The organism is Phytohabitans sp. LZ39, assembly GCF_059359075.1.
Window position 1 is genome coordinate 113,802 of record NZ_JCADBM010000022.1, and the last position, 57,671, is coordinate 171,472.

49 protein-coding genes (2 of these 49 cut by a window edge) are annotated in these 57,671 nt (G+C 71.2%); 21 read left to right on the forward strand and 28 right to left on the reverse strand.

Going from position 1 to position 57,671, the window contains the following annotated elements; all coding sequences use genetic code 11:
• The 6 genes from ngcE to AC5L36_RS34215 form a co-directional block, all read left to right on the forward strand.
• Window positions 1-361, forward strand: the end of a protein-coding gene (gene ngcE, locus AC5L36_RS34190; RefSeq protein WP_441222745.1) for an N-acetylglucosamine/diacetylchitobiose ABC transporter substrate-binding protein. 1,073 nt of this gene lie to the left of the window's left edge; only the last 361 of its 1,434 coding nucleotides appear in the window; the start codon falls outside the window, past its left edge; it ends in the stop codon at window positions 359-361.
• A 5-nt stretch (window positions 362-366) separates the two neighbouring features.
• On the forward strand, window positions 367-1,278 hold the full coding sequence (locus tag AC5L36_RS34195) for a carbohydrate ABC transporter permease (RefSeq protein WP_441222746.1): 912 nt from the start codon (window positions 367-369) through the stop codon (window positions 1,276-1,278).
• A gap of 12 nt (window positions 1,279-1,290) precedes the next feature.
• On the forward strand, window positions 1,291-2,214 hold the full coding sequence (locus AC5L36_RS34200) for a carbohydrate ABC transporter permease (RefSeq protein ID WP_441222748.1): 924 nt from the start codon (window positions 1,291-1,293) through the stop codon (window positions 2,212-2,214).
• A gap of 601 nt (window positions 2,215-2,815) precedes the next feature.
• Window positions 2,816-4,447, forward strand: coding sequence for a bifunctional 3'-5' exonuclease/DNA polymerase (locus AC5L36_RS34205; protein WP_441222824.1), 1,632 nt, complete (start codon window positions 2,816-2,818; stop codon window positions 4,445-4,447).
• Between the two features lie 86 nt (window positions 4,448-4,533).
• The gene (locus AC5L36_RS34210; RefSeq protein WP_441222825.1) at window positions 4,534-5,127 is read left to right on the forward strand and encodes a nucleotidyltransferase family protein; all 594 of its coding nucleotides are present in this window, start codon (window positions 4,534-4,536) and stop codon (window positions 5,125-5,127) included.
• Between the two features lie 44 nt (window positions 5,128-5,171).
• Window positions 5,172-5,510, forward strand: coding sequence for a YciI family protein (locus tag AC5L36_RS34215; protein ID WP_441222749.1), 339 nt, complete (start codon window positions 5,172-5,174; stop codon window positions 5,508-5,510).
• Between the two features lie 433 nt (window positions 5,511-5,943).
• Here the strand turns inward: AC5L36_RS34215 and AC5L36_RS34220 are convergent, their stop codons facing one another.
• From AC5L36_RS34220 to AC5L36_RS34240, 5 genes are all read right to left on the reverse strand, one after another.
• Complete coding sequence (locus AC5L36_RS34220; RefSeq protein WP_441222751.1) at window positions 5,944-6,633, reverse strand: DUF4352 domain-containing protein; 690 nt, start codon at window positions 6,631-6,633, stop codon at window positions 5,944-5,946.
• A 242-nt stretch (window positions 6,634-6,875) separates the two neighbouring features.
• A complete protein-coding gene (locus AC5L36_RS34225) occupies window positions 6,876-7,457 on the reverse strand; it encodes a hypothetical protein (protein WP_441222752.1) in 582 nt (193 codons plus the stop codon).
• 50 nt (window positions 7,458-7,507) lie between these two features.
• On the reverse strand, window positions 7,508-8,398 hold the full coding sequence (locus tag AC5L36_RS34230; RefSeq protein WP_441222753.1) for an amidohydrolase family protein: 891 nt from the start codon (window positions 8,396-8,398) through the stop codon (window positions 7,508-7,510).
• Entirely contained in the window at window positions 8,395-9,204 is an 810-nt protein-coding gene (locus AC5L36_RS34235; RefSeq protein WP_441222754.1) for a metal-dependent hydrolase, read from the reverse strand. Before AC5L36_RS34235 ends, AC5L36_RS34230 begins: the two co-directional genes overlap by 4 nt.
• An 82-nt stretch (window positions 9,205-9,286) precedes the next feature.
• The gene (locus AC5L36_RS34240) at window positions 9,287-9,736 is read right to left on the reverse strand and encodes a DUF1707 domain-containing protein (protein ID WP_441222755.1); all 450 of its coding nucleotides are present in this window, start codon (window positions 9,734-9,736) and stop codon (window positions 9,287-9,289) included.
• 269 nt (window positions 9,737-10,005) lie between these two features.
• Here AC5L36_RS34240 and AC5L36_RS34245 point away from each other — a divergent pair, with 269 nt between their 5' ends.
• Both AC5L36_RS34245 and AC5L36_RS34250 read left to right on the forward strand, forming a co-directional pair.
• Window positions 10,006-11,253 (forward strand): sensor histidine kinase, encoded by a 1,248-nt coding sequence (locus AC5L36_RS34245; RefSeq protein WP_441222756.1) that lies wholly within the window; start codon window positions 10,006-10,008, stop codon window positions 11,251-11,253.
• Window positions 11,250-11,924 (forward strand): response regulator, encoded by a 675-nt coding sequence (locus AC5L36_RS34250; protein ID WP_441222758.1) that lies wholly within the window; start codon window positions 11,250-11,252, stop codon window positions 11,922-11,924. Before AC5L36_RS34245 ends, AC5L36_RS34250 begins: the two co-directional genes overlap by 4 nt.
• A gap of 151 nt (window positions 11,925-12,075) precedes the next feature.
• Here AC5L36_RS34250 and AC5L36_RS34255 read toward each other — a convergent pair whose 3' ends face one another.
• A complete protein-coding gene (locus tag AC5L36_RS34255; RefSeq protein WP_441222760.1) occupies window positions 12,076-13,677 on the reverse strand; it encodes a serine/threonine-protein kinase in 1,602 nt (533 codons plus the stop codon).
• A gap of 524 nt (window positions 13,678-14,201) precedes the next feature.
• Here AC5L36_RS34255 and AC5L36_RS34260 point away from each other — a divergent pair.
• Genes AC5L36_RS34260 through AC5L36_RS34270 form a run of 3 tightly spaced genes read left to right on the forward strand, consistent with a single transcriptional unit; the run spans window position 14,202 to window position 25,219 of the window.
• Window positions 14,202-23,849, forward strand: a complete 9,648-nt coding sequence (locus AC5L36_RS34260; RefSeq protein WP_441222761.1) for an RHS repeat-associated core domain-containing protein — start codon at window positions 14,202-14,204, stop codon at window positions 23,847-23,849.
• 3 nt (window positions 23,850-23,852) lie between these two features.
• Window positions 23,853-24,104, forward strand: a complete 252-nt coding sequence (locus AC5L36_RS34265; RefSeq protein WP_441222763.1) for a hypothetical protein — start codon at window positions 23,853-23,855, stop codon at window positions 24,102-24,104.
• A complete protein-coding gene (locus tag AC5L36_RS34270; protein ID WP_441222765.1) occupies window positions 24,101-25,219 on the forward strand; it encodes a Dyp-type peroxidase in 1,119 nt (372 codons plus the stop codon). Before AC5L36_RS34265 ends, AC5L36_RS34270 begins: the two co-directional genes overlap by 4 nt.
• On the opposite strand, the gene glgB is transcribed toward AC5L36_RS34270, so the two are convergent.
• From glgB to AC5L36_RS34285, 3 genes are all read right to left on the reverse strand, one after another.
• The gene (glgB, locus tag AC5L36_RS34275) at window positions 25,208-27,091 is read right to left on the reverse strand and encodes a 1,4-alpha-glucan branching protein GlgB (protein WP_441222767.1); all 1,884 of its coding nucleotides are present in this window, start codon (window positions 27,089-27,091) and stop codon (window positions 25,208-25,210) included. The two genes, AC5L36_RS34270 and glgB, sit on opposite strands and share 12 nt — an antisense overlap.
• Entirely contained in the window at window positions 27,088-28,422 is a 1,335-nt protein-coding gene (locus AC5L36_RS34280; RefSeq protein WP_441222768.1) for a glycosyltransferase family 4 protein, read from the reverse strand. Before AC5L36_RS34280 ends, glgB begins: the two co-directional genes overlap by 4 nt.
• A gap of 155 nt (window positions 28,423-28,577) precedes the next feature.
• Entirely contained in the window at window positions 28,578-30,485 is a 1,908-nt protein-coding gene (locus AC5L36_RS34285) for an amylo-alpha-1,6-glucosidase (RefSeq protein ID WP_441222770.1), read from the reverse strand.
• Window positions 30,486-30,578: 93 nt separating this feature from the next.
• Between AC5L36_RS34285 and AC5L36_RS34290 the strand changes: the two genes are divergently transcribed.
• Complete coding sequence (locus tag AC5L36_RS34290) at window positions 30,579-33,230, forward strand: MGH1-like glycoside hydrolase domain-containing protein (RefSeq protein WP_441222772.1); 2,652 nt, start codon at window positions 30,579-30,581, stop codon at window positions 33,228-33,230.
• A 188-nt stretch (window positions 33,231-33,418) separates the two neighbouring features.
• Here AC5L36_RS34290 and AC5L36_RS34295 read toward each other — a convergent pair whose 3' ends face one another.
• The 3 genes from AC5L36_RS34295 to AC5L36_RS34305 are packed head-to-tail and all read right to left on the reverse strand — an operon-like array spanning window position 33,419 to window position 35,246.
• Window positions 33,419-34,108 carry a DUF4097 family beta strand repeat-containing protein gene (locus tag AC5L36_RS34295; RefSeq protein ID WP_441222774.1) on the reverse strand — a complete coding sequence of 230 codons (690 nt, stop codon included), beginning with the start codon at window positions 34,106-34,108 and terminating at the stop codon, window positions 33,419-33,421.
• On the reverse strand, window positions 34,102-34,701 hold the full coding sequence (locus AC5L36_RS34300) for a GNAT family N-acetyltransferase (protein WP_441222776.1): 600 nt from the start codon (window positions 34,699-34,701) through the stop codon (window positions 34,102-34,104). Before AC5L36_RS34300 ends, AC5L36_RS34295 begins: the two co-directional genes overlap by 7 nt.
• Entirely contained in the window at window positions 34,698-35,246 is a 549-nt protein-coding gene (locus tag AC5L36_RS34305; protein ID WP_441222778.1) for a mycothiol transferase, read from the reverse strand. The genes AC5L36_RS34300 and AC5L36_RS34305 overlap by 4 nt, the downstream gene beginning before the upstream one ends.
• Before the next feature lie 57 nt (window positions 35,247-35,303).
• On the opposite strand from AC5L36_RS34305, the gene AC5L36_RS34310 reads away from it, so the two are divergent.
• Window positions 35,304-36,257, forward strand: a complete 954-nt coding sequence (locus tag AC5L36_RS34310; RefSeq protein ID WP_441222779.1) for a helix-turn-helix transcriptional regulator — start codon at window positions 35,304-35,306, stop codon at window positions 36,255-36,257.
• On the opposite strand, the gene AC5L36_RS34315 is transcribed toward AC5L36_RS34310, so the two are convergent.
• Window positions 36,250-36,486: a hypothetical protein gene (locus tag AC5L36_RS34315; protein WP_441222780.1), complete on the reverse strand. Its 237-nt coding sequence runs from the start codon at window positions 36,484-36,486 to the stop codon at window positions 36,250-36,252. The two genes, AC5L36_RS34310 and AC5L36_RS34315, sit on opposite strands and share 8 nt — an antisense overlap.
• 48 nt (window positions 36,487-36,534) lie before the next feature.
• Between AC5L36_RS34315 and AC5L36_RS34320 the strand changes: the two genes are divergently transcribed.
• Both AC5L36_RS34320 and AC5L36_RS34325 read left to right on the forward strand, forming a co-directional pair.
• Entirely contained in the window at window positions 36,535-37,071 is a 537-nt protein-coding gene (locus AC5L36_RS34320; RefSeq protein ID WP_441222781.1) for a hypothetical protein, read from the forward strand.
• A complete protein-coding gene (locus AC5L36_RS34325; RefSeq protein ID WP_441222782.1) occupies window positions 37,068-37,202 on the forward strand; it encodes a hypothetical protein in 135 nt (44 codons plus the stop codon). The genes AC5L36_RS34320 and AC5L36_RS34325 overlap by 4 nt, the downstream gene beginning before the upstream one ends.
• Window positions 37,203-37,620: 418 nt before the next feature.
• Here the strand turns inward: AC5L36_RS34325 and argS are convergent, their stop codons facing one another.
• From argS to AC5L36_RS34350, 5 genes are all read right to left on the reverse strand, one after another.
• A complete protein-coding gene (argS, locus tag AC5L36_RS34330; RefSeq protein ID WP_441222783.1) occupies window positions 37,621-39,309 on the reverse strand; it encodes an arginine--tRNA ligase in 1,689 nt (562 codons plus the stop codon).
• Between the two features lie 154 nt (window positions 39,310-39,463).
• On the reverse strand, window positions 39,464-39,847 hold the full coding sequence (locus AC5L36_RS34335; protein ID WP_441222784.1) for a hypothetical protein: 384 nt from the start codon (window positions 39,845-39,847) through the stop codon (window positions 39,464-39,466).
• Window positions 39,848-40,028: 181 nt separating this feature from the next.
• Entirely contained in the window at window positions 40,029-40,733 is a 705-nt protein-coding gene (locus tag AC5L36_RS34340; RefSeq protein ID WP_441222785.1) for a hypothetical protein, read from the reverse strand.
• 86 nt (window positions 40,734-40,819) lie between these two features.
• A complete protein-coding gene (locus AC5L36_RS34345) occupies window positions 40,820-41,530 on the reverse strand; it encodes a hypothetical protein (protein WP_441222786.1) in 711 nt (236 codons plus the stop codon).
• Between the two features lie 152 nt (window positions 41,531-41,682).
• Entirely contained in the window at window positions 41,683-42,483 is an 801-nt protein-coding gene (locus AC5L36_RS34350) for a class I SAM-dependent methyltransferase (RefSeq protein WP_441222787.1), read from the reverse strand.
• Window positions 42,484-42,668: 185 nt separating this feature from the next.
• Here AC5L36_RS34350 and AC5L36_RS34355 point away from each other — a divergent pair, with 185 nt between their 5' ends.
• From AC5L36_RS34355 to AC5L36_RS34365, 3 genes are read left to right on the forward strand one after another with little or no spacing between them, the layout of a single operon-like run.
• A complete protein-coding gene (locus AC5L36_RS34355) occupies window positions 42,669-42,911 on the forward strand; it encodes a winged helix-turn-helix domain-containing protein (RefSeq protein WP_441222788.1) in 243 nt (80 codons plus the stop codon).
• A gap of 56 nt (window positions 42,912-42,967) precedes the next feature.
• A complete protein-coding gene (locus AC5L36_RS34360) occupies window positions 42,968-43,942 on the forward strand; it encodes an FAD-dependent oxidoreductase (RefSeq protein ID WP_441222789.1) in 975 nt (324 codons plus the stop codon).
• The gene (locus AC5L36_RS34365) at window positions 43,887-44,459 is read left to right on the forward strand and encodes a TetR/AcrR family transcriptional regulator (RefSeq protein ID WP_441222790.1); all 573 of its coding nucleotides are present in this window, start codon (window positions 43,887-43,889) and stop codon (window positions 44,457-44,459) included. Before AC5L36_RS34360 ends, AC5L36_RS34365 begins: the two co-directional genes overlap by 56 nt.
• Window positions 44,460-44,829: 370 nt before the next feature.
• Here the strand turns inward: AC5L36_RS34365 and AC5L36_RS34370 are convergent, their stop codons facing one another.
• Genes AC5L36_RS34370 through AC5L36_RS34380 form a run of 3 tightly spaced genes read right to left on the reverse strand, consistent with a single transcriptional unit; the run spans window position 44,830 to window position 47,609 of the window.
• Window positions 44,830-46,155: a BTAD domain-containing putative transcriptional regulator gene (locus tag AC5L36_RS34370; RefSeq protein WP_441222791.1), complete on the reverse strand. Its 1,326-nt coding sequence runs from the start codon at window positions 46,153-46,155 to the stop codon at window positions 44,830-44,832.
• An 18-nt stretch (window positions 46,156-46,173) separates the two neighbouring features.
• Window positions 46,174-46,653 carry a hypothetical protein gene (locus AC5L36_RS34375; protein WP_441222792.1) on the reverse strand — a complete coding sequence of 160 codons (480 nt, stop codon included), beginning with the start codon at window positions 46,651-46,653 and terminating at the stop codon, window positions 46,174-46,176.
• A 35-nt stretch (window positions 46,654-46,688) separates the two neighbouring features.
• On the reverse strand, window positions 46,689-47,609 hold the full coding sequence (locus AC5L36_RS34380; protein ID WP_441222793.1) for a phosphotransferase: 921 nt from the start codon (window positions 47,607-47,609) through the stop codon (window positions 46,689-46,691).
• Window positions 47,610-47,667: 58 nt separating this feature from the next.
• Here AC5L36_RS34380 and AC5L36_RS34385 point away from each other — a divergent pair, with 58 nt between their 5' ends.
• Window positions 47,668-48,054 carry a hypothetical protein gene (locus AC5L36_RS34385; protein WP_441222794.1) on the forward strand — a complete coding sequence of 129 codons (387 nt, stop codon included), beginning with the start codon at window positions 47,668-47,670 and terminating at the stop codon, window positions 48,052-48,054.
• On the opposite strand, the gene AC5L36_RS34390 is transcribed toward AC5L36_RS34385, so the two are convergent.
• Window positions 48,055-48,720: a winged helix-turn-helix transcriptional regulator gene (locus AC5L36_RS34390; protein WP_441222795.1), complete on the reverse strand. Its 666-nt coding sequence runs from the start codon at window positions 48,718-48,720 to the stop codon at window positions 48,055-48,057. It lies immediately after the preceding gene.
• 110 nt (window positions 48,721-48,830) lie between these two features.
• Between AC5L36_RS34390 and AC5L36_RS34395 the strand changes: the two genes are divergently transcribed.
• Entirely contained in the window at window positions 48,831-49,238 is a 408-nt protein-coding gene (locus AC5L36_RS34395; RefSeq protein ID WP_441222796.1) for a hypothetical protein, read from the forward strand.
• A gap of 47 nt (window positions 49,239-49,285) precedes the next feature.
• Here the strand turns inward: AC5L36_RS34395 and AC5L36_RS34400 are convergent, their stop codons facing one another.
• The 4 genes from AC5L36_RS34400 to AC5L36_RS34415 are packed head-to-tail and all read right to left on the reverse strand — an operon-like array spanning window position 49,286 to window position 53,483.
• A complete protein-coding gene (locus tag AC5L36_RS34400) occupies window positions 49,286-50,488 on the reverse strand; it encodes an ABC transporter ATP-binding protein (RefSeq protein ID WP_441222797.1) in 1,203 nt (400 codons plus the stop codon).
• 3 nt (window positions 50,489-50,491) lie between these two features.
• Entirely contained in the window at window positions 50,492-51,319 is an 828-nt protein-coding gene (locus AC5L36_RS34405; protein ID WP_441222798.1) for a carbohydrate ABC transporter permease, read from the reverse strand.
• Entirely contained in the window at window positions 51,319-52,272 is a 954-nt protein-coding gene (locus tag AC5L36_RS34410) for a carbohydrate ABC transporter permease (RefSeq protein WP_441222799.1), read from the reverse strand. The genes AC5L36_RS34405 and AC5L36_RS34410 overlap by 1 nt, the downstream gene beginning before the upstream one ends.
• Window positions 52,269-53,483: an ABC transporter substrate-binding protein gene (locus AC5L36_RS34415; RefSeq protein WP_441222826.1), complete on the reverse strand. Its 1,215-nt coding sequence runs from the start codon at window positions 53,481-53,483 to the stop codon at window positions 52,269-52,271. Before AC5L36_RS34415 ends, AC5L36_RS34410 begins: the two co-directional genes overlap by 4 nt.
• A gap of 444 nt (window positions 53,484-53,927) precedes the next feature.
• On the opposite strand from AC5L36_RS34415, the gene AC5L36_RS34420 reads away from it, so the two are divergent.
• Window positions 53,928-54,344 (forward strand): RusA family crossover junction endodeoxyribonuclease, encoded by a 417-nt coding sequence (locus tag AC5L36_RS34420; RefSeq protein WP_441222800.1) that lies wholly within the window; start codon window positions 53,928-53,930, stop codon window positions 54,342-54,344.
• A 7-nt stretch (window positions 54,345-54,351) separates the two neighbouring features.
• On the opposite strand, the gene AC5L36_RS34425 is transcribed toward AC5L36_RS34420, so the two are convergent.
• Window positions 54,352-54,951, reverse strand: coding sequence for a hypothetical protein (locus AC5L36_RS34425; RefSeq protein WP_441222801.1), 600 nt, complete (start codon window positions 54,949-54,951; stop codon window positions 54,352-54,354).
• A protein-coding gene (locus AC5L36_RS34430; RefSeq protein ID WP_441222802.1) for a hypothetical protein crosses the window boundary here: on the reverse strand, window positions 54,944-57,671 show its 3' portion. The gene runs 938 nt beyond the window's last position; the window shows 2,728 of its 3,666 coding nt (coding positions 939-3,666); its start codon lies beyond the right edge, outside the window; the stop codon is at window positions 54,944-54,946. Before AC5L36_RS34430 ends, AC5L36_RS34425 begins: the two co-directional genes overlap by 8 nt.

The following is a 57,671-nucleotide window of genomic DNA, read 5'->3' on the forward strand; positions in this document are numbered from 1 at the left end:
CGTCGCGTCCAAGGGCAAGAACCCGCGCGGCGGCATGGAGTACCTGCGCCACATGCTCTCCAAGGAGGGCGCGAAGGGCTTCACGCAGCTGACCAAGGTGCTGACGGTCGTGCAGGGCGCCACCGAGGGCCTCACCATCTCGCCCGGCCTCACCAGCAGCGAGGCGATGCTCAAGGCGGCGGGCAGCGACTACTTCGCCTACCGCTGGGACACCTGGTACAAGAAGATGGACGACGAGTGCCGGGCGGCCACCAACGAGCTGATGTTCAACGGCGGTGACGCCAACAAGTTCGTGACCCGCATGCAGAAGGTCGCGGACGCGGTGAAGAAGGACCCCTCCATCGAGAAGTTCACGCGGTAGTCGTCATGCGGCATGGCAGGTACCCGTTCATCGTCGGCTTTCTGATCGCGCCGGTCACGATCTACGTGACCTTCGTGATCGCGCCGTATCTCCAGGCCTTCTACCTGGCGATGACCAACTGGCGCGGTGTCTCGGCTAACCCGAAGTTCATCGGGCTGGACAACTTCAGGCGGCTGCTCGAAGACGACACCTTCTGGAAGGCCGTACGGCATCACGGCGTGTTGCTGCTTGTCCTGCCGCTGGCGTCCATCGCGATCGCCCTCGTCTTCGCGTTCCTGCTGAACGTGGGTGGAGGGTCGAAGGCTGGCGTGATGACGGGGGTCTGGGGGTCGAAGTTCTACCGGATCGTGTTCTTCTTCCCCCAGGTCCTCGCCGTCGTCATCGTCGCCGTGATCTTCCAGCGGGTGTACGCCCCGGACGAGAGCGGCCTGCTCAACGGCTTCCTCGGGCTCGTCGGGGTAGACCCGGTGCCGTTCATGGCGGACAAGAACATCGCGCTCTTCGCGATCATCGCGGTGCTCGTGTGGCAGGCGGTCGGCTTCTACGTGGTCCTCTTCTCCGCCGGCATGGCGTCGGTGCCGAAGGACATCTACGAGGCGGCGGTGCTCGACGGCGCCGGGCGGGGCAGCATGTTCTTCAAGGTCACGCTGCCCCTGCTGTGGGACACACTCCAGGTCGCCTGGGTGTACCTGGGCATCGCGGCGTTCGACGCGTTCGCGATCGTGCAGGTGCTCTCGATCGACCGGGGCGGTCCGGATGGCGCCACGACAGTGCTCGGCATGGAGATCTACCGCAACGCCTTCGACTACTCGCAGTTCGGCTACGCCTCGGCGATGGGCGTGGCGCTGTTCTTCCTGACCATCACGTTCGCCGCGTTGACCCTGCGGGTCAGCCGGCGCGAGACGATCGAGCTCTAGGGGGTATCGACAGTGGCACGCATCGACACCCCGGCGCCCGCGCGGCGGGACCCCGCCCCGCCGCGGCGGCACGCCAGCCCGGCGGGGGAGCGCCGCCGCGAGGTCGGCCTGCTCAACAGCCTCGCGCACGTCGGGCTCGCGGTCTGGGCGATCATCATCCTCGCCCCGCTGCTCTGGATGTTCCTCGCCTCGTTCAAGACCAACACCGAGATGTACCTGGGCAACCCGTTCAGCCTGCCGAAGGAGATCGACTTCGACAGCTACGTGCGGGCGTGGAACAAGGCGCACGTCGGCCGCTACTTCCTCAACAGCGTCTTCGTGGTCACGCTGAGCACGGCGGGCACGATGCTCTTCGGCTCGATGGCGGCGTACGTGCTGGCCCGGTACAAGTTCATCGGCAACCGGGTCATCTACTACCTGTTCGTCTCCGGCCTGGCTTTCCCGGTGTTCCTCGCGCTGGTCCCGCTCTTCCTCATCGTCAACAACATGGGCCTGCGCAACACGTTCACCGGCCTGATCCTGGTCTACATCGCGTACTCGCTGCCGTTCACCGTGTTCTTCCTGGCCGCGTTCTTCAAGACGCTGCCCAACTCGGTGGCCGAGGCGGCGGTGATGGACGGCGCGTCGCACACGCGCCTGTTCTTCCAGGTGATGATGCCGATGGCGCGGCCGGCGCTGGTGAGCATCACGATCTTCAACATCATCGGCCAGTGGAACCAGTACCTGCTGCCGGTGGCGCTCATGCAGGGCGAGGGCGCGCAACAGAAGTGGGTGCTCACCCAGGGCATCGCGAACATCTCGGTGCAGGCCGGCTACGAGGCCGACTGGGCGGCCCTTTTCGCGGCCGTCACCCTCTCCATCCTCCCCATGATCGTCATGTACTCCATCTTCCAGCGCCAGATCCAGTCCGGCCTCACCGCCGGCGCGGTCAAGTAGCGGCAACGGCTGTCGCGGGCGTCTCCGGACGCCCGCGGCCGCCGCACCGGCGCGAGACCCGGTGGTGCGATGCGCAGCTCGACAGCTCTCCCGACCGACCGGAGCGGTGCCCGCGGAGCATACGGTCTACAACTGACACGAACGCGGGAAAAGGTCTCTAGAGACCTCTCGGAGTCGGAGTGGCTTCGACCCCTTATTTAGACAGAGATTTGAGCTACCGCGATGTGCGTCGTGGTCCAGGCCGCTGCTCCCGCGGCCTCACCCGTCCGCCGCTGGTCGCGCCGGTGGTCGACGTTTGTCCACAATGTCTGTTCCCGGATCGGCGATCCGGGAAAGTAGCGGGGTTTCGTCGCCGCGGGTAACCGCTGCGGTGGTGTGAGCGGCGCGAGATTCGAGATCTAGGAGAGTTAGGGCGCTATTTCAACCCTCAGTCTCCTAGATCTCGAAGTCTCGCCCCTTTGGCTGGTGACGGTGCGTCAGGATGGCGGAGGTAGGTCCGTGAAGGCCGCCTTTGGGGCTTGTCTCGCGGACCTGGCAGTGGACGGCCGGGGATCTCGGCGAGCGCTGCGAGCCGCCGGCCGGGAGCGGTCCCCGCGGGAGCATACGGTCCGCAGCTGACGCGGACGTGGGCAAAATATGTCTTCAACCCAGGACAGGCACCCTGACTCCGGATGTCTCTAGTACATCTGTCGGACCGGTCGTGCAGAATGCGCAGGTGGAGGTTGACGGGCGGCGGGTGTGGGGGTCGACGGCGGCCGCCTATCCGCCGCTGCTGCGTGCCGGGGTGCGGGTCGAGCGCTGCCACGACGTCGAGCTGACCGAGGCGCTGCTGCTCGGCTACGACGGGCGGTGGGGTGAGCCGCGTTCGCTCGCGGCGGCCGATGCCCGGCTCACCGGCGCGCCGGTGCCGCCCGATCCGCCGCCGCGCGCGGCCGCGCCGCCCGGCGATGCCCAGGCCTCGCTCTTCGACGACGCGCCGCCGCCCGCGGACGATCCGGCCGTCCTCGCCCGGGTCTACGCCGACCAGGCGGCCCGGGTCGCCCGCACCGAGCATCCCGGCCGCTTTCGACTGCTGGTGGCGGCCGAGTCGGCCGGGGCGCTGATCGCCGCCGAGATGGGGGCCGCCGGGTTGCCGTGGCGGGCCGACATCCACGACCAGCTGCTGCTGGAGCTGCTGGGTGAGCCGTCGCCGGTGGGCGGCCCGCCCCGCCGCCTGGCCGAGCTCTCCGCGAAGATCGCGGCCGCCTTCGGCGTGCGGCAGCTGCATCCCGAGTCGCCGCAGGAGCTGCTGCGCGCGTTCGCGCGGGCCGGCGTCCAGCTGCCCAATACGCGCGCCTGGTCGCTGCGCGGCGTCGATCATCCGGCGGTGCCGCTGGTGCTGGAGCACAAGGAGCTCTACCGCATCTGGACCGCGCACGGCTGGGCCTGGCGCGACGCGTGGGTCCACGATGGACGGTTCCGCGCGGAGTATGTGCCGGCCGGCGTGGTCTCCGGCCGCTGGGCCACGCGGGGTGGGGGAGCGCTACAGATTCCCAAGGTCGTCCGCCGGGCGGTCGTCGCCGACCCCGGGTGGAAGCTCGTGGTGGCCGACGCCGGCCAGCTCGAGCCCCGCGTGCTCGCCGCGGTCTCCGGCGACGACCGGCTGGCCGCCGCGGCCGCCTCGGGCGACCTCTACGCCGCGCTGGCCGCCGACGCCTTCGGCGGCGACCGGGCTCGCGCGAAGGTGGCCCTGCTCGGCGCGATGTACGGCCAGACCGGCGGCGCCGCCGTCCCCGCCCTGGCCACGCTCAAGCGCAACTACCCGACCGCGTTCGAGTACGTGGAGGCGGCCGCCCGCACCGGCGAGGGCGGCGGGCTGGTCCGCTCGTGGCTGGGGCGCACCTGCCCGCCCCGTTCGGTGCCGGTCGGCGGGGAGGAGTATGGGCCCGTCGACGGGTCCCGCGCGCGTGCCCGCGGTCGCTTCACCCGCAACTTCGTCATCCAGGCCACGGCCGCCGAGTGGGCGCTCACGCTGCTCGCCACGCTCCGCGGCGACCTCGCCGGCACCGGCGCCGACCTCGTCTTCTTCCAGCACGACGAAGTGCTCGTGCACGCGCCACAGGAGCGGGCCGCCGAGGTCAGCGAGGCCGTGCGCGCCGCCGCCACCCGCGCGGGCCAGCTGCTTTTCGGAGGCACGGCGGTCCGCTTCCCCCTCGACGTGTCCGTCGTTGATTGTTACGCCGACGCCAAATGAGCCGCTCGGGTCTTTCCCACAGGAGGTTGAGCGCTCACACTTGACGCGGCACACCTGGGGGGGTGTTCGCGATGACGACCGCGGGGATGGTCATCGCCGCCGGCGGGGGGCGCCGGATCGGCGGGCCAGAGGCACTACTGCAACACGACGGCACACCGCTCGTCGACCGGGCGATCGAGACAGTGCGCGACGCCGGCTGCGAGCCGGTCGTCGTCATCCTCGGCGCGGCCGCCGACGAGGTACAGGCCGCGGCCGAGCTCAAGGGCGCGAGCGTGGTGATCGACAAGACGTGGGGCCGCGGCATCGGCAGCTCACTGCGCGCCGGGCTCAAGGCCCTGACCGACACCGAGGCCGACGCGGTCGTGGTGGTCCCGGTCGACATGCCGGGCGTGACAGCACACGCGGTGCGCCGCGTGGCCGCACTCCCGTACTCCGACGTGCTGGTCTGCGCCACCTACGAGGGCCGCCGCAGCTTCCCGATGCTCTTCGGCCGCAAGCACTGGCCCGGCATCTCGACGGTCGCGCACGCCGACGCCGGTGCCCGGCCCTACCTGCTGGCCCACAAGCACGAGGTGCTCGACGTGGCCTGCGACCGCATCGCCGACGGCGCGCGGCTGGAAAGCCCGGAGGCGGTGGCCGCTTTCAAGCTGACGATCCCCGCGCAGCGAGTGCGCACCTGAGCATAGGCTGTCGATCATCCGGGTCCGCTGATCGTCATGGGGTCATGAAGTTCATCCTGCTGCTCTGGGAGCCCGACACCGACTGGCAGTCGGTGTCCAAGGAGCGCCTGGACGCCGCCCTGGCCGCACACGGCGCGTTCATCCGCTACCTGGACGGGCGCGGCATCCCGTGGACCGGCGGCGCGCTGGCCGCCCAGGACACGGCGACGACCCTGCGCCCGGGCGACGACGGGCCGGTGCTGACGGATGGGCCGTTCATCGAGCTCAAGGAGGGCATCGGCGGCTACTACGTCATCGACGTTGCCGACCACGCGGAGGCGGTCGAGGTCGCGAAGCACTGCCCGATCGGCTCGGCCACCGAGATCCGCCCGATCTGGGGCTGACCGCCCGCCGAGCGGCCCTGGAGAGGTCCCCGGGCCGCTCTAGAGACTTTTCGGAGTCGTTGTGGCTTTCGGCGCCCCCTATTTAGACAGATTTGAGCTACCGCGATGTCCGTCGTGGTCCGGACCGCTGCTCCCGCGGCCTCACCCGTCCGCCGTTGGTCGCGCCGGTGGTCGACGTTTGTCCACAATGTCTGTTCCCGGATCGGCGATCCGGGAGAGTAGCGGGGGTTTCGTCGCCGCGGGTAACCGCTGCGGTGGTGTGAGCGGCGCGAGATTCGAGATCTAGGAGAGTTAGGGCGCTATTTCAACCCTAAGTCTCCTAGATCTCGAAGTCTCGCCCCTTTGGCTGGTTACGCTGCGTCAGGATGGCGGGCCTCGAAGCATCACGACGGGCGGCGACCCCGACCCCGAAAGGTCTCTAGGCGGTCGGCTGTCAGAGGGTCACGGCCGCGTCCTCGGCGAGGGTGAACAGTCCGGCGTCGAAGGTGACCGTGGCCAGCTTGGTGCCCTTGGGCACGTCGAAGTAGACGAATGCGCGTACCTTGTTGCCCGGGTTGATCTCGTCCAGGAACCCGGCGCCGTCCTTGTTTCCGTAGATGTTGGCCTCGCCGTCGGCCGAGAACTCGCGACCGGTCGTGTCCTTCGCCGTGACGGTGCCGTCGGCGTGGAAGTAGTGCGCCTTCTTGGTCACGTTCTTGGCGCTGACGTCGACACGGCAGAAGGTCCCCTGGGCCTTCTTGTTGAGGAACTCGCTGCCGACCTGGGCGATTCCGCACTTCGCGCTGTGCACGACGAACTCGAAGTCGCCGCCGCGGACGGTCTGACCGACCCGGTACGTCTTCGGCTTTTCCTCGGCGGTCTCCGCTTTCTCCTCGGCCTGCGCGGCGGGCGCGTCTTTCGGCTCCTCGGCCTGCTGCCCGCTGGTGCTCGTGGTGGTCGTGCTGGGGTCGCCGGCGACCGCGGCGGCGACGGCGCCGCCGATGCAAAGGACGGCGAAGACGGCCACGACGATGCCGATGGTGAGGCCGACGTTGGACTTCTTCTTCGGCGGTGGCATGACCGGGCCGGCGTGGTACGGCGGCTGCGGCTGACCCGGGCTGACCGGCGGGCTGGGGTATGTCACGGTGCTCTCCAATGCGGGGTCCGCGGGAGAAGACGGCGGCCGGCTGGACCCTGCTGAGCGTGCCGACCGCCGCGTTTTGAAGGGGGATCGGCCGGTCACGGTAGTGATCCCGTCGCAGGGTGTGCTGTCAGATCAAGGTCATGGTTCGCCGAACGGGTCCGCGTAGTCGGCGGTTTCGATCTCCGCGGCGAGGCGGGCTGTCCGTTCGGACATTTCGGCAGTGCACCGCGCGCCGGCGGTCGTCAGGGGCGGTGGGTGAGGTAGGCGGCGCCGCGTGGGGAGATGCGGTAGCCGACCTCCAGGCTCTCCGTCAGGCCGAGTGCCTTCAGCTTGCGCACGTCCGCCTTGAACGACGGCACGTCTCGGCCCAGCGCGGCCGCGAGGTCGGCCGCGCGTACCCCGGGATGGTCCGCGATCGCCCGCAGTGCGGCGGCGGTCCACGGGCCGCGGGTGCTGGCGTGGTCGAGGCGGGCGAGTCGCAGGTCGATGGCGGCCACGCCGGCGTCGTCCAGGCGGTCGTCGGCGGCCAGTGCGGCGCGCGGGTCGGGGCCGGCCACCCGGCGGAAGCGGAGCAGGTAGAGATGGCCGTCGGCGGGGCCGTGGAGATGGGCGAGCAGCGCGGCCACGCTGTCGAAGCCGGCGGCGTGTGCGTCGGCGGGGGTGAGGTCCTCCGGGCGTACCGGGTCGGCGGCGGTCACCTCCACCAGGCCGGCGCCGGTCCGATATGTCCGGCCGGCCACGACCTGGGGACGCCGCCAGCGGCGCAGCGCCGCGGTGATGGTGCCCTCCGCGATGCCGTCGCGCAGCCGCCGCTCAAACAGCATGGCCGCACCTCCGGGCGAGGTGGTCCCGGCCGACCGCGCGCAACCGCCGCTCAAACAGCATGGCCGAACCGCCTGGCGAAGTTGCCCCAGCAGACCGCGCGCAGCCAGTCGTCGCCGAGGTCGAGGCGGATCAGGCCGGTGAGCTGGTCGGCGTACTCGTAGGGGATGTTGGGGAAGTCGCTGCCGAGCAGCACCTTGCCGCCCAGCCCCAGCTCGCGCAGGCGCGGGCGCAGCGAAGGGGGAAACGGCACGAACTGGTCGAAGAACGGCGTGAACGCCATCGTGGTGTCGAGCGCCACCCGCTCGTACGACTCGGCCAGCGCCAGAAACTCCTCGTAGTCCGGCGCGCCCATGTGCGCCACGATCGCGGGGAGGCGCGGGTGGCGGGCGAGCAGGGCGGCGAAGGGCGATGGGCCGGTGTACTCGGCGGCCATCGGCGCGTGCCCGGCGTGCACGACGACCGGCACCCCCGCCTCGGCGAGCAGGCCCCACACCGGCGTCAGCGCGTCGTCGAGCGGGTCGAAGCCACCCACCTGGAGGTGCACCTTGAAGACGCGCGCGCCCGCGTCGAGCGCGGCGGTCACGTACTCCGTCACGCCATCCTCGGGATAGAACGTCGCCGACGGGAGGCAGCCGGGCGTGGCGCGGGCGAACGCCAGCGTCCAGTCGTTGAGGTCGGCGGCCATGCCGGGGCGGTGCGCGTAGGCCAGCGCGGTGAACGCCCGTACGCCGAGCTTCTCCAGGTGGGCGACCCGCTCCGCGTCGGACCACCGGTAGCGGATCGGCCACTCCACGCCCACCAGCGGGCCGGCCTCGTCGAAGTGCGCCCACACACGGCGGAGCATGCGCGGCGGCAGGAAGTGCACGTGCACGTCGGCCAGGCCGGGCAGGCCGAGACCACCCCAGAACCCCGGGACCGCGTTGTCACCCGAGACTGTCACACCTCGATATTGAACCGGCGGAGCACCGAAGGCGCCAGCAGCCCCCACGCGGACAGCAGCGAGACCACCATGAACGCGCCGCGGAACAGATAGACCTCCACCGCTCCGCCCGCGCGTACCGCGAGGCCGCCGGGCAGGCCGAACATCCGCCACATGCGCCGCCCGGTGGGGATGGGCCACAGGATGGGTACGCCGGCGCGGGTGATCAGGTCACCCAACAGGTGGACGAGGCAGCCCACGCCGACCGCGAGGCCCAGCATCGGGTATCCCCGGTCGCCGGGCAGGCGCAGCGCGGTGCCCCACGCGGCCGCGGCGGAGATGAGCGTGATGAGCAGCCAGCCGGCGCGCTTGGCCCACTCGTCGAAGAGGCCGCGGAGGGCGAGGCCGATCATGAGGAAGAGGATGGCGACGACCGCCCACTTGCCGTACGCGGTGCACAGCGCCGTCGTGCCCCAGCCCACCACCACCGTGAACGGAAGCGTGTGGGTGAGCGTGCGGTGGCCGTTTTCCCGCTCGGGGTCGTCGCTCAGCTTGGTGACGTGGTAGACGGCGAGCGACAGCTTTTCGATCACCTCGGCCAGGAAGAGCGACGCCACGCCGAACGTGCGCGCGACCGTCGCACCGCCCTTGTTGCGGGTGACTTTGCCGGAGAGGTCGAGGTCGGGAAAGAGCGCGCCGCCGGCACAGACCGCGGTGCCGACGGCGATGGCGAGGGGCGACTGCTCGTATCCGGCGAAGCGGTCAAGCGCCCACGAACCACCCAGCCACACAGCCGCGCCGGACAACGCGTGAGACGGCCCCATCATGCGCGGGACTGTCGCAGAGCGACAGTCCACATTCAACGACCGCCACGGTGGTACTCGCCACCGTGGCGGTCGGGTGGTGCGGTCACCACTCGTCGCGGTAGCCCCGGCCACACGGGCCGCGCCCGCGGTACTCCGCCTCGACGCGCCAGTCGCGGCCGCGCGGGCCGCGCCACTCGCCGGGGTGGCGGTAGCCGCCGTGGCGGTGCCAGGCCGCGTGCCGGGCCAGCCCGAAGAAGATGAACACCATGGGGATGATCGGCCAGAAGAACGCCACCCCGGAGAGCACCCACAAACCCACCAGGATCGCGCTGAACACCATCGCCCCGCCGACGTGCCGCCGCAGCATGCCGCGCGCGAACGCCCTCGCCTCCGGTGTGTCGGCCAGCGCCCGCCGGCCGCCGTCGGGCAGGTCGGTGGTGAGCCCGCGCAGCTCGTCCCGGTACGTCGCCGCGTACGCCCTGGCCAGCCGCTCCTCGCCTTCGGACAGGTCCAGCCGCCCCTCGGTCATCGCGGCCCGGAGAATCGTCGCCATCTGTTCCCGTTCGGCGTCCGAGGCTCGCACACGCCCGGCGCCGGTATCCGCTGCTGTCATGTCATCGAGGGTCGCCGAACGGCGAGCCGGGCGCGTCGGGCCGGCGGAGGCATCGTCCGGCCGCCGGTGGGAGCAGGGGTGGCGGGCGGGTACCACCGGGGGAGTAGTGGAGGGGGAGGTGTGCCGGGCCCGGGTACTCCCGGCGGGGTAGGCGCGATAGCCGCCGCGGGGCGATGCCGAGGCCGGGCCGCGTGCCCTACGGTCAGACCGTGAGCAGAGACCACCGCCGCCGTCCGCCGTGGGAGCGGCGTGACGCGCGGTGGGAGGCCCGCCGCGCGCGGTGGGAGGCCCGCCAGTGGGATCCCAGCCGCAAGCGCCACGGCGGCGGCATGGTGATCGTCACCGGCGTGGCCCAGGTGCTCGCGGCCCGCACCGCGCGCACCGACCCCGACGCGATCGGATACGCGATCCTGCTCGCCGGCCCGATCGCGCTCGGCCTGCGATACAAGTTTCCGGTGCCGGTGCTGGCCGTCACGATCGCGAGCGCCGTGGGCTTCGCGGCCTGGGCGGAGGAGCCGCGCGGGCCGTTCTACCTGGCGGCGATCTTCGCCCTCTTCGCGGCGATCGACGCGGGCAAGCGCATGGTCTCGTGGGCCATCGTCGCCACCGGCTACGCCGCCTATGCGGTCGTCGCCCGTCCGGATTGGGGTCGGGCGGTGGCCATCGCGGGCGCTGTCGCCGTCTCGCTGCTGCTGGCCGAGGCCAATCGGGTGCGCCGGCAGCAGTTCGCCGAGGTCGCCAAATACCGCGCCGAGCAGGCCCGGGCCCGCGTCGAGCAGGAAAAGCGGCAGGCCAGCGAGGAGCGGCTGCGGATCGCCCGCGAGCTGCACGACGTGCTGGGCCATCACCTGTCCTTGATCAACGTACAGGCCGGGGTGGGGCTGCACCTGATGGACACGCGCCCCGAGCAGGCCCGCGAGGCGCTCACCGCGATCAAGTCCGCGAGTGCCGAGGCGCTGCGCGAGGTGCGCTCGGTGCTCGGTGTGCTGCGCCCGGAGGAGGAGGCCGCCCCCCGCGCGCCGGCGCCCAGCCTGGCCCGGCTCGACGACCTCACCGCCGACGCCGGGCTGCCGGTGCGCACGGTGGTCGAGGGAGAGCCGCGCCCGCTGCCGGCCGAGGTCGACCGCGCGGCCTACCGGATCGTGCAGGAGGCGCTCACCAACGTGCGCCGCCACGCCGGCTCGGCGGCCGCCGCCATGGTGACCATCGGCTACGGCGACGGCGAGGTGACCGTGCGGGTGGCCGACGACGGCGTGGGCGGCCCGGTGGCTCCCGAGGCGGGCAATGGCATCGCCGGCATGCGGGCCCGGGCCGCGGCGCTGGGCGGCACGCTGGTGGCCGGCCCGGCCGACGGCGGCGGCTTCGCGGTCGCGGCCGCCCTCCCGCTGGCCACGCCCGCCCCGGCCCGCGACAACGGATCACGCGCCGAGCGGCGCGCGGACGAGGGGGACGCATGATCAGGGTGCTGCTGGCCGACGACCAGGGGCTGGTGCGGGCCGGGTTCCGGGCGCTGCTCGACGCCGAGCCCGACATCGAGGTGGTCGCCGAGGCCGCCGATGGCGTCGAGGCGGTGCGCCTCACCGGGCAGACCCGGCCCGACGTCGTGCTGATGGACATCCGGATGCCCGGCGTCGACGGCCTGGAGGCCACCCGCCGGATCGCCGCCGACCCGGCGCTGGCGGCGACCCGGATCGTCATCCTGACCACGTTCGAGCTGGATGAGTACCTCTTCGAGGCGCTGCGCGTCGGCGCCTCCGGTTTCCTGGTCAAGGACACCGAGCCCGTCGAGCTGTTGCGTGGCGTGCGCGCGGTCGCGGCCGGCGACGCGCTGCTCTCGCCGGGTGTGACGCGGCGGCTGATCGCCGAGTTCGCGGGCCGTGGCGGCGGCGCCCAGCCGGCCGCGCCCGAGCCGTCGCTGGAGCAGCTGACCGACCGGGAGCGCGAGGTGATGGCGCTGGTCGGCGCCGGACTGTCCAATGAGGAGATCGCCGCCCGCCTCGTGGTCAGCCCGGCCACCGCCAAGACCCACGTGAGCCGCGCGATGGTCAAGCTCGGCGCCCGCGACCGCGCCCAGCTCGTCGTGTACGCGTACGAGGCCGGCCTGGTCCGCCCCGGCTGGCTGAGCTGATCTGGAGGCCTTGCGGCGTCAGGGCTTTCAAACCGGGTTCCCGGGTCCGCGTCAGCTGCGGACCGCCGCTCCCGCCGGAGACCGCTGCGGTCGGCGGCTCGCGGGGCGAGCCGAGATCCCCGACCTCCGCTGCCAGGTCCGCGAAGGCCGTCTAGCCTTTGGCGGGGGCGAAGCTTGCGTTGATCATGTTGAGGTAGGCGAGGTTGCCGGCCCAGTCGAGGGCGCGGGTGATCCACAGGATCGTGTAGGCCCGCTTGGCCGACGTGCGGAAAAGCTCCTGCCGGGCGTGCAGCCGCTCGCCCTTGGCGCTCAGCCAGGTGCAGTCCCAGTCGGCGCCGCCCTTGAAGTAGCGGTTGGGCAGGATCGCGACCTTGCGGTAGTCGTTGAGCGCGCCGCCGGCCACGACCTTGCGCTCCTCCGACTCCCAGTGCTTGACCGGGTCGCCTTTGAGGCCGGGCGCGGTGTCGACGGCGAGCAGGCGGGGGCTGCCCGGCTCGCGGAAGCAGACCACGTCGCCGTCGCGGTAGTAGGTCCACGACGAGGGCACCGCTACCCGGAAGCCGCTCGGGTCGGCGTGCCACGCGAAGCCGTCCGCGAGCGCGAACCGCGGTGTGGCGGGCGGCTCAGGGCGTTTCAGGCCGGCGTCGGTGGGCGGCGAGCCGCACGGCATGCCCGTGCCCGCACCGGCCCCGCTCGCCGGCGCCGACGGGCTGGACGAAGGCACCGAGGCGCCGACGAGCTGGCCCGTCCTCCGGTCGTCGCGGCTGAGCGCGACCACGGCGGTGGCGGCGCTGATCGCGGCGACGAGGGCGGCGGTGGCCGCGATCGCGAGCCGGCGGCGCCGGCGGCCGGAACCCTCGGCGGGAAACTCGGGCCGCGGGTCGTCCGGCGACCGCCGTGGCCGTGGCAGCAGCCGGGTACGCGGCGGCACGGCGGGCGGTGGCAGCGCGGCCCGGCGCAGCAGCCGCTCGGCCTCGGCGCCGTTGAGCCGGTGCTTGGGGTCCTTGCGGAGCAGCCCGCCCAGCACCGGGCGGAGCGCGCCGGCGTGGGTGGCCGGGTCGGGCGGTGCGGTGGCGAGGGCGGTGAGCGTGGCCATGGTGGTCGACCGGGCGTACGGCGAGCGCCCCTCCACGGCCGCGAATAGCGTGGCGCCCAGCGACCACAGGTCGGTCTCGACGGTGGAGATGCCGTCTTTGGCCCGCTCCGGCGCCACGTACTGCGGGGAGCCCATGATGAGCCCGGCCCGGGTCAGCGCGCCGTCGCCGCCGTCGAACGTGGCCAGCCCGAAGTCGGTCAGCACGACCCGACCGTCTTCGGCGATCAGCACGTTGTGCGGCTTGACGTCGCGGTGCAGGACGCCGGCGACGTGGGCGGCGCGCAGCGCGTACAGCACGGCGAGGCCGATCTGCGCGACCCGCTCCGGCGGCAGCGGTCCGTCTTGCTGGACGACCTCCTGGAGCGAGCGGGACGGCACGTACTCCATCACGATCCACGGGCGGCCCTCGGTGTAGACCACGTCGTAGATCTGCACGGCGTTGGGGTGGTTGAGCTGGGCGGCGGCGCGCGCCTCGCGGATGGTGGTCTCGCGGAGCATCTCGCGCTCCTCGGCCGTCATCCAGTCGGGTGGCACGACCTCTTTGATCGCCACCTCACGCCGCAGCATCTCGTCGCGGGCCAGCCAGACCCTGCCCATGCCACCGCTGCCGACCGGCTTGACAAGGCTGTACCGCTCGGCGATGAGTACTCGCCACACGGACGACAAGGCTCCCCCATCCCGGTCCCCTGAGCCACCACGATAAACAGACGCGGCGAGGGCCGCATTACGAGCAGATAACAAACCGGGGTTGCCCGGAAAACCTGGACCAATGATCCAGAACGGTCGGGACCAATGGTGGCCTACGGCCCGCCAAACGAGGGACCTTTCAAGGGATACACCGCCCCGTCCGTCCACATGGGACATCACTCTGGGTACTCGGGGAATTGGCACTCGAATGGGTGAATCCGTGCCGGCGCGCGCCTATTGAATTCGTACATAAACGCCAGTCGGCCCGTGGCGGGCATCAATCGTCCCGGTTAAATGGAGGCATAGGGCGGAAGGGTCCACATCGGACATCACGCTGCGTGCCCAACCGTTGTGATCCATGTCACTATTTCAATGCTCGCGCCACCCCTGGTGTCGGCTTGCCGACTACCGCTCGTGATTCGTGGTTGTGCACACGGTGATCGGTCCGCTTAGATCCGCTCGCTCGATCTGGCGCTCGTACGGGGGAGGCCACTATGCGGCGTTCGCGGATGTCTGGTTGGCGGGCTCGATGGGGCCGCCACGGCGCGATCGGGGTGCGGGTCGCCGTCGCCTTCGTGCTGCTGGCCACGATCGTCGGCGACGTGCCCGCGGTCCGCGGTCGCGGCGAGCCGGCGGTGGCCTGCGTCGGGGCGCGACCCGACCAGGAGGCCGCCGCCACCGTCGCCCGGGCCTGCGGCCACGAGGTCGAGGTCCTCGACCAGCGCTCCGAGACCGCCCGGGTCTTCGCCGCGCCGGACGGGACGGCGCGGGCGGAGATCCACGCCGCGCCGGTCCGCTTCGCGCGCGACGGCCGCTGGCAGCCGATCGACCTCACCCTCCGCGAGAGCGGCGACGCCGTAGCGCCCGCCGGGCACCCCAACGACCTGCGGCTGTCCGGCGCGCGCCCCAAGGGCACCCACGAGCTTGCCGCCGTCGGCCTCGGCGCCGCCCGCGTCGCCATGAGCTGGACCGGCGCGCTGCCCCGGCCGGTGCTGAACGGCACCCGCGCGACGTACGTGGACGCCCTGCCCGGCGTGGACCTCGTCGTGGAGGCGACCCGCACCGGCTTCGCGCAGTCCCTCGTCGTGAAGGAGCGGGCCGCCGCCGGCCGCGTGGCGGCGGTGCCGCTGCTGCTGTCCGGACCCGGAGCGGCGAAACACCGGCGGGACAAGGCCGGCGACATCACGCTGCTCGACGCCGCGGGCCGGACGACGGCGACCGTACCGGCGCCGGCGATGTGGGACGCGAAGACCCTGCCCGACGGCTCCCCGGCGCGCACCCAGCCGATCAGCACCTCCACCAGCGACGCGAAGCGCGGCGGGGTGCGGCTGACGCTGCGACCGGACCAGAAGTGGCTCCGGGCGCCGGGCACCCGCTACCCGGTCACCCTCGACCCGACCGTCAACCCGCTCTCGACCACCTTCGACACGTACGTGCGCGAAGGGCTGACCACCAACCAGAGCGGCGCCGTCGACCTCCAGATCGGGCTCCTCGCGACCGCCCCACCGACGATCAACCGATCCTTCCTGACCTGGAACACCGCGGTGCTCGCCGGCAAGCACATCCAGGCCGCGACCGTGAACTTCTGGAACTTCTGGTCGCATACGTGCACCGCGCAGAGCTGGGAGATCTGGACCACCGGCGCGGCCAGCACGAGCACCCGCTTCACCAACCAGCCGGCCTGGCTCAACCGGGAGGCGACCTCCACCGCCACGCACGGCTCCACCGACTGCGCCGACGCGTGGGCGCCGGTCAACGGGGTCAACTTCTTCCAGCGCGCGGCCAGCGCCAACGCCACGACGGCGCACATGGGCCTGCGGGCCACCGACGAGACGGCCGTGACCACGTTCAAGCAGTTTCGCTCGCGGGAAGCGACCGACACCAGCCAGGTGCCCTACGCGAGCGTGACCTACCAGTCGTACCCGGTCCTCGGCACCCGGGCGACGGTGCCGGCCACGGCATGCGTTGCCAGCGCCGACCGGCCGTTCATCGGCAGCCTGACCCCGCAGCTTCAGGCGGTCGTCTCCGACCCGGACGGGGGCTCGCCCAGCGCCGAGTTCGAGTGGTGGCACAGCGGCGGCGTTCGCATCAACGGTGCGACCGTCTCGGTCGCATCCGGCGCGAACGCGACCACGACCGTACCGGCCGGCCAGTTCGTGGAGGGCGGCACCTACTCCTGGCGGGTGCGGGCGCGCGACGCGGCGGGAGGCGTCACGGCGTGGTCGGCGTGGTGCGAGTTCACAGTGGACACCGGTCCACCCACCGCACCCGTGGTGTCCTCCGTGGACTATCCGGCCGACGGTCAGGAACACGGCGCGGCCGGCCAGCCGGGCTATTTCCTGGCGCGCCCGGCCGGCTGGCCCGCCGGGCAGGCGGCCCAGTGGTCGCTCACGGACGGCGCGAACTTCGACCGCACCGGTAACGGGCACGACCTCTCCGCCCGCGGGGGTCTCAGCTTCAGCGCCGACGCCAGCCCCGCTGTGCGGTTCGACGGGGTCGACGACTCCGCGGTCACCGAGGGGCCTGTGCTCAACACCTCCGGCAGCTTCACGGTGTCGGCGTGGGTGCGCCTGGAGCAGACCGATCGGTCGGTCACGGCGCTGAGCCAGGACGGCACCCGGGTGAGTGGCTTCACGCTCGGCTACTCGGGCGACTCTCGCAAGTGGACGTTCGCCCGACCGAACTCGGACACCGACAGTCCCACGCTCACCTACGTCGCGTCGCGGGCGGCCGCGGACTTCGGCGGCGACGGCACAGCCCGCCCGCTGACCCACCTCACGGGGGTCTACGACGCGCCCGCCCAGACCCTCACCCTGTACGTGAACGGCCGGTCACAGGGCAGCGTGGCGTACACCGGAACGGCGAACGCCGCGGGGCGGACGGCGGTGGGCCGGGCCCAGTGGAACGGGAGCGACGCCGCCTTCTATCCGGGGCGGATCGGCACGGTGCAGGTGTGGAACCGTGCGCTCACCGCGGCGGAGGCGCTCGCGATCGGCGACATCACGACCGTCAGGTACCGGTGGGACACCGACCAGTCGACGTCGAGTGGTGGCCTCACCGCGATGGACCTGAGGTCCGTGTTCGCGGCGCCACCGATCGACGGTCAGCGCACGCTCACGTTCTGGAACGAGGACCGGGCCGGTCGCCAGTCGGCGACGGCGGCCTACACCTTCCGGGTCGCCCCGGCCGGACCACACCACCTGTACTACGACGCGGCCGGCCAGCTCGTGGCCATGCGCCAGGAGAGCAACGGCGGCACGGCCATCTACGACTACGACGCCAACGGCAACCTGCGCGGGGTCGAGCGCCGCGACTACGGCTTCAGCGTCCTGAGCGTGGTGCCGGCGCGGGCCGCGGTCGGGTCCCGGGTCGAGATCGGTGTCTCCCACCTGACGATCACCGACCCGACCGTCACCTTCACCGGCACCTCGACTCCGGCGGAGATCGTCTCGTCCGCGAACGGGCGCCTCGTCGTCCTCGTGCCGCCGGGTGCCACGACCGGGCCGATCAAGGTGACCCTCAACGGCGGACAGGGCCCCGAGGGGGCAAGCCCATCTCCGTTCACCGTGATACCGGGCAGTCCGGCGCCTGACATCACCGGCATCTCCACCACCGGAGCCGACCCGGGCAGCACGGTCACCATCAACGGCTCCGGGTTCGACCCGAACCGGGCGCGGGACACCGTGGTCTTCGGGCGCACCACGGCCCGGGTGACCGCGGCCACCACCACGCAGCTCACCGTCGTCGTGCCCGACGCGGCGACCAGCGGCCGGGTCCAGGTGCGCACGCCGGGCGGGGTGGCCACATCGGACACCGACTTCGTGGTGCCCCCGCGGCCGTACACGACGGCGAACGTGGTGGACGGCGGCCGGCTGGCCGTCGACGGTCCACAGACGACGGTGACCGTGCCGGCGGGCAAGACCGGACTGTTCCGCTTCGAGGGCAACCCCGGTGACAAGCTGAGCCTCGGCCTCACCGGCGCCGCCGTCACCGGCACGTCGAAGGTCCGGCTGTACACGCCGTACGGCGGCTCGTTCGCCCGCGACCAGTTCGACACGGCCCGCGAGGTCCCCGGCATCACCGGCGGGATCGGCCTGCCCGCCCTGACCACCGCCGGCGTGTACCAGATCGCCATCGAGCCGCCCGCCGGCGCGGGCGCGCTGACGCTGACGCTGTCCCGGCAGGCACAGGGCACTTTGGACGCGGCCGGGCAGGGTTCGACGTTCACGGTCGACCGGGCCGGGCGATACACCGAGTTCACCTTCACCGGCGGCGAGAACGCCGCCATGAACCTCGGCTTCGGCGACTGGTCGCTGCCCTCCAACGCCCAGCTCGACATCGCGGTGTACGCGCCGCCCGGCGACACCGTCGGCCTGTGGCGGGACGAGTTCGCGGCCGTCCGGGACTCGTCGCTGGGCTTCAAGACCCAGATGCCCGGCACGTACCGGGTGGTGGTCGGGGTCCGCAACGCCGGCCTCGGCTCGGCCCGGATGTGGCTGTCGCCGGAGATCAACGGCGGCACGCTCGCGGTGGGTGGCGCCGGCAACCCGATCACGTTCAGCCGGCCGGGGCAGTGGGCGCGGCTCGCGTTCGACGGCACGGCCGGGCAGCGGCTCGGCCTCGGCTTCTCCGACCTGACGCTGAGCGCCGGCGGGGTCAGCTACCGCCCCGCCGTGGCGCTCGTCAACCCGGACGGCACCCGGCGCAACCTGAGCGGCGGCGAGGAGTTCGACATCCAGCTCACCGCCGCCGGCCGGCACGAGCTGATCGTGGTGGCCGGCCCGGCGACCGGCGGGGCGCGGGCCTGGCTCTCCGGTGAGGCCGACGGCGGCACGATCACCGCCGGCACCGACAAGACCGTCACCGTCGCCCGCTCCGGGCAGAACCAGCGGCTGCGCTTCACCGGTACCGCCGGCCAGCGGCTCAGCCTCGGCGTGGTCTCCTCCGCGCTGCCGGACGACGTCTGGTTCCAGGTGTACGGACCGGGTGGCAACCAGATCGTCACCTGGGCGGGTGACGTGGACCTGCCGCAGCTGTCCGTCACCGGCACGTACGAGATCCTCCTCGACCCGGACTCGGGTGGCACCGGCGCCATCACGCTCGCGCTCTCGCCGGAGCTGGACGGCGGCACCGTTGCCGTCGACGGCGCCGGCACGCCAGTCTCGATCGGCAAGGCCGGCCAGAACGCGCGGATCCGCTTCACCGGTGCCGCCGGGCAGCGGCTCAACCTCGGCTTCAGCGCGGCGAGCGTCCAGTTCGTCAACCTGACCGCGTACCGGCCGGACGGTTCGCAGTTGGTGACCCGGTTCACGCCGACGTCCGAGGGCCTGGACCTGCCCGCACTCCCGGTCGCCGGCACGTACGAGGTGGTCATCGACCCGGACGGCGGCGCCACCGCCAACCTGACCGTCATCGCCTCCACCGAGGCCGACGGCGGCGTCGCGACCGTCAACGGGCCGGGGCTGCCGGTGACCGTGACCCGGCCGGGCCAGACCGCGCGGATCGCGTTCGACGGCACGGCCGGTGACGCGCGCCGGGTGACGATGGCCGGCGCCTCGTTCAGCAAGACCTTCTACGACCTGCGCGTGCTGGCTCCGAACGGCGCCGTCGTCGTCGACGAGTCGCTGCTCTCCATCCAGTCCACCGTGGACATTCCGGCGCTGCCCGCGACCGGCCGGTACCTGGTGGTCGTCAAGCCGGCCCTGGGCGGCACCGGCTCGATCACGTTGGGTGTGGCCACCCGGACGGCGGCATTCGCGGCGGCGTCCGCGGCGAAGCCCGCCGAGCCGGTCGAGCGGTGCCCCGCCATGGCGGAGAGCCGGCCGGCGGCGGCGACCGGCTTCGCGGTCACGGCGCCGCCCCGCCCGGCGAAGCGGACTACGGCCGGCGAGCCGGACGCGGGCGCGCCGACCGCCGGCTGGCGGGCGTGTGGCTTCCCGAAGGCGGCACAGCCGGCGCCCAAGGCCGAGCGGGCCTGGAAGCCGGACGCGAAGAACCTCGCCGGCCGCGACTGGATCACCCGCTTCGGCGCCCCGCCCGCGCCGGCCGGCCTGGGCTCCGCGCCGAAGGACACGACCGCGGTCGCCGGCCAGGTGCGCACGGTCGCCGGCACCCCGCTGCGCGACGTGACCCTCACCGCCGGCCAGGTGCGGGTGAAGACCGACGCCGAGGGACGCTTCCTGCTCTCCGGTGTGGAGTCCGGGCGCCGGGTGTTGCGCGTCGACGCCCGCGGCGTGGGCGGCACGTCGTACGGGGTCTTCGACATCGGCGTCGACCTCCAGGCGGGCATCACCACCCACCTGCCGTACACGATCTTCCTGCCCGAGATCGACAAGGCCGCGACCGTCAAGGTCGACAGTCCCACCCGGGCGCCGGTGGTCCTGCGCACCCCGGCCATCCCCGGCCTGGAGGTCCGCGTCCCGGCCGGCACGGTCGTGCGCGACGGCGACGGCAAGGTGGCCAAGGAACTCTCCATCACCGCGATCCCGATCGACCGGCCGCCCTTCCCGCTGCCGCCGACCCGGGTGCCCATCTACTTCACGGTCCAGCCCGGCGGGGGCTACCTCTTCCCGGCCGGCGCCCAGGTCGTCTACCCGAACTACACCGGCGAGTCGCCCGGCACCCGGATGGACTTCTGGAGCTACGACCCGGAGGGCCAGGGCTGGCACATCTACGGGCGCGGCACGGTCAGCCCCGACGGCAAGCGGGTGGTGCCCGACCGCGACGTGAAGATCTACCGGTTCACCGGGGCGATGACCGCGGTGCCCGGCCACGAGCCGCCGCCGGTCGCGCCGAAGTCGCCGGCCCGGGTCGCCGACCCGGTCGACCCCTCCACCGGCCTGCTCGTCGACCAGGTCACCGACCTGGCGATCGACGACGTGATGCCGATCGCGCTGCGCCGCACGTACCAGCAGGGCGACCCGTACCTGCGTGCGTTCGGCGTCGGCACGAGCTTCGACTACGGCGCGTTCCCCTGGTCGACCGGCAACATCGGCAACTTCACCTACCTGGAAGCCGACCTGGTACTCGGCGACGGCAGCCGGATCCACTTCAGACGGATCGTGCCCGGCGAGAAGACGTTCCTGGACGCGGTCTTCGCGGCCGACCCGTCGCCGCGTGCCGAGTTCCGCGGCGCGCTGATGTACTGGAACGGCAACGGGTGGGACATCAAGCTGCGCGACGGCACCACGCTGGTGCTCGGCGACGAGGCTCCGCTGCAAGCGATCCGCGACCGCTACGGCAACACCACCACCATCACCCGGGCGCCGGCGCCGGCCGACCCCGACGGCAACGTGCGCGCCCGCGGGCCGGTCACCCAGATCACCTCGCCCAGCGGCAAGTGGATCAAGCTGACCTACAACACCGCCAACCCGCCCCAGGTGACCCGGGCGGAGGACAGCCTCGGCCGCTCCGTCTCGTACACGTACGTCAACGGCTACCTGGACACCGTCACCGACGCGAACAACGGCGTCACGAAGTACACGTGGGAGAACGGCCGGCTCAAGACGATCCGGGACGCGCGCAACCTCGTCTACCTGACCAACGAGTACGACGCCGAGGGGCGCGTGCTCAAGCAGACCGCGCCGGACGGCGGCTTCTGGTCCTTCGCGTACACAAAGGACAGTGCGGGCCGGATCACCGAGACCCGGGTCACCGATCCGCGGAACACCGTGCGGCGGTTCACCTTCAACGCCCAGGGCCAGGTACTCACCGACACGCGTGGGCTCGGCACGGCGGCCGAGCAGGTGACCACCATCCAGCGGGACGCCGCCGGCATGCTGCCCACGGCGACCGTCGACGCGCTCAACCGGCGCACCGAGTTCGAGTACAACGCCGCCGGTGACGTCATCCGGATCACCAGGCTCGCCGGTACGCCCGAGGCGCACACCGAGCGCTTCACCCGGGACGGCCCGTTCGGCGAGGTCAGCAAGTACACCGGCGCGTACGGCGCGGAGACGCTGCTCACGTACGAGCCCAACGGCGCCCTCCAGACGGTGACCGACCCGGTCGGGCACACGACGACCTACGCCACCGACGGCGCCGGACGGGTCACGTCGGTCACCGACAACGACGCCAAGACCACCACCATCGGGTACGCGCTCGGCGACCCGGTGTCGTTCACCGACCCGCTGGGCCGGACCACGCGGCTCACCTACGACTCCGCCGGGCGGGTCGTGGCGTCCACCGATCCCACCGGCAGCACCACGGAGACCACCTACGACGGGATGGACCAGGTCCGGGCCGTCATGGACCCGCTGGGCCGGACGACCGCGTTCGAGTACGACGCCAACGGCAACCTGACGAAGGTCACCGACCCGCGCCTGGCGACCACGGTCCTGGCGTACAACAACATGGACCTGCTCGAGTCGGTCACCGATCCGCTGACCCGGGTCGAGTCCTATGTGTACGACAAGAACGGCAACCTGACCCGGCACACGAGCCGGCGTGGCAAGGTGACCGAGTTCGTGCCCGACGTGCTCGACCGGGTGCAGACGGCCAGGTACGGCGTGACCTCCGCGACCGCGCAGGAGAGCACGGTCACGTACACGTTGGACAAGGGCGACCGGGTCACCCGGATCGTCGACAGCGCCGGCGGCACGGCCAACTACAAGTACGACGGTCTGGACCGGGTCACCGAGGACGCCGGCCCGCAGGGCACCGTCACGTACCTGCGCGCGCCGCCGTCCCAGGCCGACGAACCCGGCGTCGTGGTGGCCGTGGGTGGCCAGACGCTCTACAGCGACACCTACGTCGAGGCCACCGGCCAGCGCACCGTGCGGGATCCCGCCGGCAACGGCGTGCGGCAGAACCAGGACGGGGTCGGGCGCCTGCTGTCGACCTACGCCTACAACCCCGCCGACCCCTTGGGGCAGGGCTACTCGTACGACGCCGCGGGCCAGCTGAAGGAAATCGACTACGTCCGCGCGGCGAGCGGCACCGGCGAGGTCGTTGGCAAGATCACCTACGAGTACGACGCGGCCGGCCGTCCCACCCGCATCGGCGGTGACTTCGCCCGAGCGAGCGTCCCGGCCGCGTTCGGTCCGGCCACCTACAACGCCGCGAACCAGCTCACCAACCTGGCCGGCACCGCGGTCACGTACGACCTCGACGGCAACCTGACCTCCGACGGGCGCGCCACGTACACCTGGAACGCCCGCGGGCAGCTCACCGCGACCACGGCCGGCGGCCCGACCACCAGCTACACCTACGACCCGCTCGGCCGCCGGGCCAGCCAGATCGAAGCCACCGGCTCCACCACGTCGTACGTGTACGACGGCCTGAACCCGGTGCAGGAGAAGGTCGGCGCGACGGTCACCGCGCAGACCATCTCCGGTCGCGTCGACGAGGTCTTCTACCGCACCAGCGGCGGCACGATCCGCCGGTTGCTCACGGACGGCCTCGGCAACACGGTCGCGGTCGCCAACGGCACGGGCGACATCCAGGCCCGGTACGCCTACGACCCGTTCGGCCGCACGACGGTGGCCGGGAACGACGGCGGCAACCCGTACCGCTACACCGGTCGCGAGCAGGACGGGCCCGACAGCCTCTACCACTACCGGGCCCGGTACTACAGCCCGACGCTCCAGCGCTTCATCAGCGAGGACCCGGTCGGCTTCGCCGGCGGCGACGCCAACCTCCACCGGTACGTCGGCAACGCCCCCACGTACCTCACCGACCCGCTGGGGTTGAAGCCGGCCGTCCGGGGCTGTACGTCTATCAGTTTCGGCTGCGGAAAGGCGACGACGGCCGCCAACTGGGTGGACGAAGGAGGCTTCCAGAATTCGACGCCGCCTGCGCCGAGCACGCAAGGTGCTTGGTTCAGGTACCAAAGCGGCGCTGTCGGAACGCGATCGAATCTGGCGACGGGAAGATCTCAGGTTCCCCAATACACCGCGCCCGACGGGAATGGTGGTGTCGTTACCGCGAAATTCGATTCGGCGTTCGGTGACGAGGCGATCGACCGTAAGCTCGGATTGACCCGCTTCGGCAGAGACGAAGCGGAGCGGCAAGCCGCTGTCGCCCGCCACCACGGGTTCCAGGCGGTGTATGAGCTACCCTCTCAGACGAAGGTCGACCAGGCCAACGCGCTCCTCGCTGAATGGGGCGTAACGGGAATTCGGACCAGAGTGGGGAGTTGGTGACCCGTGGCGGCGGACTATCTCTTGAAGGCACTTCTCTCGGTCGTGGCAATGCTCGAAGACGCGGCCAAGTTCGGGATGGATTCACATTCAGCGGTCAATGCGTTGGAGAGTGCGGCCTTCGAGCTCGATCAAATGGACGCACCCGCGCGGCGGGAATTCGCTGAGATTCTCGACCGTATCGCGGCCTCGGCCGATCCGGCTCGGCAGGAGTGGATTCGCAACCTCCCACAAAACCTGGGGATCGATCTCACGTGAGACCTGTGCCGCGGCGGACGGTGCTCGGCGTGGCGGTGACCGGGTCCGCCGTGCTGGCGGCGTGCGAGCCCGGTGCGGACGCGGCGCCCGCGCCGGCGCCGCCGCGACCTGAGGTGCCGCACCAGGACGGGATCCTCACGCCGCCGCCGGACGCGGCCGTGTTCGCCGCGTACGACGTGACCGCCAAGGACCGGGACGGACTGCGCACCCTCCTGAGTGGACTGGGCGAGCGGATGGCGCGCGTCCGGGGCGGCACGGTGACCGTCGCGGTCGGTGCCTCGCTCTTCGACGGCCGCTACGGGCTGGAGCGCCACCGCCCGGCGCGGCTGACCGAGATGCCGGCGTTTCGCAACGACGTGCTCGACCCGGCGTGGTGTCACGGCGACCTGCTCCTCCAGGTGTGCGCCGGCACCCCCAAGCTGGCCGCCACGATCCTGGCCGACGTGACCGGCGGCGGCGCGGCGGTCAAGCGGCGGTGGCGGATCGACGGGCACCGGCCCGAGAATCGCACCGACGGGCCCGCCGGGCGGCCCTCCACCCGAAACCTCTTCGGCTTCCGCGAGGGCGCCGGAAACCCGGACGCCGGCGACGCCGCGCTGATGGACCGTCTGGTGTGGACCCAGCCGGGCGGTGGCGAGCCGGCGTGGACGGCCGGCGGCACGTACCAGGTGGTGCGGCTGATCCGGATGTCGCTGCCGCTCTGGGACGCCGACCCGGTGCCCCGCCAGGAGGCGGCCTTCGGCCGGCACCGGGCGGACGGCGCGGTGCTGGGCCGCGGTCGGGAGGACGAAGAGCCCGACTACGCCGCCGACGCCGACGGGCGCACGGTGCCGCTGGACGCGCACATCCGCCGGGCCAACCCGCGCACCCCCGAGACCGACGGCCAGCGGATCCTGCGGCGCGGCTATTCGTACCGCCGGGGCACCGACGCCAGCGGCCACCCGGACGTGGGCCTGGTCTTCGTGAGCTTCCAGCAGGACGTCGAGCGCGGCTTCGCCACCGTGCAGCGACGCCTGGCCGGTGAGGCTCTGGAGAAGTACGTGCTGCCCTTCGGGGGCGGCTACTTCTTCGCCCTACCTGGCGGCGCCCCGCTCGGCGCGAGCCTACTGTCCTAGGGCCAACCAGACCGTCGCGTACGCGCCGACGTGCACCTCGGCCGAGTGCGGGTGGCCGTGCGACGGCTCGTCGACGGCGACGACGGCGCCGAAGTTGCCGACGCCGGCGCCGCCGTAGCAGGGGGCGTCGGTGTTGAGGACCTCCGTCCAGCGGCCGCCGGCCGGCAGCCCGATGCGGTAGTCGCAGCGGGGGACACCGGAGAAGTTGGCCACGCAGGCCACCATCGAGCCGTCGTCCCCGATCCGCACGAACGACAGCACGCTCTGCCGCCAGTCGTCCCAGGCGATCCACCGGAAGCCGTCGGACGAGGTGTCGCGCGACCACAGGGCGGGGGAGTCGCGGTAAAGGCGGTTGAGGTCGCGGAGCAGGTCGGGGGTGCCTTCGCCGGTGAGCGACCAGTCGAGGCCGGCTTGCTCGCTCCACTCCCGCTCGTCGGCGAGCTCGCAGCCCATGAAGAGCAGCTGCTTGCCGGGGAACGCCCACATGTACGCCAGGAAGCCGCGCAGGCCGGCCAGCTTTTGCCACCGGTCGCCGGGCATCTTGGCGACCAGCGAGCCCTTGCCGTGCACGACCTCGTCGTGGCTGATCGGGAGCAGGAACTGCTCGTCGAACGCGTACACGGTGGGCCAGGTCAGCTGGTCGTGGTGGTAGGACCGGTAGAGCGGGTCCTTGCAGACGTACTCCAGCGTGTCGTGCATCCAGCCCATGTTCCACTTCAGACCGAAGCCCAGGCCGCCCCAGTCGACCGGCCGCGAGACCCCGGGCCAGGCGGTCGACTCCTCGGCGATCATCACGACGCCGGGGTGGTTGCGGTAGACCGTGGCGTTGAGCTCCTTGAGCAGGTCGATGGCCTCCAGGTGTTCGTTGCCCCCGAAGGCGTTCGGCGCCCACTGGCCCGGCTCCCGGGAGTAGTCCAGGTAGAGCATCGAGGCGACCGCGTCGACCCGGAGCCCGTCGATGTGAAACTCGGAGAGCCAGTAGAGCGCGTTGGCGACGAGGAAGTTTCGCACCTCGGTGCGGCCGTAGTTGAAGATGAGGCTGCCCCAGTCGGGGTGCTCGCCGGCCCACGGGTGCTCGTAGAGCGCGGTGCCGTCGAAGCGCGCCAGCGCCCACTCGTCCTTCGGGAAGTGGGCCGGCACCCAGTCGAGCAGCACGCCGATGCCGGCCTGGTGCAGCCGGTCGACCAGATAGCGGAAGTCGTCCGGCGTGCCGAAGCGCGACGTGGGCGCGTAGTAGCCGGTGACCTGGTAGCCCCACGACGGGCCGTACGGGTGCTCGGCGACTGGCATCAGCTCCACGTGCGTGAAGCCCAGGTCGGCCACATAGGACACGAGTTGGTCGGCGAGGTCGCGATAGGACAGTCCGGGGCGCCACGAGCCGAGGTGCACCTCGTAAACGGACATGGGCTTGGCGTGGTGGTCGGTGCCGCGGCCGGCCATCCAGGCCGTGTCGTCCCACTGGTACGCCGACTCGTACACCACCGAGGCGGTGCGCGGCGGGCACTCGGTGTGCGTGGCCATCGGATCGGCGCGCTCGGTCCACCGGCCGTCGGCGCCGTGGATGCGGTACTTGTACCGCGCTCCCGGCCCGACGCCCGGCACGAAGCCGGCGCGGATGCCGCTGGAGCCGAGCGGCTCCAGCACGACGCCGTCGTACGGGCCCCAGCCGGTGAAGTCGCCGATGACCCGGACCTCGCGGGCGTTGGGCGCCCAGACGGCGAAGCGGCAGCCGCCCGGCCGCGGGTGCGCGCCGAGCATCTCCCAGAGCCGCTCGTGGCGGCCCTCGCCGAAGAGGTACAGGTCGACGTCGCCGATCAGCGGCGGGGTGGTACGCGAAACCTGGTTGGGGACGGAAGGCAGAACAGTCGTCACGAAAGAACACCGTCCAGCGCGAGCAGGTTGCCCTCCGGCACCACGATCTTGGCGCGCCCCTCCTCCAGCAGCATCTCCGCCTGGCGGGTGTTGAAGCTGGAGGACTCGCGCCGCGCGGCGGCGTACGCGGCGGCGGTGCGGGCCGCGATCGTCGACCAGCCGTAGCGCTCGGCCACCATCGTGCGAGCCCGCTGCGCGACCGAGCGGGCGAAGGTCTGGTCGCCGAGCAGCGTGCCGACCGCGCCGGCCAGCGCGTCCGGGTCGCTGTGCGGGAACGTCACGCCGGTCACGCCCGGCTCGACGATCTCGGCGAGCCCGCCGGTCGCGGAGACGGCGAGCGGCGCGCCGGCCGCCGCGGCTTCGAGCGCCACCATGCCGAACGGCTCGTACAGGCTGGGCACCACGGTCGCGTCGGTGGCGGCGAGCATGGCGGGCAGCTGTGTCTCGTTCATGAACCCGGCGAAGCTGACCGTCTGGCTCAGGTCGAGCCGGTGGGCGGTCTCCTGGAGCTCGCCCTTGTACGGCCCGTCGCCGGCGATGACCACGCGCAGCTCCGGATGCCGGGCGCGCAGCTGCGGGATCGCGTGCAGGATGTGCTGCACGCCCTTCTCGTACACGAGGCGGCCGGCGAAACCGACCAGCGGGCCGTCGCCGGCGAAGCGCGACCGGGCCGCGGCGACCGCGCCGGGCTGGGCCTGCCACACCCGGTCGTCGACGCCGTTGGGGATCACCTGGACCCGCGTGGCGGGCAGTTCGAGCAGGCGGGTCACCTCCCACTTCATGTACTCGGAGCAGACCAGCACCCGGCACGCCTCGCGCCCCAGCCACCACTCCACGGAGTGGATGCACCTGTTCATCTCCTCGGGCAGCCAACCCTGGTGGCGGCCGGCCTCGGTGGCGTGGATGGTGGCGACGAGCGGGAGGTCGAGGTGCTCCTTGAGCGTGACCGCGGTGTGCGTCACGAGCCAGTCGTGGGCGTGGATGACGTCGAACTCGCCGGACTGGGCGGCGCGCAGCGCGGCGCGGGTCAGCGTGTGGTTGAACGCCATCGTCCAGGCGAGCAGGGAAGGCGTGGCGAGCGGAAACAGCGGCGGGTCTTCGGGGGCGCGGACGATGCGCACGCCGTCCGCGTACTCCTCCAACGGCGCGCCGGGCGCGTGGCGGGTGACGACGGTGACCTCGTGGCCGGCGGCGGCCAGCGACGTCGACAGGTGGTGGACGTGCCGGCCGAGACCACCGACGACGACAGGTGGGTACTCCCAGGAAAGCATCAGGACCCGCTGTCGCGGTGATGTCCGGATGTCGATTACGTCGCCGCCCGCCGTAGTCATAAGCCCGCCCCCTAGATGTGCAGCCGCCCCCTGCCCATGCGCGCGTACAGGCACACCGGCACGGGTGCCTTCACGACGTTGGGTTCGGACCAATCGTGCCGGTCACGAGAAAACCAGTGAAGACACCACCGTTGCGTGCATGTAACGCGCACCGATCAAAACCGTCGAGCGCGCAGCGCCTCCGCGACAGACCAGCCCTGGAAGGGGCAACCGGTCGCCGCGTGTGGCGCGTACCCGTCGGCGGTTTCGCTTACGGATGCTAGGCCAAACTCGGGCAAATGAGACTCGATACCGGTGAACAACTCGCTAATTCGCCAGCCGGCCTTCCGAGCCGCATCCGCGTAGGGGCCTATTGTCCACGGCCAGACGGTCCCTTGGTGGTACGCCGCGTCCCGTTGTGCCGGCGTGCCCCGGTGACTTCCGGTGTAGCCCGGCGAGTCGGGGGCGAGACTGCGCGGGCCGAGCGGGGTCATGAGGGCCGCGCCGATCGCGCGCAGCGCGGCATGGTCGGGCTCCGGCATGGGTGCGCGGGGTAGCGACCACGCGAGGAGCTGGTTGGGGCGGAGGGACATGTCGTTGCCACCCGGCCCGTCGAGCACATCGTAGAGCCAGCCGGTGGGTGCGGGGTAGCGCTCACGGTAAGCAGAAAGTGCCAGAGCGTGAGCCGCCGGCGCGGCGCCCGGATCCTGGCCCACCCGCGCGGCGAGATCGACGATCGCGGCCAGACCGTTGACCCAGAGCGCGTTCACCTCGACCGGCTTGCCCGCGCGCGGCGTGACCGGCACCCCGTAGACGCGGGCGTCCATCCAGGTCAGTGCCTCGCCCGGCGCGCCCTGTGCGATCAGGCCGTCGGCCGGGTCGGCGCGGATGCCGTACCGGGTGCCCTCCAGGTGCGCGTCCACGATGCCGCGCAGCGCGGGCAGGAGTTCGGCGGCCAGGTCGGTGTCGCCGGTGACCGTCACGTGCCGGTCGACCGCGTGCAGAAACCACATCGTGGCGTCGCTGGTGTTGTATTCGACGCTGCCGGTGTCGGCGGTGTTGGCCAGCATGCCCCGGGAGAGCGTGCCCGCGTAGGACCGCAACAGCTCGCGCCCCTCCTCGGCGCGGCCGGTGGCGAGGAAGAGCCCCTCGTACGAGGTCATCGTGTCTCGCGACCACGCGCCGAACCACGGGTAGCCGGCCACCACGTCCGGCCCGGCGCCGGTGCGCACCACGAAGGCGTCGGCCGCGAGGGCGAGCGTGGCGTCGACCGGGTCGGCGGGCTTGGCGGCCGCGATGACCTGCCAGTGCCGCTCCCGGGCGGCGGCCACGACCTCGGTGGCCGGTGCGGGCCGGTCCTCCAGGTCGCCGGCCCAGGCGAGCACCTCCAGGGTGTCGCCCGGTGCGTCGAGCGCGCCACCGAAGCGCCCCGCGTACCAGATGTCCTCTTCGGACGCGAGCCCGCGCGCGGCCTCCTCGCGGTGGTGCGCGCCGCGCCACCACTGGCCCGTGGGTGCCCAGCCGGGGCCGGCCATGCGGTACGCCTGTTCGACGACGGCGCCGTCGACGGTCGGGATGACGCGCGGCGGCGGTCCGTCGGCGTACCGCTCGCCGTGCTGGTCGCGCCACGTGCAGAGCGCCTCCAGCGCGAGCCGGACTCCGGAGCCGGCGATCAGGCGGTGGACCACCGCGACGGCTGGCCGGCCGTGCGCCATGGCGATCTCCCGCTCGATCACCACGTCGCCGATCCGCCACCGCCAGCGCGGGAGCCCGTCGGCGAGGTCGAAGCGCTCGATCAGGTGGTGCCCCTTCGGCTCGATCGCTCCAGAGGCCCACTCGTGGGTCGCCAGCCGCACGTGAGCGCCCGAGGGCAGGGTGACGACCGGATCGAGGGAGACCAATCCCACGTGACGGGACGCCGGCACATCTCCCGCGACCACCAGCAGCGCATGGTACCGGCGGGTGCGCAGGCCCGAGACGGTTCCCATGGCATAGCCCCCGAGCCCGTCGGTGAGCAGCCACTCCCTGGTGGTACCCATCACAAGATCGCCACAGACCTGCGGACCGAAACCGATGGGAATCATTAGGCTCCTTACCGAGAGCGGGTGGCCATGACGGCGCCTGTAACACGCCACCGGGACAATGGTCCCGTGTGGTCACGACGACGGAAGGCGAAGGTGGCACGCGGGGTTAAGTCCGCCGGCGACGCGGAGCATACGCGGCTGGCCCAGGCCAACGCGGGAGAGCAGCCATGGCGGTCCTGGGGGCCGTACCTGTCGGAGCGAGCCTGGGGCACGGTGCGGGAAGACTACTCGGAGCACGGCACGGCCTGGGATTACTTCCCGCACGACTGTGCCCGCTCCCGCGCCTACCGGTGGAACGAGGACGGCATGGCCGGCGTCTGCGACGACCGCCAGACGTTCTGCTTCGCCCTCGCCCTCTGGAACGGCCAGGACACGATCCTCAAGGAGCGGATGTTCGGCCTCGGCGGCGACGGGGGCAACCACGGCGAGGACGTCAAGGAGTACTGGTGGTACGAGGACTCCACCCCGACCCACTCCTGGATGCGCTGGCGCTACCACTACCCGCAGACCGCCTTCCCGTACGACGACCTGGTGGCCGTCAACGCCGCCCGGGGCCGTGACGAGACCGAGTACGAGCTCGTCGACACCGGCGTCTTCGACGACGACCGCTACTGGGCGGTGACCGTCGACTACGCCAAGGCCTCGCCGACCGACATGTGCATCGTGGTCAACGTGGCAAACCGCGGCCCGGACACCGCGACGCTGCACGTGTTGCCCACGCTGTGGTTCCGCAACACATGGTCGTGGGGGCTGCCCGGCCGCGACCAGGTGCCCGTGCTGCGTGGCGGCGACGGCCGGCTGGTCGGCGAGCACTGGGTGCTCGGCCAGGTGGTGCTGCAAGGCGAGGGCGACCCGACCGTGCTGTGCTGTGACAACGAGACCAACACCCAGAGACTCTGGGGTCTGCCCGGCCGCAGCGAGTACCCGAAGGACGGCATCAACGACCACGTGGTCGACGGCGCCGACACGGTAAACCCGGCGATGACCGGGACAAAAGGGGCGCTCCACTACCAGCTGACCGTGCCGTCCGGCGGCGAGGTGTGGATCCGGCTGCGGCTGACGCTCACCTCACCGCCGCCCGGCGACGAGGCCGCCCCGCTGCTCGACCTGGGCAAAGACTTCGACAAGGTGGTGGCCGCGCGGCGCGCCGAGGCCGACGCCTACTTCACCAAGCTCACCCCGAAGGGCGCGAGCCGCGAAGAGGCCCTCGTGCTCCGCAAGGCCATCGCCGGGCTGATGTGGGGCAAGCAGTTCTACCACTTCGACGTCGAGCAGTGGCTCAACGGCGACCCGGGCAGCGCGCCGCCACCGGCCGGCCGCAAGCACGGGCGCAACAGCGCGTGGTGGCACATGAACAGCTTCGACGTGATCTCCATGCCGGACCCCTGGGAGTACCCCTGGTACGCCGCCTGGGACCTGGCCTTCCACTGCGTCACGCTGGCCCGCGTCGACCCGGAGTTCGCCAAGCAGCAGGTGCTGCTGCTCCTGCGCGAGTGGTACATGCACCCCAACGGCCAGATCCCGGCGTACGAGTGGGCGTTCGGCGACGTCAACCCACCCGTGCACGCCTGGGCCGCGCTGCGCGTCTTCGAGATCGACGGCGGCCGCGACTACGACTTCCTCGCCCGGGTGATGCACAAGCTGCTGCTCAACTTCACCTGGTGGGTCAACCGCAAGGACATCAACGGCAACAACGTCTTCGAGGGCGGCTTCCTCGGCCTCGACAACGTCGGCCCGTTCGACCGCTCGGCGGCGCTGCCGGTCGCCGGGGTGCTGGAGCAGTCCGACGGCACCGGCTGGATGGCCATGTACGCGCTCAACCTGCTCGACATGGCCGTGCGCCTGGCCGAGCACGACCGGGCGTACGAGGACGTGGCCACCAAGTTCTTCGAGCACTTCGCGTACATCGCGGCGGCCGCGTACCAGCAGGGCCTGTGGGACGAGGAAGACTCGTTCTTCTACGACCAGCTCCGCCTGCCCGACGGCAGCACCGTGCCGCTCAAGGTGCGCTCGGTGGTCGGCCTGCTCCCGCTCGCCGCCACCACCACACTCAGCTCCCGCACGCTCGCCCGCCTGCCCGAGCTGGCCGCGCGGCTGCGCTGGTTCCTGACCAACAAGCCCGCCTACGCCGACGTGCTGGGCGCCCGCCGGCTGGCCGGCGACGGCATGAAACGGCGCCTGCTGTCGATGGTCGGCCCCGAGCAGATCGTGCGCATCCTGGCCCGCATGCTCGACGAGGACGAGTTCCTCTCCCAGTACGGCCTGCGCACCCTCTCCCGCCGCCACCTGGACAAGCCGTTCACGGTCGAGCTCGGCGGCCAGGAGTTCACCGTCGGCTACGAGCCGGCCGAGTCCACCAGCGGCCTCTTCGGCGGCAACTCCAACTGGCGCGGCCCGATCTGGATGCCCACCAACTACCTGCTGATCAGCGCGCTGCGCGACTACGCCGACTTCTTCGGCGACGGCCTGGCCATCGAGCACCCGACCCGCTCCGGCAAGAAACGCACCCTCAACGAGGTCGCCGACGACCTCTCCGACCGGCTGATCTCACTCTTCGTGCCCGACGCCTGGGGCCGCCGCCCGATGTACGGCGCCTGCGAGCTCTTCCAACGCCACCCCGACTGGAAGGACCTGATCGTCTTCCCGGAGTACTTCCACGGCGACAACGGCGCCGGCCTCGGCGCCTGGCACCAGACGGGGTGGACCGCCCTGGTCGCCGACCTGATCCTCACGACGAGACGATAGAGATCTTGAGCTACCGCGACGCCCGTCGTGGTCACTCTCCGTTGCTCCCGCGGCCTCACCCTCCGCCGTTGGCCGCGCCTCCCTCCCCAAGAGGGCAGCCCTCTTGGGCGTGAATTCCCAGCAGGGGTCGCGTATACCCGCCCAGACAGTGACAGGGCTGCCCTCTTGAGGACCGGGCGGGAGGCGCCTCATGCCGGGGCGACTGTGATGGCGCCGGTGCTCGAACGCAGGGTTATCGCGCTCTTGGCTTTCGGGAGGCTGGGCAGGTTGACGGCCGGGCCGGCGGCGGTCTTGGCGTCGATGCGGTATTCGCCCTGTGCCGGCAGAAACACCTGGGTCGCGCCGACGTCGTTCGTCACGTCGACGGCGGGTGGGGCGGCCGCGTAGCGCAGCTCGACGGCGCCGACGCTCGTGGTGGCCTTCGTCTTCCCGGCCAGGCCCGTGCCCCGGATCGCGCCGACGTCGGTGGTGATGTCGAGCGCGCCGGTCATGCCGGTCACCGTCACCGGCGCGGTCCGCACCTTGACGGTCACCGCCAGCGTGCGGGGCACCTCGATCCGGTAGTGGGTGGAGCACCGCCCGTCGGCGTCGGCCGCCTTGCCGCAACCCTGGTCCACCAGGAACAGGGTGCCGCCCTCGACGCGGTGGCTGGTGAGCGGAGGTAGGTCGGCGTACACGTGCCGCTCGCGGACCCGGTGCGGGCCGTCGACGGCGGCGACCTCGACCGAGCCTGACCCGCCGGTCAGTTCGACCGTCGTGACGGTGGCGGGCACGTCGTACGTCTTGAGATCCTCCGCGACCTTGAGGGCGGTGGTGTCGCAGCCGGCGAGGGCGACTGCCGCGAGTGCCGCGAGGAGCCAGCGAGCGGGGGTCAGCACTCGGCGAAATCTACGCGCATGACGACGCGGCGGAGGGTGGGGTGGCTGACCTCCCTGAAGCCGGCCTCCTCGAAGACCTGGCGGGCGCCGACGTGGAGCTCGCCCCAGGTGATCACCTTGCCCGGCTGGGTGGTCATCGGGTAGGCCTCCAGCGCGCGGGCCCCGCGCTCGCGGGCGAAGTCGACCGCGGCCCGGACGAGGTCGTAGGTGAGGCCCCGGCCGCGGTATCCGGTGCGGACCGCGAAGCAGGTCACCGCCCACACGTCGGGGTCGTCCCTGTCCTCCTGCCGGCCTTTCCACGGGACCGGCATGGTGCGCAGCCTCGGGTACGCGACGCGCGGCTCGACCGCCACCCACCCGGCCGGCTCGCCGTCGACGTACGCGACGAGCCCGCTGGTGGCCGCCGCGTCGGGGTCGTCGCACCGGGTCTGCGTGCGCAGGGCCTCGGTGCGTTCCTCCTGTGTGGAGTCGCGCCAAATCCAGCCCACCACCTTGAACCGCTGGCACCGGCACCGGCCGGGGTAGGACCCACCGAAGACGGCGGTGATGTCGTCCCACGACGCCTCGTTGGCCGGGACGATCCGGACGCTCATTGGGGTGGATCCTCGCCGACCAGGCCGTCGACGGCCTCGCGGAAGAGATCGGCGTGCCCCACGTGGCGAGCGTACTCGTCGTGCAGGTCGACGAGCAGGCGTCGCAGGTTGGGTGACCGACCGTCCGGGGTGACGAACCTCGTGGGTTGGTCGAGCCCGCCCTCGGCGAGCGCCTTCGCCAGCGCGGCCCGCCGGCGCTCGACCGCGCCCTGCCAGAGGGCGTAGAGGTCGTCCGGCGAGTCGCCGGCCGCGCTGTGCCAGCACCAGTCGGGGTCGGCCGCGAAGTCCGCCGCCTTCCATGGCCCCACGGGCGGGCCGCCGGTCAGGTCGCGCGCGGTGTAGTAGGCCTCGACAAACGCCATGTGCTTGAGCAGCCCGCCGAGCGTCATCGTCGACGGCGGGTGCGGCTGGCGGAGGCCGGCCGCGTCGAGGCCGCCGCACTTCCAGGCGAACTGGGCGCGGGAGCGGTCGAGCGCGAAGAGCAGCATCTCCACCTCGCCGGCGGTGAACGACGGCTCGTGGATCGTGGTGTCGAGAACTGTCATGGCGGGCATGCTAGGTTCCGTTCCGGTCGTTCTGCTTCCGGATTGTGGGGAGGCGTGGTGAAAACCGAGGCGAGTCCCACCGCGCGGGCGCTGCTCGCGCTCGAGCTCGTGCAGGGCAGCCCGGGGATCACCGCCGACCGCATCGCGGGCAAGCTGGGCGTGTCGGAGCGGGCCGCCCGGCGGTACGTCGAGATCCTCCGCGAGGCCGGCATCCCGATCGAGTCGGTCCGCGGGCCGCACGGCGGCTACCGGCTCGGCCGGGGGCTGCGGCTGCCGCCGCTGCTGTTCAGCGCCACCGAGGCGCTCGGCCTGGTCATGGCCGTGCTCGACGGCCACCACGACGCGGGCGACCCCACCGACCCGGTGGGCAGCGCGCTCGGCAAGCTCGTGCGCGCGCTGCCGGAGCCGGTCGCCGCCCAGGCCGAGGCGGTGCGGCGCAGCACCGCGCCCGCGCCCGACCGGTCCGCCGCGCGCCCCGACCCGCAGACCACGACCGCGCTGGTCCAGGCCCGCGCGCAGGGCCGCCGGGTGCGTCTCGGCTACCGCTCCGAGGCCGGTCCGGAACGGGTCTTCGAGGTCGACCCGTGGGCGGTCGTGGTCCGCCACGGCCGGTGGTACCTGCTGTGCTGGTCGCACACCTCGGGCGCCCGCCGCGCGTACCGGATCGACCGGGTCCGCGACGTGGCGGTGCTCGACGCGGCCTTCAGCCCACCCGCCGACCTCGACCCGGTGGCGATGCTCGAAGAGCACCTGTCCGTCGGTTGGGACTACCAGACGGAGGTGCTCATCGAGTCACCCGTCGAGCCCCTGTCCCGCTGGCTGCCGCGCGCGCTCGGCCGCCTCGAGCCGGTCGACGACGTCACCTGCCGGCTTGTCGGCACCACCAGCGATCCCATCTGGTACGCGGAGCAGCTCGCCGTCGTGCCCCGCATCACCCGGGTCGTGGGCGGCCCGGAGCTGCGGTGGGCGGTGCGCACGCTCGGCGAGCGGCTCGTCGCGGCGGCTAGCTGACCAGAAGGCCGTCGCCTTCACTGTCGAGGTTGACGGTCTGGCCCGGCTTGAGCTCGTCGCCCAGGATCCGCTCGGCCAGGAGCAGGCGACGCCGGGCGGGCGGCGGTGGCCCGGCCCCACCGACGAGCACCGTGCGTGGCTGTTCGCCTTCCGCGAACAGCGCCCGTTCTACGCCCGCGTCCGCGACACCCGCCAGGCCGCCGACCTTCCGCTGGGCCGGGCCGCGCACCTGACCGCGCGGTTTCCGAGGCTGCGCACCGCCACCGCGGCCGGCCTGATGTACGACGGTCCGGGCCGGCAGACCGCCCTCGCGATGCTGTACACGGTGCTGGCCCACGAGTCGCCGGAGCTGCTGCCCACCGCCGAGGCCCGCGCCTGGGTGGGCGACCTGGGCGAGGAGGCGGCCGTCGACGTCGCCTGCGCCCCGCTCGACCGGGCCGCCCGGCTGCTGCTCGACGGCGACCGCTGGCGGCTGTGGACGAGGGTGGAGGCGGCGCTCGCGGCCGGCGAGAGCGGCTCCGACCGGCGGGTCCGCGACGTGGCCGTCACGCTCGGCCGGGAGCTGCGCGCGGTGAGCCTGCGCGGCTCGCTCGGCGGCGTGCGACACATCCTCGACGCGCTGCTCGTCGAGGCCCACGAGGGTCACCCGCCGGGGGCACGCGTCCGGCTCGAGGGTCGGCCCGCCACCGTCGTCGGCGTCCGCTGGTCGCCGGCCGGCCCGCCCACGGGATACGAGGTGTGCCTCGACGGCGACCCGACCGTCCGTGTCGTGCCTACCGATTCCCTCGACAATGGACAGTCGGTCCTGGTGTGAGGCCCGAGCTGGTTCTGGTCCTGCGCTACCGCCGGCGCAAGCAGCAGGACCACGCCAGCCGCCTGGCCAGCGCCGCCCGCCAGTACCCCCGCCCCGGCCGCGGCCGCACGCTCCCGATCGTCGAGCGCTAGTCGGTGCCCACCCGTCCGCTGTTGGTCGCGGCCACTCGGCCACCTCCGGCGGGTCGGCCCTGATCGTTGGCTGGTGGACCTTCGGCGCGATCCGCGACGCGGAGCTGTTAGCTCGAGGGCGATCCGTGGTGGATCGCTTGAGACCAAGGGACTTTTCGGAGTCGGGGTGGCTTCGCCCCCTATTTGGACAGAGATTTGAGCTACCGCGACGTCCGTCGTGGTCCGGACCGTTGCTCCCGCGGCCTCACCCGTCCGCCGTTGGTCGCGCCGGTGGTCGGCGTTTGTCCACAATGGCTGTTCCCGGATCGGCGATCCGGGAAAGCAACAGGGGTTCCGTTGCCGTGAGTAACGGCCGCGATGGCGTGCGCCGCGCGAGAAACGCCACGACGGGCGGCGACCCCGACCCCCGAAATGTCTGTCACATGCGGTCGGGGGTGCCGATGCCGAGCAGGTCGAGCCCACGCCCTAGCACCCGCGCGGTCAGGTCGCAGAGCGCGAGGCGGCTCTCCCGCGCGGTGCCCTCCGCGCGCAGCACGGGGCAGCGCTCGTAGAAGGCGGTGAACGTCGTCGCCAGCCGGAAGAGGTAGGCGGCCAGCCGGTGGAACTCCAGCGACTCGCCCACGTCGGCGACCACGCCCGCGAAGCCGAGCAGCTCGATGGCGAGCGCGCGTTCCTCGGGCGCGGTGACCGGGATCGTGGCCGGGTCGTGCGGTGGGGTCACGCCACCCCGCCGGAAGATCGAGAGGATGCGGGCGCGCGCGTACTGGAGGTACGGGCCGGTGTCGCCCTCGAACGAGATCATCCGGTCCCAGTCGAAGACGTAGTCGCGGGTGCGGTCGTTGGAGAGGTCGGCGTACTTCAGCGCTCCGATCCCGACCTGCTTCGCGATCTCGGTGTCCTCGACCAGCGCCGACGCACGGGCCACGGCCTCGTCCAGGAGCGTGCTGAGCTTGACCGTGTCGCCGGCCCGGCTGCGGAAGAGCTTGCCGTCCGGCCCGAGGATCGAGCCGAAGCCGACGTGCTGGGCGCGCGCCGGCTCGGTGAGCCAGCCGGCCTCGCGGGCGACCTGGAAGACCATCGCGAAGTGCTGGGTCTGCGGCAGCCCCACCACGTAGAGCAGGCGGGTGGCGCCTACCTCGCGGGTGCGGTGGCGGATCGCGGCGAGGTCGGTGGCCGGGTAGCCGAAGCCGCCGTCGGACTTGCGCACGATCAGCGGCAGCGGCCCGCCGTCCCGGCCGGTGAAGCCCGCCGGGTAGACAACCTGGGCGCCGTCGCTCTCCCGCAGCAGCCCCAGCCGGTCGAGTTCGGCCACGACCGGCTCCAGCATGTCGTTGTAGAAGCTCTCGCCCCGGAAGTCACCCTCGGTCAGGCGCACGCCGAGCAGGTCGTACACGGCGAGGAAGTGCCGCTCCGACTCCTCGACCAGCAGCCGCCACAGCCGGCGGGTACCCGGATCGCCGCTCTGGAGGGCGACCACCCGGCTGCGCGAGCGTTCGCGGAAGGCCTCGTCGGCGTCGAACTTCGCGCGGGCAGCCTGGTAGAAGGCGTTGAGGTCGCGGAGCGAGAGGTCTTCGGCCGTCTCGCCCTCGTCGACGAGGTGCGCGATCAGCATGCCGAACGGGGTGCCCCAGTCGCCGAGGTGGTTGGCGCGGAGCACACGGTGGCCGAGCCAGTCGAGCACCCGCACCGCCGCGTCGCCGATCACGGTCGAGCGGAGGTGGCCGACGTGCATCTCCTTGGCCACGTTGGGCGCGGAGTAGTCGACGAGCACCGTCTCCGGTGCCTCCACCCGCGGCACGCCGAGCCGCTCGTCCCGGCTCATCGCGGCCAGCAGCGGCCCGAGCGCGGCGTCGGCGAGCGTGAGGTTGATGAACCCCGGCCCGGACACCTCGGCGGACGCGACGAGCCCGTCGAGCCGGGCCGTGTCGAGCACCGCCGCGGCGATCTCGCGCGGCGGCCGCCCGAGCCGCTTGGCCAGCGCGAGCGCCGCGTCCGCCTGGAAGTCCGCGCGCTGCGACCGTCGCAGGCTCGGGTCCACCCGCGCGCCGGCGACCGCTTCGAAGGCGGGCGCGAGCCGGTCGTGGAGCAGAGCTTCCAAGGTCGCCATGCCCGCAAATGTAGGCGGGGTCGCGGGCGGTGGTCGCCCCAATTACGCCCCGAGCCATAGCGATGGCGGCTATTTCCAGGTACTCCAGCGGGACGCCCTGCTCAGTCGCCGGGCCATGATGTCTCGGGTGGCCACCCCTGCCCTCCGAGGCGAGTCACCAAGTGCGCCCGCCCGTGCGGAAGGATGCGGTCAGAGGGGCTTCCGATCCCCGTCTCAATAGGCCAAGCGTGAGCGGAGGCAGGCCAACCCGAACTGACATGCTTTGCAGCGCCTCGCGGATGAACGGGAAGGCAACGAAGAAGCCAACATTGGCTGAGAAGGCCGGTATCAGCTGGTCAAGGTCGCCGGGCGGCTGGTCAAGATCGAAAGAGACGATCACGTCAACTTCGAACGTCGCGATCGCCTCGCCCGCCACGGTCGTGAGGGGCGCCGCGACACTGAACTTGCAGCTGAATCCCTCCGATCGGCGTCTGTAGGCGGCGCTGACCGCAAGCTCCGCCTCCACGTCGTCCAGCGGGCCGTCTCGGAAAAGCTCCACATTGGACTTTGTAACGCGGACGTCCTTCAGTTCGGCGCTTGCGGCTAGTGCCTCCAATTCGGTCGGGTTGACCTCAGGCGTGCTGGGCGGGCTCGCTGGCGCCTGCTCCGGCTGCTGGGAGGTGAGACGCCGACCCCGCTGCGAGCTCACCTCCGCGCGCCTACGATCACGAGATTTTGCCTTATCCGGCACGAGTCTCTCCGTCGCTCCCGCTTTGTGCGCCTGTTTCGGACGGCTCGATCTCAACCGCCACCGGCGGCTGCTTGACCATCCCCACCGCCATACGCCACGCACTGGATAGCTGCGGGGATGAGCTGCCCGCGCGGGTCAGGCGGGTCGTATCAGGATGGCCGATGAGGCGGTCGGAGAACGAATTGATGACCTCCCACTCGGCATCCACGGGCTCGCGCACGCCAGAGATCGCGCAGTGGATCTGCGCGATCTCGCGGTCGCTGAGGAATGACTCACCGAAATCGATCTTGTAGTTATGCGAAAGCCACTCGGCGACCCGTGCCCAGCGCCAGACCTTGGATGATCCTGGGGAGCCGGCTGGCGGCGGAAAACCGCCCGGACCGCGACGGCCGTCAACCCAGAGTCGAACTGCCTCCCGGGTGACTCCGACGCGATGGGCGATATCGGAAACGCTGACCAAATCTTGGTCGACCTCCACCAGAGTGGCGTGGGGCAGGGCGTGGCGAATGCGTCGGGCGACCTGCACCGTGACGCCAGCAACGTCCGTGGGGTCCTGTTTGTCAGTGTGAAGCGTGGCCAGCACGCGTCCGTCGACGGACGTCCACTCCAAGTCAGAAAGGCGCTCACCGATCATGGACAGTGTGCTTTCGTCTGTCAGATCGACACCGGCTACGTGAAGAGGGACACGGAACATGATCTCACCCGCCTCTTGACTCCTCGACCTGAGCATATACGTGGCGTTGGCGACTGCCAACAGTCTAGGCCGAACTGCAACGTCGCTCAGCCATTCGCCAAACGAGACCGGACCACGGCGAGGCGCGTGCGGCACTGCTGGATCCTCTTCTTGAGGGTCCGTACGGCCTGGCTGCGTGGAAGGCTCTTGGCTTCCTGGTGAACCTCCGACACCGTGGCCTCGGCCAAGTCCATGATCCGTCGAGGATCGAGGTCGTCCGTCTCGGCGGCGTCGAGGGCCTCCTGCGCCGCCTCCTCGGCAAGCGCGACGGCCTTGTCGGCGTCATCGGCAATTTCCCACAGCCGCTCGATCTCCGCGGTGTCTGACTCGGCGGCGTCCATAAGCTCGCTGGCGCGTGCCCACGCCTCCAACGACTCCTGCTGGCCTCCGTGCGCGTCGATCAAGCGCTCAGCCGCGTCTACCAGACGTTCGGCCTTGGTCATCTTCACCGTCGCGGCCTCCAGTCGGCTTGCCGGACCCGTGGCGCTGTGCCGGCATTGCTCGACCTTCCTTCTCAAGCCTGTAGCGGCGGATTCACCGCCCTCACCGGTGCTGAACACCACGTAGGAGCAGAAATCGTTGGTGTCCACTTTCCGACAAAAAACCACTCCGAATATATGTGCCGCGCCACCGGACTCCTTGAAATGCCATCCGGCGCTGCGTGCGAAATCGAGGGCTTCGCGAAACCATTGCGAATTGTGGCGCGGCCACTTGTCGTCCGGTGACCTCCACTCACCGGAATGACCACGCTTTGACATCAACCACCTCGCAAGGTGCCAGTGGACATGGGCTTGTCGACAATAGCGGCAACACCCCACGCGCTATCTTGCCACAGCTCTTGCGCGACCGAGGTTGGTGTATCGGCGGTGATCCTGCCTCGATCGGAAATTGATGTTGCCCCGGATGAATGTCACCTGGCAGCGGTGGGCTTGGGGAGTGGGGCGCGGCCGATGGTGGAGTAGAGGAAGTGGCCGCGGATCACCAGGCCGGAGCGGCGGTCGCGGGCCAGCCACTCCAGGTGGTCGAGCTCGTCGCCGGTCAGGCCGGCGGTGAGCAGGCGGTCGCGAAACAGGGCCAGGTTGACCGTCGCGAGCAGCGCGCCGGGGCTGCCGGCCGGCCAGACGGGCGAGTGGATGGCCGTGTCCACCTCGTGCAGGCCGGCCGCCCGCATCCGGCTGTGTATCCGGGTGGCCCAGGTGGGGTCGTTGTCCAGGATGCGCAGCAGGGCCTTCTGGTAGCGGTCGAACAGTGCCACGTCCTCCCGGCTGGGCGCGTCGATGACGATGTCTTCGGTGCGGATGTACCAGTCTTCGACCACCAGGCTGCCGCCCGGGCCGAGGGCGGCCGCGAGCTTGGCCAGCACCTGCTCGCGCTCGGGCAGGTGGAGCAGGAGCAGGCGGGCGTGGATCAGGTCGTACGGCGGGTCGGGCACCGGCTCGGCGACGATGTCGTGGGCGAGCACGCGGATGCCGGGCTCCTCGACGAGGTGGCGCGGCTTGAGGTCGGTGGCGACCACCGACGCGCCGCGGCCGGCCAGCCAGCGGGCGACGCTGCCCGCGCCGGCGCCGACCTCCAGGCAGCGGAACGGGCCGGCGGGAGTGTCCACAGCGGACAGGCGGGCGCGGGTGAAGTCGTCGAGCATCGCGGATAGGCATGCGTGCTGCTGGAGCGCCACGTCAGCGTCGTTGTCGTAGGCGTAGCCGCCCGGCATCGAACCTCCTGGAAGGGGTGAGGCGACCCGGGCCACCAGGTTGCCGACCAAGGGGCGGGGGCCGCCTCACCGAACGTTCAACCTAGGGTTCTTAGGACCCAGAGTCAATTGGGTACGACGAATACTTGAGACCCCAGGGCGGGCATGATCAAATGTCATACGCCGACCAAGGGGAGTGCCAGCACATGCCCGCCGTGCCCGTTTACCGCAAGATCATTAATGACATACGCGGACGGATAGAGTCCGGTGAACTCAAGGCGGGAGACAAGCTGCCCTCGATCGCCGAGCTGATGCAGGCATACGAGTGCAGTGACACCCCGGTCAAGGCGGCGCTCGGCCGGTTGCAGGACGCCGGGGTGCTCGAGGGCCACCAGGGCCGTGGAGTCTACGTAATGGGCAAGCCCGTCCAGTCCTCCCCAGGTAAGTAGGATCGCGCCAGAACCACACCGTACCCGGCACCCGGAAAGTGGTGCATCCACCCCAAATGGTCGATGTCGTCGTGGTCGGAGCGGGCGTGATCGGGCTGACGTCCGCGATCCGCCTGCGGGATGCCGGCGCCCGGGTGGCGCTCGTGGCCGCCGACCCGCCCGAGCGGACCGTCTCCGCCGTGGCCGCCGCGGTGTGGTATCCCACGCACACCGACCCCGACCCCCGGGTGCTGGCCTGGGCCGGGGAGACCTACGACGAGCTGGCCCGCCAGGCGGCCGCGGGCGCGCCAGGTGTGGTGATGCGCCGCACCCGCATGTTCGTCCAGCCGTCCGACGACCCGTGGTGGGCGCGGGTCGTCCCCGATTTCGAAGACCACGGCGGTGAGTGGCGGTTCACCGTGCCCACCGTGGAGATGGGCCCCTACCTGGAGTGGCTCGTGGCGCGGCTGGCCGGCGGCGGCGTGCGGCTGGAGCGCCGGCGCCTCCGCGACCTGGCCGAGGCGGCCGAGCTCGGGCCGGTGGTGGTCAACGCCACCGGCCTCGCGGCCGGTGTGCTGTGCGCGGACGCCGCGATGGTCCCGGCCCGCGGCCGGATCGTCCTGGTCGCCAATCCGGGCATCGAGACGTCGGTACGCGACGAGCACCACCCGGCCGGCACCGCCTACGTGCATCCACGCTCCCGGGACGTGGTGCTCGGCGGCACGTTCGAGCTGGGGGAGTGGGACACCGGCCCGGATCCGCGGGTCGCGCGGGGGATCGTGGCCCGCTGCACCGAGCTCGTGCCGGAGCTCGCCGGCGCCCCGGTGCTGGGTGAGCTGGCCGGGCTGCGGCCGGTGCGGCGGAGCGGCCCGCGGGTCGGCGCCGACCCCGAGCCGCTGCCCGGCGGTGCCCGGATGATCCATAACTATGGGCACGGAGGGGCCGGAGTAACGCTGTCCTGGGGATGTGCGAGCACCGTTCTCGTAGACTTCGGCCGTGACCTCGGTCCAGATCGCGGAGAGCCACACCCTCCGGCGGGACGCCCGGCGTAACCGGGCCTTGATCATCGAGGCGGCGCGCGAGGTGTTCGCGCTCGCCGGCTTCGGCGCGCCCCTGGACGCGGTGGCCCGGCGCGCGGGCGTCGGACGCGGCACGCTCTACCGCCACTTCCCAGACCGCTACGCGCTGGCGGTCGCCATCTTCGAAGACAACGTGCGCGACATCGAGCAGCTCGCGATGGCCTGCGATGGCCGCCCCGACGCGTTCGACGCGCTGCTGCGCTCGCTGGTCGACCACCAGGTGCGCAGCCACGGCCTGCACCAGGCGCTGGCCAAGGGCAAGGAGGCGCCGGAGCTCCAGGCGCTGGCCGAGCGGATCGTCCACGCCTTCGGCGAGCCGATCCGGCGCGCGCAGGAAGACGGCGCCATCCGCTCCGACCTGGCCAAGGAAGACCTGCTCGACGTCATGCGCATGGTCGCCTCGGTGATCGAGGGGATCGACGACCTCGAGCGCCGGCGGGCCAAGGCCGACCGCGCCGTGAGCCTGCTCCGCAACGGCCTGCGCGGCTGACCAACCCCGCCGCCGAGTTCCAGAGACCTTTCGGAGTCGGGGTGCTTCGACCCTCCTATTTAGACAGAGATTTGAGCTACCGCGACGTCCGTCGGGGTCCAGACCGCTGCTCCCGCGGCCTCACCCGTCCGCCGCTGGTCGCGCTCACCCTGCGCGCAACCGGCGGGGGTTTGAGCTCGCGCCAGGCGGTGGTCGACGTTTGTCCACAATGCCCGCTCCCGGACCGGCGGAGGTAGAGGTCCGCGGGACAAGCCCTTCTCGCGTCCCTGCGACAGGTTCTTTGCGGCGGCCCGCGGGAGCATACGGTCCGTAGCTCAAATCTTTCGGGCTTCGGGCAGCTTGACCACCGCGAGCGGCCTCGTGCTCGGGATCAGGTGGGGTGGTCGCCGCAGGTGGCGATGCTGCACCAGCGGCGGCGTCCACTGTGGTCGGCGAAGAGCCAGCCGCAGGTCCGGCTGGCGCAGGCGCACACCGTGAAACGCCGCGGATCCGCCAGCAGCTCGCCGGCGCTGCGGGCGGCCGCCAGCAGCGGCGCGCGCAGGCCCGCGGCGGGTGTCAGCCGCCAGTGCCCGAGCCCGTCCGGCCCGCGGCGGAAGACCGACACCGCGGCCGCCGCCTCGACGTGCCGGGCCACCGCCGCGAACGCCTTCGCGTCCGCCGGGTCGGTCAGGCAGGCGTACAGCCTGGCCCGCAGCTCGCGGGTCTCGTCGAGGACCGCGGCCGCGGCGAGTGGGTCGCGTCGGGCGGCGCGGAGCAGGTGGGTGACGGTGGCGTCGTCGAGCAGGTCCTGGTGGCCGGCCCACACCGCGAGCGTGGGATAGCCGCGGAGCCACTCCGCGCCGGGCGTGCGTTCGCCGCCCCAGCCGGCGTACGTGTTGCACAGCTCCAGCGCGGGGTGCCCGCCGACGCTCCAGGGCAGCCAGTGGTCGCGGACCCGGACCGCGTACACCGGGGCGGCCGGGCGCTCCAGGCGCGGGTCGCCGGCGAGGATGCGCTGGTGCACGGTCTCCAGCTCGACGCCCGGCTCGACACCTGACTCGCCGGCGAGGGCCTTGCGCGCGTGGTCGTAGAGGTCGAGCGCGTCGGCCTGGCGGGCCGCACGGAACAGGGCGGTCATCACGCTCGCCACGAGCCCTTCCCGGGTGGGGTGCTCGCGGGCCAGGCCGGCGAGGTCGAGGGTGACCCGCTCGTGGTGGCCCATGTCGAGCAGCACCCGCGCGTGGGTCTCGGCGGTAGTGAGCCGCAGGTCGTGTAGTGGCGCGCCGAGCCGCTGGCGCAGCGTATCGCCGGCGAGGCCGGCCAGGAGCGGGCCGCGCCACAGGGCGAGGGCGGTGCCGGCGAGGCGTACCCGCTCGCCCGGGTCGGTCGTGGCCGCCACGCCGCGGGCGAGGTCGGCGAAGCGCACCGTGTCGACGTCGGCGCCCTCGACCGCGTAGCCGCCGCCGGTGGTCACGATCGACACCCGGTGCGGTGACAGGGCGGTGCGGAGGCGGCCGATGTACGTGTGGACGGTGCCCCGTGCGTTCGCCGGCGGCTCGCCGTCCCACAGCAGGTCGGCAAGCCGTTCGACGGTGACGGCGTGGCCGGCGTCGAGCAGCAGGATGGCCAGCAGCAGCCGCTCCTGCCGCCGCCGACCGACCGTCACGGGCTTGCCGTCACGGCCGGCCTCGAAGGGTCCCAGCAGCCTGAACTCCATACCGCTAGGACGCTTTGGTCACCCCAGTTCGGTGCACAGGTTGCGCTCGGTGCCGTGGTACATGGTCACCGTCTTCACGCCGGCGGCGTCGAACGCGACGGTGTAGACCCCGTCGAAGACCCAGAGCCCGCGCGGGCGGTTGCCGCCACCCTCGCGGAAGCCGAACCCGGCCGGCCCCACCAGGTACCAGGTGGATTTGGTGGTGAGGGTCCCGCCCGGCTCGATCTCGACGAGGGCGCTGCCGCCGAGGTCGGCCTCCAGCGTCTCGCCGGTGTCGGTGTTGGTGTACGCGAAGACGAGGTCGCCGACGTACGCCTCGCGCTTGGTCGAGCCGTCCGGGTGGCGGGCCAGCACCTTGGTCTTCACCTCGTCGACGACCGGCTCGCCGTGGACCGGGAAGTCGCAGCGGGCGCCGGCCGCCACGTCGAACGGTGCCGAGGGCGCCGGCAGCCACCCTCCCGCGGTCACCGCGAGCGCGGTCACAAGATTCATCAACATGGGAACGAGCCTGGCCCGGCCCGCTCACCATCCGCTCACCACGGCTGGGTCAGGAGCTCGTGGATGCGGCGGGCCCGGTTGGTGACCGCGGGGTGGTCGAGTGGGCGGCCCTGTGGTGGGCCGAGCCATCGGCAGAGCTGGCGCAGGGCAAGCAGGACCGCGCCGCGCTGGATGGCCGGCCCGTGATCGGCCGGCAGGGGCTGGACGCGCTGGTAGCCGTCGAGCAGGGCGGGCAGCAGGGCTTCCCGGTCGTGCAGGTGGAAGTGGCTCAGGTCGAAGAACGGCTCGGTGCCGCGGATCTCGCCGAAGTCGATGAGCCCGGTGTACCGGTCGCCGGTGTGGAAGATGTGCGTCGTGTCGAAGTCGCCGTGGGCGAGCACCGCGCGTGCGGGAGGCCGGTCGCGCTCGTGTTCGACCATGCCCTCGATGGTGTCGAGGACCGGCGTGGCGAACAGCGACGCCAGCGGGCCGGGCCAGGTCTGCGGCAGGTACGAGGTGAGGTACGGCGGGTAGGTGGCGTATTCGGCCCGCAACGGCCACCGGCGTCCGCGCCGTCGCACGAAGCCGAACCCGTCGACCGGCACCTGGTTGAGCACGGCGAGGTCGGCTCCGGCATCCGCGACCACGGGTGCGGTGCGGGCCGGCGCGGCGCCGGGCACCTCGGTGGTGATCATGACGGAGCGGCCGATGTCGGCGTTGAAGGCCTCGACGTAGACCACCGACGCGACCTTGACGCCGAGGTCGCGGAGCCGCTGGTGCAGCTCCGCGTCGGTTTCGAGGTTTTCGTCGGCCTCCTCGGCCACCCGGAGGTAGAAGGTCTCCGTTCCTGTGTGGACTTGGTACACCTGCGTGGACATCCCTTCGGCGGTGCGCCGGTAGCTGACGGAAGCGCCGAAAGCCTTGTGGAGCAGGGCGTGTAGAGCGTCGGCGGGGACGTCCGGCTTGCGGTGCGACAATGGCGGCCCTTTCGGCGGGGGACAACGACGCGTGCGTGCTCTCGCTAGCATGCCGGCCATGACAACGGGGATCGGATCTCGGCTGGCCGTGGTCGCGTGCGTCGCGGCCCTCGCCATCGCCGGATGTGGCAAGAGCGGTGCCGGAAAGTACGGCGACGAGCTGGAAAACGCCGGCTTTCAGAACGTGTCGGTCACGCGTGACGAGGAGGGCTCCGGCAAGAAGAAGCTCGTCGCGTACGACTTCGACGTCGCCGTAGACACCGACGGTGACGACGGCACTTGTGCCGTCGAGCTGGAGCACCCGGCCAACTCCAAGGGCCGGCTCACCGGCGACGACTGGCACATCGACGAGGTCAACGGCGAAGACGTCAACGGCTGGGGCGCCGACAGTCCGGACGCCGCGAAGGTCAAGCAGCTCCTCCAGGAACACGGCTACGACTGCTGATCAGTCCACCGCGACGGCCCGGGGCAGCGGAAAGAGCGTGAGAAACCGCCGGGCCGTCGCCATGTCGCCGGTGAGCTCGACCCGGCCGTGCCGCATCGCCTTGGACAGCTCGAGGTTGTCGTGGAGCATCGCCGTGAGCGAGTCGGTGTCGGTGTGCAGCGTGACGTCGGCGGCGCCCACCACGTCGCGGGTGGCCTGGAAGGCCCGGTCGGCGATGCGGATGGCGAACTCTTCGTCACCGAGCCGCAGCGCGATGGTGGCGTCGAGATCCCCGGCGGCGTCCGGGTCGAACAACGCCTTCAACGAGAGGATCAGCGAGCTGGCGCTGATCGGGGCGTGCACTGGCAGCGCGGGTGACTGGCTGGCCCACCGGGCGAGCCCGGTGATGAGCGGCTCAAGCTCGGCGCCCCACCCGGTCAGCTCGTAGACCCACGCCGGCGCGGGCGGCCCCAGCCTGCGCCGCCGCGCCAGGCCGGCGCCTTGCAGCTCCTTGAGCCGCTGGGAGAGCACGTCGGCGCTGACGCCGGGCAGGGCGGCCTGTAGGTCGGTGAACCGCTTCGGCCCCAGGAGGAGCTCGCGCACGACGAGCAGCGCCCACCGCTCGCCGACGAGCTCCAGGCCGTGCGCCAGCGCGCATCCGTCGTTGTATCCCCGCTTGCCCACCACCAGATCAGCCTAGCACTCGCTCCGTCTAAGCAACTTTTTGCTTGGAAAAACCGATCAACTACTTGTACAGTCCGAGAGCAAGGATGGTGCGAGCGAGAAGGAGAGCAGCTATGCCACAGGTACTTATCGAGGCACCGACGGGGATCCAGCCAGGCGCCAAGGAGACGATGATGCGGGAGATCTCCGCCGCCGTCGACGAGGCGTTTCGCATCCCCGACGTCCGGGTCTGGCTCCGGGAGTACCCGGCCGGAAACGTCGCGCAGGACGGTCGCGTCGGCGCCGAGCCGATCCGTCCACTGTGCTTCCTGGAGGTCCCCGAGCTGCACAAGCTAGACGCCAAGCGCGCGATGGCCCGGCGGATCCACGACGCCATCGCGGCGGCGTACAGCGGGCTGGCCAACACCGACGAGACACTGATCCTGATGAACCACTACCCGCTGGAAAACGCCGGCTGGGCGGGACGGTTGCAGTCCGACGACGCCGGCGCCGTGGCCGCGGTGCGGCAGCTCAACGCCTGAGCACGGTCGGGGCCCGCCCCCAAATGAGGGCGGGCCCCGCGAATCTCTCAGGACACTCCGGCCGCGCGCCCTTCGTGCAGCGTGATGTTGCGGCCGTCCGACGGGTCGAAGAGGTGGATCTTCTCGAGGTTGAACCAGACCTTGTACGACCCGCCCTCGCGCACCCGCGACTCGGCCGACAGCCGGGTCACCAGGTTGGCGCCGCTGGTCGGCAGGTCGGAGGCGCCCGCGTCGGCGGCGAGCTCTTCCAGCTCGGCCGAGCTGGCCCGCTCGCCCTCGACGGTCAGGTACACGTACTTGTCCGAGCCCATCGACTCGACGAGCTCGACCGGTGCCTCGAACTCCCTGCCCTTGCCCCGCGCCGGCTCGTCGACGAGCGCGGCGTCCTCGAAGTGCTCCGGGCGGATGCCGAGGATCATCTCCTGCGGCGCCTCGCCCCGCTCCAGCATCCCCCGCAGCCGGTCGCCGATCGGCACGTCACCCAGCGCCGTGCGAAGAGCCCCGTCCGACGCCTGCGCGCTGAGGAAGTTCATCGCGGGCGAGCCGATGAAGCCGGCCACGAAGAGGTTGTTCGGGTGGTCGTACAGCGTCTGCGGGTCGCCGACCTGCTGCACCGCGCCGGCCCGCAGCACCACGACCCGGTCGCCGAGCGTCATCGCCTCGGTCTGGTCGTGCGTGACGTACACGGTGGTGGTGCCCAATCGCTTTTGCAGCCGGGAAACCACGGTGCGCATCTGCACGCGTAGCTTGGCATCCAGGTTGGACAGTGGCTCGTCCATGAGGAACGCCTTGGGGCTGCGCACGATCGCCCGGCCCATCGCCACCCGCTGCCGCTGGCCGCCGGAGAGGTTGGCCGGCTTGCGGTCGAGCAGCTCGGTGAGCTCCAGCACCTTGGCCGCCTCGGACACCTTCTCGTCGATCGTGGCCTTGTCCAGTTTGGCCAGTCGCAGCGGGAAGGCCATGTTCTCCCGCACGGTCATGTTCGGGTAGAGCGCGTACGACTGGAACACCATCGCGATGTCACGGTCGCGCGGCGCCTTCTCGTTCATCCGGTCGCCGCCGATGCGCAGCTCGCCGCTGGAGATGTCCTCCAGGCCGGCGATCATGTTGAGCAATGTGGACTTGCCGCAGCCCGACGGGCCGACCAGGATCACGAACTCGCCGTCCGCGATCTCCAGGTCTACGTCGCGCACGGCGACGGTGCCGTCCGGGTACTGCTTGCCGACCTTGTCCAGCACGATCTCGGCCATGAGTCACCCCTTAACCGCGCCGGACGTCAGGCCCGAGACGATACGACGCTGGAAGAACAGCACGAACAAAATGATCGGAATGGTGATGACGACGGCGGCCGCGGAGATCGACCCGGTCGGGTCTTCGAACTGCGAGTCGCCGGTGAAGAACGACAGCGCCACCGGCACCGTGCGGGAGCGCTCGGTGGAGGTGAGCGAGATGGCGAAGAGGAAGTCGTTCCAGCAGAAGATGAACGCGAGGATCGCGGTGGTGAACACCCCCGGCGCGGCCAGCGGCGCGATCACCTTGCGAAACGCCTCACCCTGCGTGGCACCGTCCATCTTGGCCGCCTTCTCCAGGTCCCACGGGATCTGCTTGAAGAACGCCGACAGCGTGTAGATGGTCAGCGGCAGCGCGAACGTGATGTACGGGAGGATGAGCCCGGGCCAGGTGTCGAACAGGCCCAGCCGCCGCTCGATGTCGAAGAGCGGCGAGACGAGTGACACCTGGGGAAACATCGCGATCAGCAGCGATACGCCAACCAGGGCGCCCTTGCCGGGAAAGTCGAGCCGGGCGATCGCGTACGCGGCCATCGTGCCGAGGGTCACCGCGATGAGCGTGGATATCAGCGCGATGCCGATCGAGTTGATGAGCGCGCGCACGAACTGGTCGGTCTGGAAGATGGTCTTGTAGTTGTCGAGCGTCCACTCACGCGGGATAAAGTTGCCGTCGGTGAGGGTGGCCGTCGTCTTGAACGACAGCGACATGATCCACAGCACGGGGATGAGGGCGAAGACCACCACGATGACGTCGAGCAGTCCCCAGCGCCACTTGACTCCACGTGACTCCATCAGCGCCTCCCCTCGTCGCTGCTACCGGGTGCCGCCGTGCCGAAGAGCTTCACGAAGATGAACGCGATGATCGCCACGGTCAGGAAGATGAGCACCGACATCGTGGAGCCGATGCCGAGGTTGAGCCCCTTGATGAGGTTGTTGTAGGCGAGCATCGACACCGACGAGGTCTCGTTGGCGCCCGCGGTCAGCACGTAGATGTTGTCGAACACCCGGAACGCGTCGAGCGTGCGGAAGAGCAGCGCGACCAGGATGGCCGGCTTCATCACCGGCAGCATCACCTTGATGAAACGCTGCCACGCCGTCGCGCCGTCCATCGACGCGGCCTTCAGCAGATCCTCGGGTACCAGCGCGAGGCCGGCCATCAGCAGCAGCGCCATGAACGGTGTGGTCTTCCAGATCTCGGCCAGCATGATGATGGCCAGGGAGCTGGCCCGCTCGGTGAGTGGCGCGCTGTCGCTGAAGAGGTTGGCCAGGTAGCCGGTGCCGGGTGTCCACGCGTATCGCCAGGAGAACGCGGCCACGACCGTGACGATGCCGTACGGGATCAGCGCGGACGTGCGCACGATGCCCCGGCCGACCAGGGTGCGGTGCATGATGACGGCCAGCCCCATGCCGAGCACCAGCTCGATCACGACCGTCACGATCGTGATCAGCATGGTCACGCCGAACGCGGTCCACCAGTACTGGTTGCTCAGCACGGTCACGTAGTTGGACAGCCCGACGAACTCGCGCTCGTCCGGAAACTTCAGGTCGTACCGCTGAAGCGAGAGCCACACCGAGTACAGGATCGGGTAGCCGGCCACGGCGAGCATCACGATCGCGGCGGGCGCGCAGAGCAGCCAGCCCAGCCGGCGCTCGGCCCGCTTGCCTTCGGAGAGGCGCGCCTTTTCCGCCTTGCTCAGCGGCTTTTCCTCGGCCCGGTGCTTGGCTGTCGTGGCGGGCGCGCTCATGGCAGGACCCCCTTCGACTCGAGAGCGTCCTGTATGGACCCGCGCAGCTCCTTCGCGGTCTGCTCGGGGTTGATCGAGGCGGGCGGCGACAGCGTCGCCGACATCACCGTCGAGATGTTCTGGTACGCCGGGGAGAGCGGCCGCGTCGCCGGGTCCCGAAGCTCCTCCAGGATCGTGTCCTTCATCGGGTACGTCTCCGCCATCTCCGGGTCGGCGTAGAGGCTCTCGATCGTCGGTGGCACGCCGTCGTTGATCGCGGAGAACTTCTGGTGCTCGGCGTTGCGCAGGCACAGCGCCGCGTCGAACGCCTCCTCGGGATGCTTGGAGTACTTGGAGACCGCGAGGTTGTAGCCACCGATGGTGACCTTGCTCGGTGTGCCCGCGTCGACGCCCGGGTAGCGCGCCCACCGCACCTTGGCGGCGAGGTCCGGGGCGCCCTCCTGCATGGCCGGGTACACGAACGGCCAGTTGAGCTGGAACGCCGCGTTGCCGCCCTGGAACTGCAACCGGGCATCGTCCTCAATGGAGTTCGTGAACGAGGGGCTCGTCACCCCGGCGGAGGCGAACTTCTGGAGGATCTCCAGCCCGCGCACCGCGCCCTGGTCGAAGACGGCCTCGGTGCCCTCGTCGTTGAGGATGTGGCCGCCGGCGCTGGCGACGATCGTGTTGTAGAGGACGACGAGGCCCTCGTACTGGGCGCCCATGGTGATGACCTCGTACGGCTTGCCCTGCCCCTTGAGGTCCAGCGACTGCTGGATCATCTCGTCCCACGTTCGCGGCGGCTGCTGCACCAGGTCGGTGCGGTACCACAGCAGCTGCACGTTGGTGTTCTTCGGCGCCGCGTAGAGCTTGTCCTCGTACTCGGCGCTGGCCAACGGACCGGCCAGCGTGCCCTGCTCGGCCTGCGCCTTGTTGTCGCCGGTCCACTCCAGGATCCAGTCGGCGCTCGCGAACTCCTGGGTCCACGTGATGTCCAGGCCCAGCACGTCCATGCCGCTGTCTTCGGCGGCGAGCCGGCGCACCATCTGCACGCGCTGGTCGTCGGCGCCGCGCGGCAGCACCTGGTAGCTGATCCGGTAGCGGTTGGCCGCCTCGGCGTTGCAGTCGTCGACGACCTTCTGAAGGTTTTGCTCGGGTGCGTAGTACAGGTTGATGGTGGGTGTGCCGCTCTCGCCGCCGCCGCACGCGGCTAACGGCGAGAGCAGGGCCATCGCGGCCGCGGCGGCCCCTACCCGTGCCGTCCGTCTCGTCTTCCGCACCGGCCTCGCCTCCCTCCGGTCGGGCGCCGGAGGGCGCGGCGCGCCCGCAGGATCCCTGCGTGGCGCGAGCGCGTCGGCGTCGACGCGTGATCTGAAACCCCCGGCTGGTCGTCGCGTCGCGCGAGCGCGACACGACGACCAGCCTCAAGAGGATCGTTTGTGCGCCCCTTCTCCCCCGTCCGCACGGACATCAAACCTGGCGAGGTTCACTATAGGATCAAGCACAAGATATCGGTGCAAAACTGGGCAGGCTCACCAGCGTCGATGGCTAAAAGTGCACGAACGGCCGCTGTCCGGAGGGCGAATCCCGTCGGTACGGTCAGACGGCCGGGTCGCCGCCGAAGCCGATCCTCCCCATTAGACGGTCCGGAGGGCGGGATCGTGGAAGAGACAATCGTGCGGCCTGTGGCGATCACGTTCGACGTGCGTGGGCTGCCGCCGCTGAAAACCGAGGCGCTGTCCATCTTCTCCGCCGGCCACCGCCAGGCCCGCCGGGTGCGCGCGCTGCTGGAGGCCGCCTGCGCGGCCGCGCAACGCACCGGCTGGACCGCGCTGGCCGTCCCGGTCGCGCTGGACGTGGTGCTGCGCCGCCCACCCGGCCACCACAGCGGCGACGCGACGAACTTCCTCGGCGGGATCGGCGACGTGCTCCAGGACAAACGCCGCTCGGCGAGCGTGAGCCTGGCCCACCTGGGCGTGCTCGTCGACGTGGCGCTCTACGTCGACGACCGGCAGATCCGCCAGCTCTCCTACCGCGAGGAACACGCCGACGAGCCGTCGTACACGGTGCGCGTCTCGGCGCTCGGCCCGTGATCTGACGCTAGGTCGAGGCGCGGAGGCGGCCGCCATGGTCCGCGCACACGGTGGCGAACCGCTCGGCGGCGGCGATGACGTCCGGGACCTCGCGCTTGTACGTGCTCAGCTCCACCACGAGCTGCTTGTGCCGCGCGCCGACGTCGCGAATGCGCACGCGGTCGTGCCTGATCTCGTCCCACGGACCCTTGTCACGCTCGTCGCGGAGCTGCTTCTGGCAGGCGGTGGCGTCCTTGCGCCGGTCGAAGTCGGCCAGGACCCACACCGCCGCACTGCTGGCCTCACCGGCGGCCTGCGGATCTCCATGCACCGGCGCGCCGGCGACCTCCGCCCCGGCGGACAGCCGCGCGGTGCCGTCGACGAGGACCCTGAGCTCCCAGCATTCCTCCCACTCGCCGGTGAAGTAGGAGGTCAGGAACGGGTCGACGCCGCCGGAGACCACGCCGGCCTCGACGCCGGCGGCGGACAGGACCTCGCCGAAGAACGCCGGTCCTGAAATCGGCAGGGGTGCCGTCCGGAGGCGTCCGTGGGTCAGGAGCAGCTGGACGATGTCGCCGGAGCGCTCCACGATCGGGTACCAGACGTGATAGGAAGGCGCGCTACTCACCGGGCTCCTTGAAGTTGGGTCCGACGTCCTTGTCGTACGAGCCAGCGCTCTTGTTGAGGTAGGCCTGGAGGATCTCCACGGTGCTCTCCCGCCCCTTGAAGTGATACCAGTCGAACCGCTCCGACTGGTTGGTGTTCTTCCCGTCGCTGTTCCAGTGCCGGAACACCTCGGGTTTGTGCTCGACGCTTGGCTCGGTCTTACCCTTCAGCGGCACGATCGTGCCCGGGACGGCCTCCCAATGTGTCGCGGTGGCCCAGTCGGCCGCGACCACGAAGCTGTTGGTCCGGCGGTCCTTGAGGCGCAGGAGCGGCGTGACCCGATCCTTGATGATCTGCTGCGTGGCGGTGCGGTCCCCGGAGCGGTAGAGGCGCCGCCGGATCATCTGCGCACCCTGGTACTTGGGCCGGAGGATCCGCACGCCGTTTTCGATGATGGTGTACTTCGTCTCGCCCGGTGGGTACGTGCGGGAGGTCTTGCGCGGGTTGATCTCCGCCACCGCGCGGAACTCGCCGCCCCCGCGGTCTTCGAGGTACAGCCTGGTCAGCTTGTGTTTGCGTCGGATCCGGCCGAGCTGCCGCGCGATGACCGAGCGGCTGGGCGTGTCGCCGGCGAGCGCCTCGACCTCGGCCAGCGCGGCATCGAGCGCCTTGAGCTTGTCGGCGGCGCTGCGCTTGTCCTCGCGCCTGGGTGGCCGCCTGCGCCGCCGGTCGGGGTCCTTGCGGTCCGGCCGGCGCCGGGCCCGCCGTGGCGGCCGGTCGGGCCTGGGCTTCTTCGGCTTCTTCGGCTTCTTCCGGTCGAGCTGGCGCTTGAGCTTGGCCCACAGCCGCTTGACCAAGCCGATGATCTTGTTGATCGCCCAGTCGACCGCGCGCTGTACCGGCCGGGACAGGGTTTGGAAGATCTTCTTGACCCTGTCCGCGATGCCGCCGATCCCCAGCAGCGCGGCCAGGAAGCCGATCAGCACCGGGATCGACCTGGCCAGGGCCCGCTCGACGAGGGCCGGCGCGCCACCACCCGCGCCGCGCGCGATGGCGATCACCGCGTCCAGCACCGCGTTGACGAAGTCGATGATCTGGCGGGCGCGCTGGACGATGAACGTGACGATGTCGATGATCAGCTTGACCGCGCGGACGAACGCCGACGCCGGGTTGAGCAGCGACAACACCCAGGTGATACCGGCGATGATGATCGTCGGTACCAGGTACTCGATGATCTTTGAGATCAGCGTGCGCTTGAGGTCGCCGACCCGGGCCTTGATCTCGTCCCACAGGCCGCCGACACCTTCCCGCTTGACCTTCGTGACCAGCGGAACCGCCGACTCGGCCGCGACGACCGCCTGCACCGGTACCCGCCGCACGATGCGCGCCCGGAGCGACGCCCAGCTCAGGCCGAGCAGCGTGGCGATCAGCAGCAGGATGCCCCGGGCGTCGAACCTGGCCGGCAGCTGGAGCCCGGCCCGCGCGGAGACGCCCAGCAGCCAGGACAGGATGCCGGTCTGTAGGTGGGTGCGGATGTTGCGGATGAAGTTGCGGAGCCCCGCGCCCACCGCCCGCACCAGGTTGCCCAGGAAGCCGATCGGGTCGCGCAGGATCGCCATGATCGCCTGCCCGGCCTTGGCCAGCACGCCCAGCAGCAGGTTCTTCAGCTCGATGATGGTGTCGATGACGCCCTTGACCGCGTCCACGGCCTTCGCGACGAGCCCCTTGTTCTTCTCCTTCTCGGCGGCGATCTCCTCGTCGACGCTCTTGAGCGCCTCGGTGTACTTCTCGGCCAGCGTGTCGACGAGCTCCGTGCCCTTGTCGTCGACGGACTGCCGCAGGTCGTCGAACTTCTCGCTGAAGTCGGCGGCCGCCTCCTGGCCGATCGCGCGCAGGTCGGCGGGGAGCCGGCGCACCTCGGCCTGGAGATCGGCACGGCCCTTGGCGATGCGCCGCTTGGCGCGGGTCAGCTCGCCGGCGATGGTGTCGGCGATGCGGGAGATGACCTTCCGCATCTCGGCGACGTAGTTGTCCCGGGCCACGACGTAGACCTGGTTGGCCTCCTCGGGCAACCCGGCGAACAGGTCGCGTACCCACCGCGCCTTGCCGGTCAAGCCGCCGTAGCGCCGGTCCTTGTACTCGGACATGCGCCGCTTGTGCTCGGCGGTGAACGCGTCGCGGGCGTCCTTCTCCTCGCGGGTGAACTGGTCGTCGACCTTCTTGTCGAGCCCGGACAGGATGTCCTCGACGTCCTTCTTGGTCGCGTCGAAGACCCGCTGGAGCGTCGCCGTCACCTGCGCCCGCTTGTCCTCGTCGCGCCCCTTCGCGCCGGTCTTGCCCGCGCCCACCTTCCGGCCGGTCGTGACCCGCGTGCCGGTGATGTCGCGCATCGCGTCGGTGCCGGTGCCCTGCGCGTCCGCCTTGGCGCCGGCGAGCGTCTTGGCCTCGTGGGCCCGCATCCGCGCCTGGGCCCGCGGCGCTTCGCGCTCGGCGGCCTTCTTCTCGCCCAGCGCTTTGACGAACCGCGGCTCGTTGGACTTGGCCAGCTGCGGCTCGGTCACCTGCGCGGCGGCCATCTGGTCGTTGATCTCGCGCGGGCCGTCCGAGGTGTCGGTCGCCGACGGCGGCAGCTTGTCGGGCACCGCGTTGGCCGCGTGGGGTGTGCCGGGCACGCCCGGCGGCCGGTCCGCGGTCAACGGCACGACCGTCTTCTCCACCGCTTTCGAGGTATCCGGTGGCGCC

Bases quoted from the DNA above. Each gene is read 5' to 3' on its own strand.
- AC5L36_RS34195 (WP_441222746.1), top strand. From the start codon at position 367: ATGCGGCATGGCAGGTACCCGTTCATCGTCGGCTTTCTGATCGCGCCG.
- AC5L36_RS34210 (WP_441222825.1), top strand. From the start codon at position 4,534: ATGGTCATCGCCGCCGGCGGGGGGCGCCGGATCGGCGGGCCAGAGGCA.
- AC5L36_RS34215 (WP_441222749.1), top strand. From the start codon at position 5,172: ATGAAGTTCATCCTGCTGCTCTGGGAGCCCGACACCGACTGGCAGTCG.
- AC5L36_RS34225 (WP_441222752.1), bottom strand. From the start codon at position 7,457: ATGCTGTTTGAGCGGCGGCTGCGCGACGGCATCGCGGAGGGCACCATC.
- AC5L36_RS34235 (WP_441222754.1), bottom strand. From the start codon at position 9,204: ATGATGGGGCCGTCTCACGCGTTGTCCGGCGCGGCTGTGTGGCTGGGT.
- AC5L36_RS34240 (WP_441222755.1), bottom strand. From the start codon at position 9,736: ATGGCGACGATTCTCCGGGCCGCGATGACCGAGGGGCGGCTGGACCTG.
- AC5L36_RS34250 (WP_441222758.1), top strand. From the start codon at position 11,250: ATGATCAGGGTGCTGCTGGCCGACGACCAGGGGCTGGTGCGGGCCGGG.
- AC5L36_RS34260 (WP_441222761.1), top strand. From the start codon at position 14,202: ATGCGGCGTTCGCGGATGTCTGGTTGGCGGGCTCGATGGGGCCGCCAC.
- AC5L36_RS34280 (WP_441222768.1), bottom strand. From the start codon at position 28,422: ATGACTACGGCGGGCGGCGACGTAATCGACATCCGGACATCACCGCGA.
- AC5L36_RS34285 (WP_441222770.1), bottom strand. From the start codon at position 30,485: ATGATTCCCATCGGTTTCGGTCCGCAGGTCTGTGGCGATCTTGTGATG.
- AC5L36_RS34300 (WP_441222776.1), bottom strand. From the start codon at position 34,701: ATGAGCGTCCGGATCGTCCCGGCCAACGAGGCGTCGTGGGACGACATC.
- AC5L36_RS34305 (WP_441222778.1), bottom strand. From the start codon at position 35,246: ATGACAGTTCTCGACACCACGATCCACGAGCCGTCGTTCACCGCCGGC.
- AC5L36_RS34320 (WP_441222781.1), top strand. From the start codon at position 36,535: ATGTACGACGGTCCGGGCCGGCAGACCGCCCTCGCGATGCTGTACACG.
- argS (WP_441222783.1), bottom strand. From the start codon at position 39,309: ATGGCGACCTTGGAAGCTCTGCTCCACGACCGGCTCGCGCCCGCCTTC.
- AC5L36_RS34340 (WP_441222785.1), bottom strand. From the start codon at position 40,733: ATGTTCCGTGTCCCTCTTCACGTAGCCGGTGTCGATCTGACAGACGAA.
- AC5L36_RS34345 (WP_441222786.1), bottom strand. From the start codon at position 41,530: ATGTCAAAGCGTGGTCATTCCGGTGAGTGGAGGTCACCGGACGACAAG.
- AC5L36_RS34350 (WP_441222787.1), bottom strand. From the start codon at position 42,483: ATGCCGGGCGGCTACGCCTACGACAACGACGCTGACGTGGCGCTCCAG.
- AC5L36_RS34355 (WP_441222788.1), top strand. From the start codon at position 42,669: ATGCCCGCCGTGCCCGTTTACCGCAAGATCATTAATGACATACGCGGA.
- AC5L36_RS34360 (WP_441222789.1), top strand. From the start codon at position 42,968: ATGGTCGATGTCGTCGTGGTCGGAGCGGGCGTGATCGGGCTGACGTCC.
- AC5L36_RS34370 (WP_441222791.1), bottom strand. From the start codon at position 46,155: ATGGAGTTCAGGCTGCTGGGACCCTTCGAGGCCGGCCGTGACGGCAAG.
- AC5L36_RS34375 (WP_441222792.1), bottom strand. From the start codon at position 46,653: ATGTTGATGAATCTTGTGACCGCGCTCGCGGTGACCGCGGGAGGGTGG.
- AC5L36_RS34385 (WP_441222794.1), top strand. From the start codon at position 47,668: ATGACAACGGGGATCGGATCTCGGCTGGCCGTGGTCGCGTGCGTCGCG.
- AC5L36_RS34395 (WP_441222796.1), top strand. From the start codon at position 48,831: ATGCCACAGGTACTTATCGAGGCACCGACGGGGATCCAGCCAGGCGCC.
- AC5L36_RS34400 (WP_441222797.1), bottom strand. From the start codon at position 50,488: ATGGCCGAGATCGTGCTGGACAAGGTCGGCAAGCAGTACCCGGACGGC.
- AC5L36_RS34405 (WP_441222798.1), bottom strand. From the start codon at position 51,319: ATGGAGTCACGTGGAGTCAAGTGGCGCTGGGGACTGCTCGACGTCATC.
- AC5L36_RS34410 (WP_441222799.1), bottom strand. From the start codon at position 52,272: ATGAGCGCGCCCGCCACGACAGCCAAGCACCGGGCCGAGGAAAAGCCG.
- AC5L36_RS34415 (WP_441222826.1), bottom strand. From the start codon at position 53,483: ATGGCCCTGCTCTCGCCGTTAGCCGCGTGCGGCGGCGGCGAGAGCGGC.